At 71.7% G+C, this 45232-nt stretch carries 42 protein-coding genes (1 of these 42 cut by a window edge); 24 read left to right on the forward strand and 18 right to left on the reverse strand.

Going from position 1 to position 45232, the window contains the following annotated elements; translation table 11 throughout:
• The 3 genes from C2L59_RS02095 to C2L59_RS02105 form a co-directional block, all read right to left on the reverse strand.
• Positions 1–199, reverse strand: the 5' portion of a protein-coding gene (locus tag C2L59_RS02095) for a hypothetical protein (RefSeq protein ID WP_233223226.1). Its footprint begins 572 nt before the window's first position; the window shows 199 of its 771 coding nt (coding positions 1–199); the start codon lies at positions 197–199; the stop codon falls past the left edge of the window.
• Positions 200–275: 76 nt separating this feature from the next.
• On the reverse strand, positions 276–530 hold the full coding sequence (locus tag C2L59_RS02100; RefSeq protein WP_020643997.1) for a hypothetical protein: 255 nt from the start codon (positions 528–530) through the stop codon (positions 276–278).
• Between the two features lie 548 nt (positions 531–1078).
• Positions 1079–2011: an ornithine cyclodeaminase family protein gene (locus C2L59_RS02105; RefSeq protein ID WP_103347801.1), complete on the reverse strand. Its 933-nt coding sequence runs from the start codon at positions 2009–2011 to the stop codon at positions 1079–1081.
• A 43-nt stretch (positions 2012–2054) separates the two neighbouring features.
• Between C2L59_RS02105 and C2L59_RS02110 the strand changes: the two genes are divergently transcribed.
• The 5 genes from C2L59_RS02110 (at position 2055) to C2L59_RS02130 (ending at position 9122) form a co-directional block, all read left to right on the forward strand.
• Positions 2055–2663 (forward strand): pentapeptide repeat-containing protein, encoded by a 609-nt coding sequence (locus C2L59_RS02110; protein WP_103347802.1) that lies wholly within the window; start codon positions 2055–2057, stop codon positions 2661–2663.
• A gap of 29 nt (positions 2664–2692) precedes the next feature.
• Positions 2693–3292 carry a sulfite oxidase-like oxidoreductase gene (locus tag C2L59_RS02115; protein ID WP_103347803.1) on the forward strand — a complete coding sequence of 200 codons (600 nt, stop codon included), beginning with the start codon at positions 2693–2695 and terminating at the stop codon, positions 3290–3292.
• Positions 3262–4005 carry a ferredoxin reductase gene (locus tag C2L59_RS02120; protein ID WP_103347804.1) on the forward strand — a complete coding sequence of 248 codons (744 nt, stop codon included), beginning with the start codon at positions 3262–3264 and terminating at the stop codon, positions 4003–4005. The genes C2L59_RS02115 and C2L59_RS02120 overlap by 31 nt, the downstream gene beginning before the upstream one ends.
• A 94-nt stretch (positions 4006–4099) precedes the next feature.
• Positions 4100–6730, forward strand: coding sequence for a fibronectin type III domain-containing protein (locus C2L59_RS02125; protein WP_103347805.1), 2631 nt, complete (start codon positions 4100–4102; stop codon positions 6728–6730).
• Positions 6731–6920: 190 nt separating this feature from the next.
• Positions 6921–9122, forward strand: a complete 2202-nt coding sequence (locus C2L59_RS02130) for a hypothetical protein (protein WP_103347806.1) — start codon at positions 6921–6923, stop codon at positions 9120–9122.
• Here the strand turns inward: C2L59_RS02130 and C2L59_RS02135 are convergent.
• Both C2L59_RS02135 and C2L59_RS02140 read right to left on the reverse strand, forming a co-directional pair.
• Positions 9119–11497: a helix-turn-helix transcriptional regulator gene (locus C2L59_RS02135; RefSeq protein WP_103347807.1), complete on the reverse strand. Its 2379-nt coding sequence runs from the start codon at positions 11495–11497 to the stop codon at positions 9119–9121. The genes C2L59_RS02130 and C2L59_RS02135 overlap by 4 nt on opposite strands.
• Positions 11494–12606, reverse strand: coding sequence for a molecular chaperone DnaK (locus C2L59_RS02140; protein WP_103347808.1), 1113 nt, complete (start codon positions 12604–12606; stop codon positions 11494–11496). The genes C2L59_RS02135 and C2L59_RS02140 overlap by 4 nt, the downstream gene beginning before the upstream one ends.
• Before the next feature lie 300 nt (positions 12607–12906).
• On the opposite strand from C2L59_RS02140, the gene C2L59_RS02145 reads away from it, so the two are divergent.
• From C2L59_RS02145 to C2L59_RS02155, 3 genes are all read left to right on the forward strand, one after another.
• Entirely contained in the window at positions 12907–13890 is a 984-nt protein-coding gene (locus tag C2L59_RS02145; protein WP_103347809.1) for an IniB N-terminal domain-containing protein, read from the forward strand.
• A gap of 101 nt (positions 13891–13991) precedes the next feature.
• The gene (locus C2L59_RS02150; RefSeq protein ID WP_199198867.1) at positions 13992–15773 is read left to right on the forward strand and encodes an isoniazid inducible protein IniA; all 1782 of its coding nucleotides are present in this window, start codon (positions 13992–13994) and stop codon (positions 15771–15773) included.
• Positions 15770–16972: a GTPase gene (locus C2L59_RS02155; protein ID WP_103347811.1), complete on the forward strand. Its 1203-nt coding sequence runs from the start codon at positions 15770–15772 to the stop codon at positions 16970–16972. Before C2L59_RS02150 ends, C2L59_RS02155 begins: the two co-directional genes overlap by 4 nt.
• Here the strand turns inward: C2L59_RS02155 and C2L59_RS02160 are convergent.
• Positions 16969–17355, reverse strand: a complete 387-nt coding sequence (locus C2L59_RS02160; protein ID WP_103347812.1) for a RidA family protein — start codon at positions 17353–17355, stop codon at positions 16969–16971. The genes C2L59_RS02155 and C2L59_RS02160 overlap by 4 nt on opposite strands.
• Before the next feature lie 92 nt (positions 17356–17447).
• Between C2L59_RS02160 and C2L59_RS02165 the strand changes: the two genes are divergently transcribed.
• The 3 genes from C2L59_RS02165 to C2L59_RS02175 all read left to right on the forward strand — a co-directional run bounded on the left by C2L59_RS02165 (position 17448) and on the right by C2L59_RS02175 (position 20020).
• Positions 17448–17810: a helix-turn-helix domain-containing protein gene (locus C2L59_RS02165; protein ID WP_103347813.1), complete on the forward strand. Its 363-nt coding sequence runs from the start codon at positions 17448–17450 to the stop codon at positions 17808–17810.
• 123 nt (positions 17811–17933) lie between these two features.
• The gene (locus tag C2L59_RS02170; protein WP_103347814.1) at positions 17934–19478 is read left to right on the forward strand and encodes a long-chain fatty acid--CoA ligase; all 1545 of its coding nucleotides are present in this window, start codon (positions 17934–17936) and stop codon (positions 19476–19478) included.
• Positions 19478–20020 carry a TetR/AcrR family transcriptional regulator gene (locus C2L59_RS02175; protein WP_103347815.1) on the forward strand — a complete coding sequence of 181 codons (543 nt, stop codon included), beginning with the start codon at positions 19478–19480 and terminating at the stop codon, positions 20018–20020. The genes C2L59_RS02170 and C2L59_RS02175 overlap by 1 nt, the downstream gene beginning before the upstream one ends.
• Here the strand turns inward: C2L59_RS02175 and C2L59_RS02180 are convergent.
• Complete coding sequence (locus C2L59_RS02180; RefSeq protein WP_103347816.1) at positions 20017–20418, reverse strand: PPOX class F420-dependent oxidoreductase; 402 nt, start codon at positions 20416–20418, stop codon at positions 20017–20019. The two genes, C2L59_RS02175 and C2L59_RS02180, sit on opposite strands and share 4 nt — an antisense overlap.
• A gap of 155 nt (positions 20419–20573) precedes the next feature.
• Here C2L59_RS02180 and C2L59_RS02185 point away from each other — a divergent pair, with 155 nt between their 5' ends.
• Both C2L59_RS02185 and C2L59_RS48555 read left to right on the forward strand, forming a co-directional pair.
• Positions 20574–21779, forward strand: coding sequence for a glycosyl hydrolase family 8 (locus C2L59_RS02185; protein ID WP_103347817.1), 1206 nt, complete (start codon positions 20574–20576; stop codon positions 21777–21779).
• Between the two features lie 137 nt (positions 21780–21916).
• Positions 21917–22135, forward strand: coding sequence for a hypothetical protein (locus tag C2L59_RS48555; protein WP_233223229.1), 219 nt, complete (start codon positions 21917–21919; stop codon positions 22133–22135).
• Here the strand turns inward: C2L59_RS48555 and C2L59_RS02190 are convergent.
• Positions 22038–22487, reverse strand: a complete 450-nt coding sequence (locus C2L59_RS02190) for a Gfo/Idh/MocA family protein (protein WP_370444709.1) — start codon at positions 22485–22487, stop codon at positions 22038–22040. The two genes, C2L59_RS48555 and C2L59_RS02190, sit on opposite strands and share 98 nt — an antisense overlap.
• Before the next feature lie 96 nt (positions 22488–22583).
• Between C2L59_RS02190 and C2L59_RS02195 the strand changes: the two genes are divergently transcribed.
• Genes C2L59_RS02195 through C2L59_RS02210 form a run of 4 tightly spaced genes read left to right on the forward strand, consistent with a single transcriptional unit; the run spans position 22584 to position 26871 of the window.
• The gene (locus C2L59_RS02195) at positions 22584–23531 is read left to right on the forward strand and encodes an ABC transporter substrate-binding protein (protein WP_103347818.1); all 948 of its coding nucleotides are present in this window, start codon (positions 22584–22586) and stop codon (positions 23529–23531) included.
• The gene (locus C2L59_RS02200) at positions 23518–24396 is read left to right on the forward strand and encodes an amino acid ABC transporter permease (protein WP_103347819.1); all 879 of its coding nucleotides are present in this window, start codon (positions 23518–23520) and stop codon (positions 24394–24396) included. The genes C2L59_RS02195 and C2L59_RS02200 overlap by 14 nt, the downstream gene beginning before the upstream one ends.
• Positions 24389–25156 carry an amino acid ABC transporter ATP-binding protein gene (locus C2L59_RS02205; RefSeq protein WP_103347820.1) on the forward strand — a complete coding sequence of 256 codons (768 nt, stop codon included), beginning with the start codon at positions 24389–24391 and terminating at the stop codon, positions 25154–25156. Before C2L59_RS02200 ends, C2L59_RS02205 begins: the two co-directional genes overlap by 8 nt.
• The gene (locus C2L59_RS02210) at positions 25153–26871 is read left to right on the forward strand and encodes an aminotransferase class V-fold PLP-dependent enzyme (protein WP_103347821.1); all 1719 of its coding nucleotides are present in this window, start codon (positions 25153–25155) and stop codon (positions 26869–26871) included. Before C2L59_RS02205 ends, C2L59_RS02210 begins: the two co-directional genes overlap by 4 nt.
• Before the next feature lie 68 nt (positions 26872–26939).
• Here the strand turns inward: C2L59_RS02210 and C2L59_RS02215 are convergent, their stop codons facing one another.
• A complete protein-coding gene (locus C2L59_RS02215; RefSeq protein WP_103347822.1) occupies positions 26940–28109 on the reverse strand; it encodes a macrolide family glycosyltransferase in 1170 nt (389 codons plus the stop codon).
• Between the two features lie 288 nt (positions 28110–28397).
• On the opposite strand from C2L59_RS02215, the gene C2L59_RS02220 reads away from it, so the two are divergent.
• From C2L59_RS02220 to C2L59_RS02245, 6 genes are all read left to right on the forward strand, one after another.
• Positions 28398–29963, forward strand: a complete 1566-nt coding sequence (locus C2L59_RS02220) for an alpha/beta hydrolase (RefSeq protein ID WP_233223235.1) — start codon at positions 28398–28400, stop codon at positions 29961–29963.
• 201 nt (positions 29964–30164) lie between these two features.
• Positions 30165–31064 carry an ABC transporter ATP-binding protein gene (locus C2L59_RS02225; RefSeq protein ID WP_103347823.1) on the forward strand — a complete coding sequence of 300 codons (900 nt, stop codon included), beginning with the start codon at positions 30165–30167 and terminating at the stop codon, positions 31062–31064.
• Positions 31061–31792: an ABC transporter permease gene (locus tag C2L59_RS02230; RefSeq protein ID WP_103347824.1), complete on the forward strand. Its 732-nt coding sequence runs from the start codon at positions 31061–31063 to the stop codon at positions 31790–31792. The genes C2L59_RS02225 and C2L59_RS02230 overlap by 4 nt, the downstream gene beginning before the upstream one ends.
• 55 nt (positions 31793–31847) lie before the next feature.
• Positions 31848–32471: a hypothetical protein gene (locus C2L59_RS02235; RefSeq protein ID WP_103347825.1), complete on the forward strand. Its 624-nt coding sequence runs from the start codon at positions 31848–31850 to the stop codon at positions 32469–32471.
• Positions 32468–32779: a transcriptional regulator gene (locus C2L59_RS02240; RefSeq protein WP_103347826.1), complete on the forward strand. Its 312-nt coding sequence runs from the start codon at positions 32468–32470 to the stop codon at positions 32777–32779. The genes C2L59_RS02235 and C2L59_RS02240 overlap by 4 nt, the downstream gene beginning before the upstream one ends.
• Before the next feature lies 1 nt (position 32780).
• Positions 32781–34085, forward strand: coding sequence for a DNA polymerase IV (locus C2L59_RS02245; protein ID WP_103347827.1), 1305 nt, complete (start codon positions 32781–32783; stop codon positions 34083–34085).
• 124 nt (positions 34086–34209) lie between these two features.
• Here C2L59_RS02245 and C2L59_RS02250 read toward each other — a convergent pair whose 3' ends face one another.
• The 5 genes from C2L59_RS02250 to C2L59_RS02270 all read right to left on the reverse strand — a co-directional run bounded on the left by C2L59_RS02250 (position 34210) and on the right by C2L59_RS02270 (position 39650).
• A complete protein-coding gene (locus C2L59_RS02250; protein ID WP_103347828.1) occupies positions 34210–35286 on the reverse strand; it encodes a glycoside hydrolase family 88 protein in 1077 nt (358 codons plus the stop codon).
• A gap of 81 nt (positions 35287–35367) precedes the next feature.
• Positions 35368–36012, reverse strand: coding sequence for a FadR/GntR family transcriptional regulator (locus C2L59_RS02255; RefSeq protein WP_103347829.1), 645 nt, complete (start codon positions 36010–36012; stop codon positions 35368–35370).
• A complete protein-coding gene (locus C2L59_RS02260) occupies positions 36009–37034 on the reverse strand; it encodes an ABC transporter permease (protein WP_103347830.1) in 1026 nt (341 codons plus the stop codon). Before C2L59_RS02260 ends, C2L59_RS02255 begins: the two co-directional genes overlap by 4 nt.
• Entirely contained in the window at positions 37031–38569 is a 1539-nt protein-coding gene (locus C2L59_RS02265; RefSeq protein WP_103347831.1) for a sugar ABC transporter ATP-binding protein, read from the reverse strand. Before C2L59_RS02265 ends, C2L59_RS02260 begins: the two co-directional genes overlap by 4 nt.
• Before the next feature lie 106 nt (positions 38570–38675).
• Positions 38676–39650, reverse strand: coding sequence for a substrate-binding domain-containing protein (locus tag C2L59_RS02270; RefSeq protein ID WP_103347832.1), 975 nt, complete (start codon positions 39648–39650; stop codon positions 38676–38678).
• Positions 39651–40008: 358 nt separating this feature from the next.
• On the opposite strand from C2L59_RS02270, the gene C2L59_RS02275 reads away from it, so the two are divergent.
• Positions 40009–41139, forward strand: coding sequence for a CapA family protein (locus C2L59_RS02275; protein ID WP_103347833.1), 1131 nt, complete (start codon positions 40009–40011; stop codon positions 41137–41139).
• A 108-nt stretch (positions 41140–41247) separates the two neighbouring features.
• Here the strand turns inward: C2L59_RS02275 and C2L59_RS02280 are convergent, their stop codons facing one another.
• The 4 genes from C2L59_RS02280 to C2L59_RS02290 are packed head-to-tail and all read right to left on the reverse strand — an operon-like array spanning position 41248 to position 45229.
• A complete protein-coding gene (locus C2L59_RS02280; protein WP_103347834.1) occupies positions 41248–42267 on the reverse strand; it encodes a family 2 encapsulin nanocompartment cargo protein polyprenyl transferase in 1020 nt (339 codons plus the stop codon).
• Complete coding sequence (locus tag C2L59_RS02285) at positions 42264–43655, reverse strand: family 2B encapsulin nanocompartment shell protein (protein WP_103347835.1); 1392 nt, start codon at positions 43653–43655, stop codon at positions 42264–42266. Before C2L59_RS02285 ends, C2L59_RS02280 begins: the two co-directional genes overlap by 4 nt.
• Entirely contained in the window at positions 43652–43828 is a 177-nt protein-coding gene (locus tag C2L59_RS47730) for a hypothetical protein (protein ID WP_199198868.1), read from the reverse strand. Before C2L59_RS47730 ends, C2L59_RS02285 begins: the two co-directional genes overlap by 4 nt.
• On the reverse strand, positions 43829–45229 hold the full coding sequence (locus C2L59_RS02290) for a family 2B encapsulin nanocompartment shell protein (protein ID WP_103347836.1): 1401 nt from the start codon (positions 45227–45229) through the stop codon (positions 43829–43831).
• Positions 45230–45232 lie beyond the last annotated feature (3 nt).

Consider the following 45232-nt stretch of genomic DNA (forward strand, 5'->3'; position numbering starts at 1 on the left):
CGAGTCCGGCCAGGGTGAGGCCGACCTCGCGGTCACCCACCTTCGCGGTCAGCCTGCGGCCGACGAGCTGCTCGGTGACCGTGCGCACCAGGGCGGCCGGCGTAACCGGGACGTTCGGGAGCAGGGAACGCCCGGCCGCGGCCAAGCCGGCCAGCTCGGGCCAGGGTGACCAGCCGTCGAACCACCTGCCGTCGCTCATCCGTCCAGTGTCGCCCAAGGACACCGACGGCGGCGACGGCGGGTGGTTCCCGGCGGGGTCAGCGGATCGCCTCCGCTCACCGTCCCGCGAAGCGGGCGATGATGCCGGTGACGACCAGCCAGAACACCGCGGCCAGGCCGAAGTCGAGGATGACAGCCAGGCTGGGGCTGTCCACCGGGAACAGGCCGGGCCAGAACAACGCGAGAGGAACCGCCAGTGACTTGATGAACTGGAAGAAGGCGTTGCCGGCGTTCGCACCGGCGAGCACCATGATCATGTAGAGAACTTCGATCCCCGCGAAGATCGCGCCGATCGCCGTGATGACCCGCACGGCCGTGTTCCGTCTGGTGGTGGTTCGCCAAGGAGACATGCCGCGAAAATTCCCTAATCGGGTGACAGATCAAACGCTCCAGACCAAAGATTGCGCCGTTCGGCCCCTCCCATTGCTCTCCGGAAGTCAACGGGCACTGTTGGTGAGCAAGCTCGACCCTGGCCGGGTACCCGAGCGCGAGTCGGCTGGCCCTCATCGGCCCGCGGCCAGGGATAGGCCCAGGGATAGGCCCAGACCTTGGGTTTTCTGGCCCCGAGCCGAGCCGAGCCGAGCCGAGCCGAGCCCCGTAGCCCAAGCCCCGAGCTGAGCCGAGCTGAGCCGAGTCGAGTCGAGCTGAGCTGAGCCCAAACCCCGAGTCCAAGCCCTGTAGCCCAAGCCCAAGCCCCGAGCCGACCCGAGGCCGGACCTCCTCCTCCGCCTCGATCCGGGCCCCGGCCGGGCGCTGGCCCCCGCGCGGATCCCCGCAACCTGGCCAGCGGCTCAGCGAGCCCAGCGGCCCAGCGAGCCCAGCGGCCCAGCGAGCCCAGCGGGCCAGCGAGCCCGCCAGGCTAGAAACCGGATCCGGCCGGCCGGCGGACTTCGCCCGCGCGTCCCTCACCCAACAGGCGGGCCACCGCCCAATCCTGCACGGCAAGCCCAACGGACTTGAACACCGTCCGCCCACCCACCGCCGGCGGTTTCCCCAAGGCATCGCCCAGCTCGAGCAAGTCGCCACGCCCCAGCAAACCCGTCTCCACCGCGTGGATCACCTCGCCCGCCTCCGCCATCGCCGCGCCGATCTGGTCCACCACCACGCATCCCGCGGTAGCCAGCAACTCGGCCGGCAGTTCCCGCATGGACGGCAGGTAGGACCCGATCGCGTTCACGTGCACCCGTTCGGGCAAGTCGCCGACCGCAAAGAGAGGAGTACTCGATGAAGTAGCGCAACACACGACGTCCACGTCGGAAACCGCGTCCGGTGCCCGGCGCGCCACCTGCACCGCCACCTCCGGGAACTCGGCGCTCAACCCGTCCGCCAACGCCTGCGCGCGCGAAAGATCACGGCCGAACACCGACACGCGGCTCAACCGGCGTACTGCGGCCACCGCGCGGACCTGGTCGGCCGCCTGGGCGCCCGTTCCCAGGAGGGCCAGCCGGCTCGCCGAGGGCGGGGCCAGCAGGTCCGTTGCGACGCCGGTGACCGCGCCCGTGCGCAACGCGGTCACCTCCACGGCGTCCGCGACCACCTGGCCCTCGGCCGTGTTCCACACCAGCGTGCCCAGGATCATCGGGGTGCGGCCCGGGACGAGGTTGAGCGTCTTCACCACCGTTGTCGACGAGGGGGTGTGGCAGGCGGTCATCACGAGCGTCGTCGCGCCCGCGAACGACAAGCGTTGCGGTACCTCGAAACGGCCGGCCGCCAGCTCCAGGAACGCTTCGCGGACCGCGGCCACTGCCGCCGGCATCGGGACGGCTCGGCGGACGTCGTCGGCGTCGAGCATGCGGTGGCCCCTCCGGTGTCGGGTCTGCCGTTAGCCTGGCGGGATGTCCGAGGCCACGCAACAGCCCGTCGAGGAGCAGCGGTTCGTCCGCGACGACTGGTACGGGGAGGAGATCACCGGGCGGCACTACGTGCGGTGCGAGTTCCGCGAGGTCGACTTCTCGGAGGCCGTCACGCGGAACTCCGTCTTCACCGACTGCGTGTTCGGGAACGTGCGCTTCAACGCGTCGCGGCACACGGACTCGGCGTTCACCGGCTGCGCCTTCACGCGGTGCAACTTCTTCGACGCCGAATTCAGCGGGTGCAAGCTCGTCGGCGCCACGTTCACCGAGTGCGAGCTGCGGCCGTTGCGGGTCAGTGGCGGGGACTGGTCCTTCGCCGGGCTGGCGGGCGCCGACCTGCGGACCGTCACCTTCCAGGGGGTGCGGATGCGCGAAGCCGACCTCACCGGGGCGGACTGCGGCGGCGCCGTGTTCGCCGACGTCGACCTGTCCGGGGCGATGCTGCACGCCGTCAAGCTGCCCAAGGCCGAGCTGCGGGGCAGTGACCTCTCGGCGCTCGACCCGCTGAGCGCCGAGCTGGCCGGCGCGATCGTGTCACCCGAACAGGCTGCGGTGCTCGTCACGTCGCTGGGATTGCACGTCCGGGCGTAGGCTCGGCGCGATCGGGAAGGGAGTGCCGCATGGGTGTCGTGACACCGGGTTTCCACGGCCGGGCTCGCAGCGGCAACCCGCGGCTGCCGCCCGGGCAGTACCTGGCCGAGGACTTCCCCGTGCTGTCCGCGGGCCCGACCCCGCGCGTTCGGACCGAGACGTGGGAATTCACCGTCACCACCGAGACGGGTGAGAAGCACGCCTGGAGCTGGGCCGAACTGATGGCCCTGCCCAGCGAGAAGCCCACCGTGGACATCCACTGCGTCACCCAGTGGTCCAAACTGGACACCCGGTGGCGCGGTGTCTCGATCGACACGCTGGTCGGCGGGCTCGACACCGAGGCCGACTACGTCATGGTGCACGCCTACGGCGGCTACACGACGAACCTGCCGCTGGCCGACCTGCTCGAGGGCCAGGCCTGGATCGCCTACGAGTACGGCGGCAAGCCGCTGACACCCGAGCACGGCGGCCCGGCGCGGCTGCTCGTGCCGCACCTGTACTTCTGGAAGTCCGCGAAGTGGGTTCGCGGGCTGGAACTGAAGACCCGGGACGAGCCGGGCTTCTGGGAGAACGCCGGCTACCACGACTACGGGGATCCATGGCGCGAACAGCGGTATCAGGGCGACTAGCCTGGCGGGTCGCCCGCCTGGCCGGCTTCCGCGACGAGACGCCGACGGCGCGCACGCTCGTCTTCGACCTCCCCGGCTGGCCGGGGCACCTCGCGGGGCAGCACGTCGACGTCCGGCTCACCGCCGCCGACGGCTACCGCGCGCAGCGCAGCTACTCACTCGCCGCGCCCGCCGACGGCGACCGGATCGAGCTGACCGTGCAGCGCGTGGCCGACGGCGAGGTGTCCGAACACCTCGCCGGGCCGTACGCGATCGGCGACCCCGTCGAGATCCGCGGTCCGATCGGCGGCTGGTTCGCCTGGCGGCCCGCCGATCCGGCGCCGGTGCTGCTCGTCGCGGGCGGCTCGGGGATCGTGCCGCTGATGGCGATGATCCGCGCCCGGCGCGCCGCGGGGGTGCGGACGCCGTTCAAGCTGGTCTACTCGCTGCGCACCCCGGCCGAGCTGTACTACGCCGACGAGCTGCGCACGCCGGTCGCCGGCGTGGACGTCACCTACGTCTACACGCGCGAACTGCCCGAAGGCCGTCTCGGCATCCCCAAGCGCATCGACGTCGCGACGCTCAACACGGCGGGCTGGCCCGCGGAGTTCGGCGCGTCCTGCTTCGTCTGCGGCCCGACCGGTTTCGTGGAGACGGTCGCCGACATCCTGGTCGCCCTCGGCCACGACCCGCACCGGATCCGGACCGAACGCTTCGGACCCAGCCGCGACTGAGGGGCCCGACCAGGCATCCGATGAATAGGTGACCTCGTGCCCCGGTGAGCGGGAAAATATCGACATTGCCGTCGAGAGATCCTATGTTTCCTCCATGCTGACCAAGTGGGGCTCGACGCGGCGACGCACCGTGGTGGCCGCTCTCCTGGGGGCGGGCGCGCTGCTCGCCACGACCGGACCGGCGGCCGTGGCCGATCCCGGCGCCGTGAGCCGGGACGTCTACGTCTCGCCCGCCGGATCCGATCACGCGCCCGGCACCGCGGCGCGTCCCGTCCGGACCCTCGACCGGGCCCGCGACCTCGTGCGGCAGCGGACGCCGCACCTGACGCGGGACCTCACCGTCCACCTCGCGCCCGGCGTCTTCCGGCTCGCCGCGCCGCTGCGGCTGGACGCGCGGGACTCGGGCGGCAACGGCCACCGCGTCATCTGGCAGGGCAGCGGCGACACCGAGCTGAACGGCGGCGTGCGGGTCACCGGCTGGCGGCCGGTCGCGGGCCGGCCGGGGCTGTTCGCCGCGCCCGCGCCCGCCGGCCTGGACAACACCCGGCAGCTCTACGTCGACGGCGTCCGCGAGCAACGCGCCCGCGGTCCGCTGCCGGTGACCGTCAAGGCCACCGCCACCGGCTACACCGCGAGCGCGGACACCCTTGCCCACTGGCGCAACCCGAAGGACGTCGAGTTCGTCTACACCGCCGGCGAAGCGCTGTGGAACATCCAGCGCGACGGCCTCGGCCAGTGGACCGAGCCGCGCTGCCCGCTCGCCGCGGCCGAGGGCACGACGATCACGATGGCCCAGCCGTGCTGGGACAACTCGACGAAACGCGTGCTGTTCCCGGAAATCCCCGGCCGCAGCGTGAACATGGTCGGCCCGGCCGACCTGACGAACGGGCGGCACCCGACCTACGCCGAGAACGCCTTCGAGCTGCTCGACACCCCCGGCGAGTGGTACCTCGACCGGTCCGCGCACGCCGTCTACTACCTGCCGAGGCCCGGCCAGGACCTGCGCCGCGCGGACGTCGAGGTGCCGGTGCTGGAGAAGCTGCTCGACGCGAAGGGCACGGCCGCCGCGCCGATCCACGACGTCGCCTTCCGCGGGCTGCGCTACTCGTACGCGACGTGGCTGACGCCGTCGTCGCCGGAAGGGTTCTCGGAAATCCAGGCCGGCTACACGATCACCGGCGCCGGCGGCTGGGCCGTCCAGGGCCTGTGCCAGTTCGTCCCCGGCGGCACCTGCCCCTACGCCTCGTGGACGCGCGAGCCCGCGAACGTCGCCGTTTCGCACGGACAGCGCATCGAATTCGCCGACAGCGTGTTCGCCCACCTCGGTGGCGCCGGGCTGGACCTGCTCGACGGCACCAAGGAATCCCAGGTGCGCGGCGGCGTCTTCACCGACATCTCGGGCAACGGCGTGCAGATCGGCGGGGTCGGCAAACCGCTCACGGACACCGATGCGGACGTCGTGCGGGACGTCCAGGTCACCGACAACCACCTTTACGGCCTGCCGCGCGAATTCCACGGCGGCGTGCCGGTCGTCAACGGCTACACCGTGCGGAACACCATCGCCCACAACCAGATCGACCACGTCGGCTACTCGGCGATCTCGGTGGGCTGGGGCGGCTGGCCGGACAAGATCAAGCGCCCGGCGACGCCGAACCTCTCGCACGACAACGTCGTTTCGGACAACCTGATCTTCGACTACATGCTGATGCTCGACGACGGGGGCGGCGTCTACACGCAGGGCATCACCGGCAGTTCCCTGGACGACGGCGAAAAGGTCACCGGCAACGTGATCCACGGCCAGTGGGGCCTCGGCAAGGGCGTCTACACCGACAACGGCAACACGTACGAGACGATCCGCGGCAACGTCCTCTACGACATGGCGTACGCCAACGTCGGCACGGTGCACGTCGACTACCGCGACGACCTCGGCAACAACGACCCGACGCTGATCGAGGGCAACTACTGGGAACAGGGTGACCGCGACAAGACCGACAAGGGCGCGATCACCCGCGGCAACCAGCTCCTGGCCCGCCCGGCCGACGCACCGCCCGCGATCGTCGCGAACGCGGGCCTCGAACCGGCGTACCGCAAGCTGCTCACCCGCCAGGTCGGCGGCCGCGCCCCGGCGGAGGCACCGTCGCGGGTCGGCACGTTCGCGGTCTCGGGCAGGCTGTACGCGACCTGGAACCCGACGTTCGCCTTCAACAACGCCCCGGTGAGGGAGTATGTGGTGACGGCGACGGGCGGCGGCCGCACCTACCAGGCAGCGATTTCGGCGGCCGACTTTGCGAAGCGCGCGTACGCGGAAGTGCCCGGTTTGACGGACGGGACGGCGTACACGGTGACGGTCGCGGCGCGCAACGCGTCCGGCACGAGCGAGCCCTCCCTGCCGGCCGCCCCGGTGACGCCCGGCCCGAAGCCGGGCGTGCTGCCGGGAGCCCCGACGAACGCCCGCGCCCTGCCGAGCTCGACGGCGGCCTCGATCCGCTGGAACCCCCCGGCCGCGGCGGGCGACACCCCGGTGCTCGGCTACGTGATCACGGTGTCCGACGGCCGCACGATCGCGGTGGAAGGCCGCGACACGCTGGTCACCCAGCCGACGGTCAAGGGCATGACCCGCGTGGTGGACGGCCTCGAACCGGCAACGGCATACACGTTCACGGTGGCGGCGATCACGGCAACGGGCACCGGCCCGGCGGCAACCTTCACGGCCACGACGCAGTAGGGAACCGCAACGGGTGAGGCGGCGGCCCGCGCGCGAGCACACGGCGAGGTGCCTCGGCTGGGGGAGCGCCCGGCGGCGAGCACGGCGATACCGTAACGGGCCGCGCCGGCTCGTCGACTCACATCCGGGTGGGTCCCGCGAACGCCACGGCGTCAGCGGGACCGGAATCGGCCGGCCGGAGGTGGGGGTTTTGGCGGACGGCAGGGGAATCGAGCAGCGGCTGACCGAGGCCGCCGTGATCGGCACCTTCGTCGATCTGCGGACCGGTGATCCCGCGGCCGATGATCCGGCGGGTGGCGCCCGGTGGCCGGCCGCCCGGACCGTGCGCGCCGACCTGATCGCCCGGCTGGTCACCGGCAGCCAACCCCCGCCGCGGGCCGTGCGGCTCGGTGGGGTGCGGGTTACCGGGCGGCTCGATCTCGAATCCGCCGTCCTCCGCTGCCCTCTCGTGCTGGACGGCTGCTACTTCGACGACCCCGTCACGCTGCAGCAGGCGCAGGCCGTCACCGTCCGGCTGCCGGGCTGCCACCTGCCCGGGATCGCCGCCGATGAGCTGCACGTGCGCGGGGCCCTCGTGCTGGAAGGGCTCGTCGCGTCGGAGAGCGGGGTCAGCCTGTCCGGTGCGCGCGTCGACGGGTACCTCGACTTCGACGGTGCCACCCTGACCAACCCGGACGGGCTCGCGCTCTACGCCGACAGTCTCCGAGTCGACCAGAGCGTCTACTGCCGCAACGGCTTCACCGCCGCGGGCGAGGTGCGCCTGTTCGGCGCCCGCGTCGGGGGCAACCTCGAACTCGACGGCGCCGCGCTCGCCAACCCCGACGGGCCCGCGCTCAACGCCGACAGCCTCACCGTCGACCAGAGCATGTACTGCCGCGACGGCTTCTCCGCCGACGGCGAGGTCAACCTGCTCGGCGCGCAGATCGGCGGCAGCCTCGAATTCGACGGCGCCACGCTCGCCAACCCGGATGGGCCCGCGCTGAACGCCGACAGCCTCTCCGTCGGCCGGGCCATGTTCTGCCGCAACGGCTTCACCGCGACGGGCGAGGTGCGGCTGCTCGGTGCGCACGTCGGCGGCAACCTCGAGCTCGACGGCGCCGTCCTCAACGCCGCCGGCCGGTACGCCCTCAACGCCGACAGCCTGACCGCCGAGCAGAGCGTCTACTGCCGCAACGGCTTCACGGCCGACGGCGAGGTGAACCTGCTCGGTGCGAACGTCGCCGGCAGCGTCGACTTCGAAGGAGCCACCCTGCGCAACCCGGGTGGGTACGCGCTCTACGCCGACAGCCTCACCGTCGGCCGGGCCATGTTCTGCCGCAACGGGTTCACCGCCGTCGGGGAGGTGAACCTGCTCGGCGCGCACGTCGGCGCCAGCCTCGACTTCGAGAACGCCCGGCTGAGCAACCCGCTCGGGTACGCGCTCAACGGCGACAGCCTCACGGTCGACCACGCCATGTTCTGCCGGCACGGCTTCTCCGCCGAAGGCGAAGTCAACCTGCTCAGCGCCCACGTCGGCGGCAACCTCGACTTCGACCGCGCCACCCTGGCCAACCAACACGGGTACGCGCTCTACGCCGACAGCCTCACCGTCGGCCGGGCCATGTTCTGCCGCAACGAGTTCACCGCCGTCGGCGAAGTGAACCTGTTCGGTGCGCAGATCGCCGGCAGCCTCGACTTCACCGGCGCCGCCCTGGAAAACCCGGGCGGCCTGGCCCTCGGCCTCGAGAGCGCCCGCGCGGGTGCGCTGTTCCTCACGCCGCGCGCGCGTCCGGACGGCGTCGTCGACCTCACCAACACCCGGGTGACGAGCTTCCACGACGCCCTCGACGGCTGGCCGGCGCATCTGCGGCTGCGCGGCTTCAGCTACGAGGTGCTGGAAAACGACTCGGTCAGCGTCCGCACGCGCCTGAAGTGGCTGGCGCGCCACCAGGGCGGTTACGCACCGGGGCTCTACGACCAGCTCGCCGCGGCCTACCGGCGGGACGGCCACAGCCAGGCCGCGCGCCGGGTGGGGATCGCCAAGCAGTGGCGGCGGCGCCGGGCGCTCAACCCGCTCGGCAAGGCGTGGAACTGGCTGCTCTACTTGACCGTCGGCTACGGCTACCGCACCTGGCTGGCCGGGTTGTGGCTGGCCGGGCTGGTCGCCGTCGGGACCGCCGTGTTCGCCGGCGCCTACCCGGCGCAGCTGAAGGCCGCGTCCGCCACCGTCCCGGCGTTCCAGCCGGCGGCCTACACCCTGGACGTCATGCTGCCGATCGTCGACCTGGGCCAGAAGAAGAACTGGTTCCCGCAGGAGACCGCGCAGGTCTGGTCCTGGGTGCTGACCGGGGCGGGCTGGGTGCTGACCACCGCGGTCGTCGCCGGGCTGACCAACGCCCTCAAACGCGACTAGGGCGCGTCCGGGCGCGAAAGGAGTTCCCGGAGGGTGGCCAGCAGCTCCCGCCGGTCCGCCGCGCCGAGCTTGCCGCGGATGCGGGCCATGTGGTGTTCGACCGTCTTGCCCGAGATGAACAGCTTGCTGCCCGCCTGCTTGTACGTCAGCCCGTCCACGACCAGCCGGGCCACCTCCAGCTCGCGCTCGCTCAATGCCGCCAGGCCGGCCCCCGCCGCCGGTTCCGCCGTGCCCGGCTCGCGGCGGGCCGCGGTGCCCTGGAACTGGCGCGCGGCCTCCAGGAGCTGGACCATCGCCTTGCGGTCGGACGTGCGGATCGCCGCCTGGCCGGCCAGCCGGGCCGCGTCCCAGCGCAGGCCCAGGTCGTGCAGCTCGGCCGCGGCCGCGGAGATCGCGTCCGGGGCGAACGTGCCGCCCAGCACCGCCAGCCAGCCCTGGGCCGCCGTGGCCAGTGCGCGGGGGTGACGGCCGCAGTGGGCGTGCGTGGTCAACGTGGCCAGGTGCGCTTCGGCCGCGTCCGCGTCCTCCAACGTGATCGCCGCGTGCAGCTCGTGCCAGACCAGCGAGACCGTCCACAGTGGAGGCTCGCCGAGCCGGGCCAGCAGGCCGTGGGCGCGTTCGAACTGGCCGGAAAGCTTGGCGAACGCGCCCGTGCGGGCCGCGGCGATGGCCAGCTCGCCCAGTGGCAGCAGCGAAAACAGGTCCGTCTGCTGCCGCATCGACGCCTGGTACGCGCGGTTCCACGACCGCTGCAGGCCGACGAGGTCGCTGGCCCGGCGGGCCAGGCCGAGCTCCAGCGTCGCGAAGAACAGCTCGTCGCGGGCTTCCAGCGTCCGGCCCGCGACGGCGTCCCGGTGTTCCGCGGCCGTCGCCAGGTCGCCGGCCGTCATCGCGACCCAGCCCAGCAGCAGCCGGTGCCGCACGGCCAGCAGGTCGCCGCCGATCCGGCCGGCGAGGGCCCGGCTGAGCACGGACTCCGCCAGCGCCAGCTCGCCGGTGTGCAACGCGGTGAGGGCGGCCAGCGCGGCCGGGCTGTCCGGCAGCAACGTGCCGCCCAGCGCGGGCTCCAGCATCGCGGCCGCGCCGAGCAGGGTGGACAACGTCTCCGTCGCGCAGCCGGACACCGAATCCACGATGCCGCGGGCCATCCGGGTCGCCGCGCCGGCGAACAGCGTCGGCGCGACGCCGGGCGTCGGGGAGTCGAGCAGGCGCCGGGCGCCGTCGAGGTCACCGGTACCGACCAAAGCCGTCGCCGCGAACGCGTCGGCGCCGCCGCGGCCCGCCCAGTGGTAGAGCTCGGCGCTGCGGGCCAGTTCGCCGCGGTGCGCCAGCACGGTCGCGGCGATTTCCGCGCCGGCCGCGCGGGTTTCCGCATCGGCCGCGCCGAGCATCCCGTCGCCGAGCCGGAGCGCGGTGTCGAGGTCGCCGGACAACGCGGCGGCCCGCGCCCAGCCCGCGGTGACGGCGGGGGAGCGGTCGCCCGCTTCGGCGGCGGCTTCGAAGAGCCGGGTCGCCAGCCGCGCGTCGGAAGGCAGCGCTTCCCCGGCCGCCGCGGCGAACGCGGCCGCCGCGGACGCGCCGGAGCTGCCCGTGCCGAGCAGGGACCGGGCCAGGTCGAGCACCGGGAGGTCGTTGGCCAGCTGCAGTTCGACCAGCCGCTGCACGGTGGTCAGCCGGCGGGCGGGCGGCCCGAAGTCGCGGACGGCGGCCGCGGCCAGCGGCAGCAGCGTGTCGTCCGGGGCGAGCAGGCCGGTCGCGCGGGCACCCTCGACGATGGCGGGCAGCTGGTCGGGATCGCGGTCGAGCAGCGCGCACAGCAGGTCGAGGTTGCGCCCGGCGCCGGCCTCGGCCGCGATCAGGTAGCGGAGCACGTCGTCGTCGAGCTCGTCGAGCTCGGGCCGGAACTCCTCCAGCCGCCCGAGCAACGCGCGCTCGGCCAGGCGGGGCACGCCGCCGCTGCGCGCGTGCAGCTCGGCCGCGGCGGCCGGGTCGGCAGGCGAACCGGTGACCGCGGACATCAGCAGGGCGACGTCTTCGACGCCGAGCGGGCCGAGCTGCAGCAGCGTCCAGCCGGGCGACACCGCGGCCGGCCGGTGCGCGACGACGATCGGCCCGTCCGCGCCGGCGAGCAGCTCCTCGAGCTGGTCGGCGCCGAGCCGGTCGGCGTCGTCGACCAGCACGGCGTCGACGCCGGCCTCGCGGTAGCGGCGGTCGAGCGCGGCGAGCAGCACGCTCTTGCCGTAGCCGCCGGGGGCGACGACGGCCAGCCGCAGCGGGTCGGCCGGCGCGGCGGCGACGCGGTCGAGCAGCTGCCGCGCCGCCGGGTGCACGGGAACGGTGTGCGGCGGGGGAACCTGCGTGAGCAGTGTGTTCAACAGTGACCTTCACCGGAGGGGGCGCAGTGGGCGGGGGAAGGAGCGGGACCGGCGGTGGCTTCGCGGGCGGTGACGGTGATCACCACCGCTGAGACGGCCGCGGTGAGCAGGAGGACCGCGGCGGCGAGGGGGCGCCGCCGCCGGAACAGGTTCAGCGGGCCGGTGCGCTCGGGCAGTTCGAACGGCGTGATGTCGACCGGCGGCCGGGGCGGCCGCTCGCCGAGCTCACCGAGCGTGTCCACCTGGGGGAGCAGGGTGGTCTCGACCGCCGGGGGTTCCTGGGGGGTCACCCGGCCCTCGGCGCGCCGGGCCGCGAGGGCGGCCGCGCCGAGGGCGGCGGTCGCCGGCGGAACCGGTCCCGCGAACATCGGGCACGGCGGCCGAGCCGGGAGCGCGTGCGGCGGGACGTCACCGCAGAACACCACCCCGGCGAGGCTCTTGGGGACCGCGGACGCCGAGCCGGCGAGCGCGAACAGCGTGCTGAGCGCGGCCGCGGGGGCGACCCCCTCGGCGCTCGCGCCGGCCTGCCAGCCGCTCGCGCCGGTCGCCGTCGCCAGGGTGACGTCGACGCCGTCGGCGCCGAACTCGCACACCCCGGCGACCTGCGCGCCGGGGCCGGGGACCGGCAGGTGCGCGCCGAGCGCGGCGATCGAGCCGGGAACCAGCGTGACGGCAGTGAACCCGGCGTCGGCCAGGGCCCGGCGCAGCACGTCACGGCGGTAGCCGCCCCAGTCGCCGGGGTGGGTCAGCACCACGTGGTGCGGGGGCCCGCCGAACAGGTTCGCGGCGTGCTCGGCGATCCCTTCGACGAGCACGGTGGTCAGCGTTTCGGGCGGGAACGGCTCGCCTTCGACGAGCATCGGCACGTCGTCGCCGATCCGCCGGTGGAAGCCGGTGAGCAGCCGGGACGGCACCCGGGCGCCGGCCTGCGCGGCCGCGTCCCCGGTGAGCAGGTAGCCCTCGTCGTCGACGAACAGCGCGGACGCCGCGGCCGGGGAGCGGTCGCCCAGCCAGAGGGGTTCGGGGTCGCCCCAGCCGGGGCCTTGGCGGCGGCAGGTGGCGGCGTGGGTCCGGCCCTGTGCCACATCGATCCCGAGGACGTAGGGCACCGGCGCTTCCTCCTCACGTCGTGGGCCGATCGGGGGCGGGGAATCCCCCTAGGGTTCGGGGCATCCTCACCCAAACGGGTTAGTCAGGCAAGGGTCTGGAGGGATTTAACCCAACTGAGCGCGTCTCGGATGAGCCCCTAACTCCCTAACGATGACATATCGATCCCCTATCGGCTGACCGGACTGCAACTCGGAGTGATCCCCGATGTGCGTTGGGGGACGGTCTCCCTACCTTGATGACGGAGCACCGGTCCTTGCGGCCGACGCCGTCCCCCGAACCACCGGATCTGGAGAAACCCCATGGACTCCGTGCAGACGTTGCACGACTTCGCCCTCAACCTGCTCAACGACCCGACCGCGCTGGCGGCCTTCGGGACGGACCCGCAGGGTGTGCTCGCTGCCGCCGGTCTCGGCGACGTCAGCGCCGCCGACGTGCACGAGGTCATCCCGCTGGTGCTCGACTACGTGCCGGTCGACAGCCTCCCGGCCGTCGGCGGCCTGCCCGTCGTCGGCGACCTGTCCGCGGTCGGCACCGACGCGACCGGCATCCAGGGCGCGATCGACCAGCTCACCGCCCTCACCGCGGGCCTCGGCCTGCCGGCCACCTCGGACCTGCCGGTCGTGGGCGACCTCGGCGGCGAGCTGCCGGGCGTCGGCGGCCTCGGCCTCCCGGCCGTCGGCGACCTCGGGCACACCGTCACCACCGTGACCGACGTCACCAACACCGCCGCCGGCGTGACCGCGCTGGCCGGCGACGTCACCGGGTCCCTCGGCCTGGGCAACGACCTGGCGCAGAGCATCGACGCGGGTGCCCTCGGCAACCTGGGCAGCGCCGTCACCGGCGCGGTCGAGAGCGGCAACGTGGTCGGCCAGGCCGACCAGGTCGTCACGGGTGTCACGGGCCACGTCGCGGCCCCGGTGCACGCCGGCGACCTGACCGGTGCCGTCACCGGCGCCGTGACCGGCGCGACTGACGTCACCAACCACGTCGGCGACTTCACCGGCACGCTGAAGAACGTCGGCGACCTGGACCTCAAGCACGTCGGTGGCGAGCTGACGAACACCGTCCAGCACAGCATCGGCGACATCACCCACAACACCGTCACCACGGTGACCGGCGCGGCCGGTGTCGACCACAACTCGGTCGGCGACATCGCCAGCAACAACGGTGTCGACGCGGTGCACGACGTGGTGTCGGGCGTCACCGACAACCTCAGCCACAACGCGCTGGGCAACATCCACGTCGGCGACCTCGGCCACAACGACATCCACCTCGGGCACTGATCCCCGAACCGGTCACCGGTGCCCGTCCCGCGGTCTGGGTGCAGCCGCGGGACGGGCACCCGGTGTGCGTACGGGGAGTGAACCGGGGACACTCGACCATCGTGACCGCACCGGCTTGGCTCGAAGTGCTCAACGAGACGCTGGACGCGTGCCGTGCGCACGGCCGCGCCGATCTCGCCGAGCGCCTGCGCAGACGCCGGGACGCCCCGGCCGGGCAGTCCCGGCTCGGCGTGCTCGGCTTCCCCAAACAGGGCAAGGGTTATCTGCTCAACGCCGTGCTGAACGCGCCGGTGTGCGCGGTCGGCGACGCCGCGACCCCGGCCGTACCCACGGAAATCGCCTACGCCGCCGAACCCGCCGCGACGCTGGTCGGCCGGTCCCGCGAACGGATCCCGGTCGCGGTCGAACGGCTCACCGGCGAGCTCGGTGCCCGGCCCGCCGGCACCCTCAGCCGCGTCGAGGTCGGCGTGCCGCGCGAACTGCTGTCGGCCGGCCTGGTGCTGGTCGACACCCCGCCGGTCGGTGACCCGCGGTCACCGCGCACCGCCGCGGCGCTGGATGTGCTCGCCGAAGCGGACGCGGTGATCCTCGTCTCCGACGCGACCGCGCCGCTGAGCGCCGCCGAACTCGCGCTCGCGCGCCACGTGCGCACCTGGTGCCCGCACGTCGTGCTCGCGCTCACCAAGATCGACGCCTGCCCGGGGTGGCGCGCGGTCGCCGAACGCGACCGCGCCATGCTCGGCGAGGCCGGGATCGACGCGCCCGTCCTGCCGGTTTCGGCCGTCGTACGCCAAGCCGCCGCGAAGGCGGGTGACGCGGATCTCAACGCCCGCTCGGGTTTCCCGGAGCTGCTGGGCTGGATCGCCGAGCAGGCCGCGCGCCCGACCGAGCAGTCCCGCGCGCTGCTCGCCGCGGTCGGCGTGCGCGCCGCCGCCGCCGAACTCGTGGAATCCCTGCGCGACCGGGCCGACACCGCCGGCCAGGACGCCGGGCTCGGCCAGGCCGCGCTGCTGCAGCGGGCCCAGCGCCGCGCCGACGACCTGCGGCGGCAGAACACCCGGTGGCAGAACCTGCTCTCGGACGAGATCACCGACCTGCTCTCCGACGCCGAGTACGACCTGCGCGAGCGGACCCGCAAGATCGTCAACACCATCGACCGGACCTTCGACGAGGGCGACCCGGCGAAGGTGTGGGACGAATTCGCGCCGTGGCTGGACAACGCGCTGGCCGAGGCCGTCGACACGAACTACACGTGGCTGGCCGACCGGGCGGAGTGGATCGCCCAGGCGGTCGCGGCCTGCTTCGGCGCCCAGTACGACCTCGCGCTGCCCGATCTGCGGCTCGACGGGTCCGGGGTGGACAGCCTCGACGACGTCCGGCGGCCGAAGATCGAGAAGTTCAAGGTGGGGCAGCAGGCGTTCACCGGCCTGCGCGGGTCCTACGGCGGCGTGCTGATGTTCGGCCTGGTCACCAGCCTCGCCGGGCTGCCGCTGATCAACCCGGTTTCGCTCGGCGCCGGTGCCGCGTTCGCCGCGAAGACGATCAAGGACGAGGGCGGGATGCGCCTGCAGCGGCGCCAGGCCGTCGCCAAGCAGGCGGCGCAACGGCACGTCGACGACGTGTTCCTGCGGTTCAGCAAGGAATGCCGCGACTCGATCCGCGTCGTCCAGCGGCGGCTGCGCGACCACTTCACCGGGCTGGCCGAGGAACTCGCCGACGAGCTGACGCGCGAGCGCGAGACGATCCTGGCCGGCACCGCCGAGCGGGAGCGGCGGACCGTCCACATCCGCCGCGAGATCGACCGGCTCGCCGCGCTGCACCAGCGCGCGGGCGAGCTCGGCACGCTCGCCGGACGGCAGCAGCGACGGGAACTTTCGGCGTGACCCAGGACGTCCGCGACCTGCTGCACGCCGCGGCCGGGCTCTACCGGGACGACCCGCGGGCTTCGGCGCTGCTGAACGACTGCCTGAACCGGCTGGAGCAGCCGCTGCGTGTCGCCTTCACGGGGGCGCCGTCGTCGGGGAAGACGACGCTCGCCGCCGCACTCGGTGAATGGCCGACGCGGGCGCTGCGCGACCTCGTGCTGCTGGACGATCCCGGCCCGGCCGACGACGTCCCGGACGCGACGGTCCGGCTGGTCCGCCACCTCGAACCGGACGAGCTCGCGGCGGCGCACACGCCGGGCGGCTCGGCGTTCGCGCGGCAGAGCGCGGTCAACTCGGTGCTGGTGCTGTCGCGGGCCGACGAGGTCGGCGCGGGCCGGATCGACGCGTTGCTCACGGCGAAGCAGCTGGCGCGGCGCGCGTGGCGGGAAGACCCGCTGTGCACGGGGTTCCTGGGCGTGATCGCCGTCGCCGGGCAGCTCGCCTACGGCGGCCGGTCGTTGCGCGACGACGAGTTCGACCTGCTGGCGGCGTTCGCCGCGGTGCCGCGCGAGGAACTGGAACGGCACGTGCTGTCGGTGGATTCGTTCACCGACCCGGCGTTCCCCGGGCCGATCCCGGTCGAGACGCGGCGGTCGCTGGTGGTGCGGTTCGGCATGTTCGGCGTCCGGCTGGCCCTCACGCTGATCCGCACCGGCTGCGACGACCGTGTGAAGCTGTCCGCGGAACTGGTGCGCCGCAGCGGTTTGGGCGAGCTGCGGGACACCCTCGCCGGCTGTTTCGTGGCCCGGGCCGAGGCCCTGCGCGCGCGGACGGCGGTCATCCGCCTGGAGGCGCTGCTGGCGGCGCACCCGCGCCCGGGCGGCGACCGCCTGGTGTCCCGGGTGGAGCGGTTCGCGGCGGCGGCGCACGACTTCCGCGAGCTGCGCCTGATCGCCGACATCCGCGGCGGCCGCACGGCACTGTCGGGCGAGCCGGCGGAGGAGGCGGTCCGGTTGCTGGGCGCCCAGGGCACGGCCCCGGCCGACCGCCTGGACCTGGAGCCGGACGCGGACCCGAACGAGATCTACGAGGCGGGCTTGGACGCGCTGCGGCGCTGGCGCCACGAGGCGGAGCGCCCGGACCGCCCCCACGCGGAACGCGCGGCGGCGCACGTGGTGGTGCGCTCGGCCGAGGGCCTGCTGGCGCTGTTCGCCTAGAGGACGGCGGTGACCTCGACCTCGACGAGGTGCTCCGGGACGTCCAGCGCCGCGACGCCGATGAGCGTGGCGGGCGGCTTCGCCGTGGTGCCGACCTCGGCGCTGCCGCGGGCGATGCCGTCGAGCAGCGCCGGCATCTTGTCCGGGGTCCAGTCGACGACGTAGCAGGTCAGTTTCGCGACGTCGTCGAACGAGCCGCCGGCCGCGGCCAGTGCGGCGGCGACGTTGACGTAGCACTGCTCGACCTGCGCGGCGAGGTCCCCTCCGGTTTCCCAGGCCACCTGCCCGGCGACGAAGACGAGCTTCGTCCCTTCGGCGACGGCGACCTGGTGGTAGACGCCGACCTCGGGCAGCTCGGGAGCGTTCAGCAGGGTGACAGCCATCTTTCCTCCGTGCTCTCTTGTGGTTACCCAGAAACCGTAGGAGAGTGTTGGGCAATGCGGAAGAAGGCACTTTTCGGTGACGGGGGAACCAGATGGTGACCAAGCAGGACGCGGACCTCTCCCGCGCGGATTCCCTGGCGCGCGAGATCTTCTCGGACGTCGCCAACAAGTGGGCGTTCCTGATCATCGAGACCCTCGGCGAGCGCACGCTGCGGTTCAGCGAGCTGCGCAACGAAGTCGCGGGCATCAGCCACAAGATGCTGACGCAGAACCTGCGCATGCTGGAGCGCAACGGGCTGGTCGAACGCGAGGTGTACCCGACCGTGCCGCCGCGCGTCGAGTACACCCTCACCGAGCCCGGGCAGGGCCTGCGCGCGACGGTCGACAGCATGTGCGGCTGGACCCAGCGGTTCATCGAGGACATCGAAGCCGCCCGGCACCGCTTCGACGGCTGACCGCGTCACCAAAGCACCGACCGGCGGCCCGGTTTGCCACCGGTTGTCCGGTGTTGACGCCCGCAGGGCCGCGGCGCACCATAGACCGGTCTATGGTCCAGTGCCGGCCCGAAGGGGGCTCCCATGCCCGAAGACGTCCGCCCGCGGGTCCGGTTGTTCGGCGAGCTCCTGGCGCACTGGGCGCGGGAACGCCCCGCCGGCACCGCCCTCGTCTTCGGCGAGCGGACCTGGACCTGGACGGAGTTCGACGAGCGGGTCCGGCGGCTGTCCGGCGCACTGGCCGCCGCCGGGATCGCCCGCGGTGACCGGGTCGCGTTCGTCGACAAGAACCACCCCGCCTGCCTGGAGACGACCTTCGCCGCGGCCGGGCTCGGGGCCGCCAACGCCGTCGTCAACTGGCGGCTCTCCGGCGACGAACTCGCCTACGTGCTCGAGGACGCGGGCGCGAAGGTGATCTTCGTCGGCGACGAACTCCGCCCCGCGCTCGACGCGATCCGCGACCGGCTGCCCGCGCTGGAGCGCGTGGTGGTCGTCGGCGGGGACGCCGACGAGTACGAGTCCTTCCTGACCTCCGCCGCGCCGCACGACGGCACCGCCGTCGACACCGACGACGGCGTGCTGGTCATGTACACCAGCGGTACCACCGGGTTCCCGAAGGGTGCGGTGCTCACCCATCGCAGCATCCTCGCGCACGGCCTCGCGGCGGGCACGGCGTTCCCGATCGGCCCGGGCGACGTCAACCTGGTCGCGATGCCGCTGTTCCACGTCGGCGGCAGCTGTTACGCGGTTTCCGGGTTCCTCTACGGCGAACCGTCCTACCTGACCCGCGAGCCCGACGCCGGGTCGCTGTTCGCGGCGCTGCGGGCCGGAATCACGCACGCCTTCCTGGTGCCCGCCGTCGTGGCCGGGATCGCGCAGGCCGGCGAGGCCGCACTCCAGGCGTTCTCCCGGCTGAAGTACCTCTGCTACGGCGCTTCGCCGATGCCGCTCCCGTTGCTGCGCACCGTGCTCGCCGCCTGGCCGGACGTCATGTTCGCGCAGGTCTACGGCATGACCGAGCTGTCCGGTGCGGTCACCGCGCTCGACCCCGAGGCGCACCGGGACACCACCCGCCCCGAGCGGCTGGCCTCGGCGGGCACCGCACTGTCCGGAGTGGACATCCGGATCGTCGACCCGGTCACCGCGCAGGACGCCGGCACCGGCGAGGTGTGGGTGCGCACCGAACAACGGATGGCGGGCTACCTCGGCAAGCCCGAGGCGACCGCGGAGACCATTGTGGACGGCTGGGTCCGCACCGGCGACGTCGGGCGCCTCGACGACGGCGGGTTCCTGTTCCTCGAGGACCGCGTCAAGGACATGATCATCACCGGTGGCGAGAACGTCTACTCGCCCGAAGTGGAGCGGGTCGTGGCGGAATTCCCCGGCGTCGCCGAGGTGGCCGTGATCGGCGTGCCCGACGACCGGTGGGGCGAGCAGGTCAAGGCAGTCGTCGCCGGCGAGGGGCTCGACGCCGGCAAGATCGTCGAGTTCTGCCGCGAACGGCTGGCCCGCTACAAGTGCCCGCGCAGCGTCGACGTCGTGGACGCGTTGCCGCGCAACGCGACGGGCAAGATCCTCAAGCGCTCGTTGCGCGAACCCTACTGGCGGGACCGGGACCGGAACGTCTGATGGCGCCGGTCACCCGGCAGGCGTACTTCGGCGCCGCGCTGGACCTGCTGGCCGAGCACGGGTTCAGCGAGCTGACCGTCGGTGCGCTGTGCCGCGCCCTCGGCGTCACGAGCGGTTCGTTCTACCACCACTTCGGTGGCTGGCCGGGGTTCGTGGCGCAGCTGCTGGACCACTGGGAGAACCGCCAGGTACTGATCCTGAAGGAGCGGAACTTCGGCACCGGCGGCCCGTCGGCGGACTTCGCCGCGCTGATGGACCTCACCCTCGGCCTGCCCCACGAGGCCGAAGCGGCCATCCGGGCGTGGGCGCGCAACGACGAAACCGTACGGGCGGCCCAAAACCGCGTCGACGACGCCCGGGTGCGAACGGTCGGCAAGGCGGTCGAAGGCATCGTCGGCGACCGCGCGCTGGCCCGGACGTTGACGTCGCTCGGGATGGCGTTGCTGGTGGGGCACCAGCAGTTGGCGTCGGCGGGCCAGCACGGCGAGCTGACGGAACTGCTGCGGGAGTACACGCGGCTGGTGCACTCCCGCGCGGGCTAGGCGTTGCCGAGCACCCGGGTCACGGTGATCTCGATGACCACCCGCTGCGGGTTCGGCTTCGGCTGCCGGTAGCGGGCGGCGTACCGGTTTTCGGCGTCCCGCACCGATTCCGGGTCGTCGCGCAGCACCGCGCGTCCCTCCAAAGTAGACCAGCGCGGGCCGTCCAGCTGGCAGACCGCGACCGGGATCCCGGCCGCTCCCGCGGCGCGCACGAGCCGGGCCTTGACCGACGGCGCGAAGGTGATCACCCGGGCGAGGCCGGCCTCGAAGTCGACGGTGACGCCGACCGCGACGACGTGCGGGGTGCCGTCCGGCCGGACCGTGGTCAGCGTGGCCAGGTGGCGCTCGGTCCAGAACGCGCGGAAGTCCGGCCCGCGGCCGTCGAGGTCGATCGTCATGGGTCCACGCTAGCCCGTCCGGGTGCGCGGGGCGGTGTGGACCCACTCACGGTAATAGTAAGGAAAGTTTCTTAACAGTCTTGACCCGGTCTTGAACCTTCTGTCAGGCTTCGACCACCTTCGCCGCAGCCAACGATGTCTTTTACGGAGGAGTCATGAAGAGAGTCGTCCGGGCGGTGGTGGTTTCGGCCGCGCTCGCCGCGGGGCTGGTGAGCGTGCCGGGGACCGCGTCCGCGGCCGGCACGCCCTACGTGCCGGGAACGCTGCGGCCGTCGGTCTCGCAGGCCACGCAGGATGCCGCGCTGCAGAAGTACTACGACTTCTGGAAGAAGAACTTCCTGACGACCAAGTGCGGCAGCGGTACCTACGCCGTGCTGTCCAAGGACGCCGACCACTCCTTCGTCGCCGAGGGCGAGGGGTACGGCATGACGATTTCGGCGATGATGGCGGAGAAGGACCCGCAGGCGCGCTCGATCGTCGACGGGATCCTGAAGTTCGTCAAGGCGCACCCGTCGGTCAACAACAAGGACCTGCACGCGGCCGAGCAGGACGGGAACTGCAAGAGCGTCAACGGCAGCGACTCGGCCACCGACGGCGACCTCGAAATCGCCTACGGCCTGCTGATCGCGGACAAGAAGTGGGGCAGCGGCGGTTCGGTCGACTACAAGGCCGAAGCCGTCCGGATCATCAACGCGATCAAGAAGAGCGAGGTGAACGGCACCACGAAGTTCACCCTGCTCGGCGACTGGGGCAACGACGCGGAGTACAAGAACAGCTCGCGCTCCTCGGACTGGATGCCGGGCCACCTGCGCGCGTTCGCGACGGCGACCGGCGACAGCTTCTGGACGTCGGTCCGCACCCGCTCGGAGACGGCGGTGAGCCAGCTGCAGTCGTCGTACGCGCCGAACACGGGCCTGTTGCCGGACTTCGTGGTGAACTCGAACACGACACCCAAGCCGGCGCCGGCGGACTTCCTCGAGGGCCAGTACGACGGCAAGTACAGCTGGAACGCCTGCCGCGACCCGTGGCGCCTGGGCGCGGACGCGATCTCGTACTCCGGAAGTGCGGCGGTCGCCCAGGTCCGCAAGATGAACACGTGGATCAAGTCCGCCACGGGCAGCGACCCGTCGAAGATCCAGAGCGGCTACTCGCTGTCGGGCTCGAAGACGGAGAGCGGCCGGCACCCGTGCTTCACGGCCCCGTTCGCGGTGGCGGCGATGACGGACCCGGCCAGCCAGGCCTGGCTGGACAAACTGTGGACGGCGGTGTCGTCGTGGTCCCCGGACGCAACGGACTACTACGGGACGGGAATCACGATCCAGGTGTTGCTGATCCTGAGCGGCAACTACGTGGCGGCTTGAGGGTTCGTCCCGCACCCGGTTGTTCCGGGTGCGGGACAGCCGGCGAGTGGGTTCGCGCGCTGGCAGCCCGGTGGTGCCCTAGGTCCGGTCGCCCTCGCGGACGTCCCGGCTCAGCTGGGTTCGCGGACATCAGCGGGTTGAACGCCGGCAGTGATCCCTGCGAGCCCAACACCTTCGCGCTGATCTTCAACACCGACGAAGACCACATCGAGCACTCCACCCGCCCCGTGTGCCCCGAGGGGTACGCGAGCTCCGCCGTCATCGCCCGGTCCACCGAAGGCGACCGCAGTTTCGCCGACGCAGACACCACCGCAGGCGTCTCTCCGCCGAACACCCGCGCCATGTGGACCGCGTAGCAACCCGCGTCCATCGTGGCCCCGCCCGCATCTCCCGCGCCTCCGCCGCGTTCGCCGTGAACGGCTTCTTGCACAGGACGTGCTTCCCAGCGGAAAGCGCCGCCTTCGTCCACCGTCCGTGCAAGCCGTTCGGCAGCGGGTTGTAGACGGCGTCGATCTCGGGATCCGCCGGCAACTCCTCGTAACCGGCGTACGCGCGAGCGATGCCGTACCTGGTCGCAAACGCTTGCGCGCGGTCGAGGGACCGGGCCGCGACGGCGGTGACCGTAACCGACGAAACCGAAGAGGCAGGCTTGATCAGGGCCGCCGGGGCGATGCGAGCCGCCCCCAGGATGCCGATCCGCAGGCCGATGCCCGCGAAGTTCGCACCGCCAAGATTTCAACATGCAGTTGACCTCTTCAACAACGAGTTGTAGCGTTCCGGCCAGCCGAACAGTGGAGGTCCGTTATGTCCCGTTTCCGTGCCGTGCAGGTGGTGCTGCTCGCGAGCCTGGCCGTGCTGGTGACGGCGTGCGGTGGTGGTCCGGACGGCGCGGGCGGGACGTCGCAGGCCGCCGGTGCGCCCGCCTCCGGCATCCCCGACACCGCCGCCATCGTCCAAGGCGTGCAGAAGGACGCCCAGCTCAACGCCGCTTTGCCGGACGCCGTCAAGCAGGCCGGGCTGCACCTGGCGTCGAACCTGCAGTCCGCGCCCAACAACTTCTACGCCGCCGACGGCAAGACCCCGATCGGCTACGAGGTCGACCTCGCCAAGGCCATCGCCGCGAAGCTCGGCGTCCCGGTCACCCACCAGGACATGGCGTTCGGCTCGCTCATCACCAGCCTCCAGTCCGGCCGCATCGACCTGACCATGGCCGGGATGAACGACACGAAGGCCCGCCAGGCGCAGATCGACTTCGTCGACTACTTCACCTCGGGCATCACGATCATGATCCGCAAGGGCAACCCGGACGGTATCACCGGCCCGGACACCCTCTGCGGCAAGAACGTCGCCGTCGTGCAGGGCACCAGCCACCAGAAGTTCGCCGAAGCGCAGAGCACCAAGTGCACGCAGGCCGGCAAGCCCGCGCTCACCGTCACCGCGACCGACAGCGACAACCAGAACCAGAACCAGCTCCGCACCGGCCGCGTCCAGGCGATCCTCAACGACCTGCCCAGCGCCGTCTACATTTCGCGCACGGCCGGCGAGGGCAAGTTCTTCGAGGTCGTCCCGGGCGAACCGATCGACGGCGGCCCGTACGGCATCGGCGTCAGCAAGACCAACACGGCCCTGCGCGACTCCGTGCAGAAGGCGCTGCAGGCCCTGATCGCCGACGGCACCTACGGCAAGATCCTGCAGGCGTGGGGCGTCGAGCAGGGCGCCATCGAGAAGGCGGCCATCAATGGCGGCTCCTGAACCGCTCCCGATCGTCCGGCTGCGGCACTGGGGCCGCTGGGTCGCCGCCGCGATCATCCTGGCCCTGCTCGTCCTGCTGGGCATCGCCCTCGGCAACGCGCAGATCGCGTGGAGCCAGGTCCCGGACTTCGTCTTCTTCAAGGTGATGGCGACCGGCCTGCTCAACACCGTCGTGCTCGCCGTGCTGTCCCAAGCGGTCGCGATCGTGCTGGGCATCGTCATCGCCCTGCTGCGCCGCAGTGCCAACCCGGTCGCGCGGTGGTTCGCCGCCGGCTACATCTGGATCTTCCGCGGCCTGCCCGTGCTGCTCCAGATCCTGCTCTGGTACAACCTGGCGCTCGTCTTCCCGGTGATCGACATCCCGTTCCTGGTCCACGCGCAGACGAACGTGCTGATCAGCGCGTTCACCGCCGCGTTCCTCGGCCTGGCGCTCAACGAAAGCGCGTACATGGCCGAAATCGTCCGAGCGGGCCTGAACAGCGTCGACAGCGGGCAGACCGAGGCGGCCAAGTCGATCGGCATGACGCCGGCCGCGACGCTGCGCCGGGTCGTGCTGCCGCAGGCCATGCGCGTGATCATCCCGCCGACCGGCAACGACTTCATCAACATGCTCAAGGGCACGTCGATGGCGTCGGTGATCGGCGTGACCGAGCTGATCCACGCGGCCAACAACATCTCGTCCAACAACCTCCTGGTGATGGAGACGCTGCTGGCCGCGGCCGTCTGGTACATGGTCGTGGTGACCGTCGCCGGTGTCGGCCAGCACTACCTGGAACGCGCGTTCGGGCAGGCCGACCGCGGGCCGCTGTCCCGCGCCGGCAAGGCCCTGCGCGGCGTGCCGCTGGTGAGGAGTGCCCGTGTCTGAACCCCTGCTGCGTGCCGTCGGCGTCCGGAAGTCCTACGGCCACACCGAAGTCCTCGGCGGCATCGACCTCGAAGTCCACAAGGGACAGGTCGTCTGCCTGCTGGGCCCGTCCGGGGCCGGGAAGAGCACGTTCCTGCGCTGCATCAACCACCTCGAAACCATCGACGCCGGCCAGATCTGGGTCGACGGCGAGCCCATCGGCTTCCGGCAGCGCGGCGGCAAGCTGTACGAGCTGCGCGAACGCGAGGTGGCGCGCCAGCGGCGTGACATCGGCATGGTGTTCCAGCGGTTCAACCTGTTCGCGCACCGGACGGCTCTCGAGAACGTCGTCGAGGGCCCGATCCGGGTGCTCGGAATCAAACCGGACGACGCCCGCAAGCAGGGCCTCGACCTGCTCGATCGCGTCGGGCTCGTGCACCGCGCCGACGCCTACCCGGCGCAGCTGTCCGGCGGGCAGCAGCAACGCGTCGCGATCGCGCGGTCACTGGCGATGAAACCGAAGCTGATGCTGTTCGACGAGCCGACGTCCGCGCTCGACCCGGAGCTGGTCGGCGAGGTCCTGGAAGTGATGAGTACCTTGGCGGGGGAGGGGATGACGATGGTCGTCGTGACGCACGAGATGAGCTTCGCCGCGGAGGCCGCCGACGAGGTGGTCTTCCTGGCCGACGGCGGCGTCGTCGAGACCGGGCCGCCGTCGGAGGTGCTGAGCGCGCCGAAGCACGAACGCACCCGGCAGTTCCTGGCGAGGATCCTCGCGTGACGCGGATTTCGCCGCGGTACCTGCTCCAGTTCGACGAGCCCGCCGGTTACCTCGACTTCGCGCGCTTCGGGCCGCCCTCGCACGCGGTGCTCGACACGACGGCCGCCCTGCTCGACCAGGCCACCACGGCCGGGCCGTCCACAGTGGACGAACTGATGCGGCAGGAGGTCCGGGCCAAGGCCGCCGCGGCGCGGCTGTCCGGTTCGGACACCGACCACACCGTGCTGCTGCCGCACACCAGCCTCGGGCTGTTCCAGGCCGCGTTCCACAGCAGCGGCGAGGTGCTCGTCTCGGCGGCGGAATTCCCGGCCAACACCTACCCGTGGGCCCGTGCCGAGCAGGCCGGTCGCCTCCGCGTCCGCCGGCTGGCCAGCGGTTACGTCACGCCGGAGCGGGTGGCGGAGTGCTTGACGCCGGAGATCACGACGGTCAGCGTCAGCGCGGTCGACTTCCGCACCGGTCACCGCGCCGACCTCGCCGCGTTGCGTGACGCCGTCGGTGACCGGCTGCTGGTCGTCGACGGCATCCAGGGCTTCGGCGTCGTCGACGAGCCGTGGGAGGTTGCCGACGTTCTGGTCGTCGGCGGCCAGAAGTGGCTGCGCGCGGGCTGGGGCACCGGTTTCGCGGTGCTGTCCGACCGCGCCCTGGAGCGGATGGACCCGGTGCTGTCCGGCTGGACCGGCGCCCGCGACCCCGGCCTGTTCGACGACGAGATCCACCCGCCGGACGGCACCGCCCAGGCGTGGTCGATCTCCAACCTCAGCCCGATCACCTCCGGCGCCTTCGCCGAGGCCCTCGAGCTGGTCGAGGACGCCGGGGTCGGCGCCATCGCGGCGCGGATCGCCGAGCGGCTGGGCTCCTTCGAGGAGGTCCTGGCGTCCTGCGGCGCCGAAGTCGTCTCGGCGACCGGGCGGCGGGCCGGGATCCTCGCGTTCACCCTGCCCGGCCACCCCGCCGAGCAGGTCGGCGCGGCACTGGCCAACGCCGGGATCGCGGCGACCGTCCGGCCCGAGCACGTCCGGTTGTCGCCGCACGCGTCGACGCCGGCGGCGGCCGCGGACCTGCTCCGGGAGGCGCTGGAGACCCTGACGCGGCCTCGCGAACCGCTGGTCGTCCCGGCCGCGGGCGCGACGACGCACGAGGTGCTCACCGCGCTGGTCCCGGCGATCCCGGGGCTCGCGGCGATGCTCGGCCCGGGCAACGAGGTCCTGCTGCACGACCTGAGCCGGCTGCCGGACTCGATCGTCGCCATCGCCGGCGACCTCACCGGCCGCAGCGTCGGCGGCCCGATGACCGACCTGCTGCTCGGCCTGGTCCGCCGCGGCACCACCCAGGACCTGACGAACTACCGCACGCACGGCCCGGACGGCCGGGCGATCCGCTCGTCGACGTTGTTCCTGCGGGACGCCGACGGCGTGGCGGTCGGCTGCCTGTGCGTCAACAGCGTCGACACGGCCGCGTCCCCTGGCGGCAACGGCGAGCCGGAGACGTTCCCGCCGGACGTCGACAGCCTGCAGCGGTTCCTGGTGGACCGGGCGGTGACGAAGGCGGGCATCCCGGTGGACCTGATGAAGAAGCGCCACAAGGCGGCCGTCGTGCGCGAACTCGACGAAGCCGGCTATTTCCTCATCAAGGACGCGGTCGACCACCTGGCCGGGCGTCTCGACGTCACCCGGTACACGATCTACAACTACCTCAACGAAATCCGCGCCTGACGCTGTCGCGTTCGCGGCGTGTGCCGGAGCCGGTCGAACGGCTCCGGCACACGCCGCAATCCCGGCGGCTACAGATAGGACTCCACGGCGTCCGCGGCGAAGGAAACTCCGCCGTGGCCGCGGATCTCCGCCTTCAACTCGGCCAGCCGCGAAGCCACCGAAGCCGACGAAGACACCTCCTCGACCGCCTCGCGCAGCGACGTGGCCGTCACCGACTTCGCGGGCAGGTGCTTGCCGACGCCGAGCGCCACGAGCTGGGCCGCGTTCCCGAACTGGTCCGCGGCCTGGGGGATCGCCACCGTCGGCACCCCGAACCACAGCGCTTCCGTGGCCCCGCCCATTCCCGCGTGGGTGATGAACGCCGACGCCGCCTCCAGCACGGCCAGCTGCGGCACGCTCTCGTGCACCTCCACCGAGTCCGGCAGCGGACCCAGATCCGACGGCGAAACGTGCTTCCCGATCGACATCACGACATGCCAGTCCGGCGCGAACGCCGATACACACGCCCGATACACCGGAAGCTGGTCGGTGAACGCCGTCCCGAACGACACGAGCAGCACCGGGCGCCCCGAAGCCGGCGGCGTCCACGAGCGGTCGGCCAGCCGCGCCGGATCGAGGCACGGCCCGACGAACCGCACGTGCGGGCCCACCCGCTCGGCCTGCGGCTGCATCGCCCGCGGGATCAGCGAAAGCACCCGCGCCGGATGCCCGAGCCACTCCCACGGGTCGGCCGTGACGCCGTGCGCCGCCAGCCAGCGCGACAACGTGGCCGCGTAGTCCACACCGGACGGTGACGCCTTGATCGGCGCCATCACCTCGGCCATGTCCTCGTCGTAGCCCTCCCAGGCCACCAGCGTCGGCGACAGCTGCACCGCGGGCACGCCGTACCGCGCGGCCAGCAGGGGCGCGCCCAGGCCGCCGATGTCGTACAGCACCAGGTCCGGCCGGTCGTCGTCGAACCGCGAGGTCAGCAGCGGGTGGATCGCGATCGCCTCGTCGAGGAAGACGCGCATCGCGGCCGCCGGCTCCTCGGGCCACACCGCCGCCTCGCCGAGCGGGAACGTCGTCGGGTGCTCGAGGACCTCCGCGCCGGTCGGCGCGACCAGCGAGGCCAGTGGCGCGCCGACGACGTAGGACACCCGGTGCCCGCGACGGACCAGCTCGCCGACCACGCCCAGCGACGGGTAGATGTGGCTCGGCGCGGTGCAGCCGACCATGACTATGTGTTTGCGCAGCATGGTGCTCCTTCAAGGAACGAAAGAACAGACGGCGCGCAGGTGAAGGGACCCTCCCGATCGGCGGGGAGCCCGGCGGTCACGCCGTCTCAGACGAGGCGGGGCCGGATGTAGAAGATCATGGAACCGACCGTACGGGATCCCGGATCGCCCCCGCCACCCGATTTCCACCTTTCGTAGGGCATTCGCGGGCCCGCACCCGTTTGACCGTCCCGCCGGGCCCCCGCCGGGTCTAAGGTTTCCCCGCCCGAAGTCGCAGGGGAAAGGGAGAAAACAGTGAGACGTGCCGTTATGGCCACGGTGGTGGCCGCCGCGACGGCGTCCGCGCTCGTGGCCGCGCCCGCCGCGAACGCCGCGCCGGCCGCACCCGGGGGACAGGCGTCGATCGCCTGGGGTGCGTGCACCGACCCGACGCTGGTCGCCGCCGGCGCCGAATGCGGATACCTCAGCGTGCCGCTCGACTACCGCCGGCCCGGAGGGGAGCAGATCCAGCTCGCCGTCAGCCGCGTCAAGCACAAGGTGCCCGACGCGCAGTACCAGGGCGTCATGCTGACCAACCCCGGTGGCCCCGGCGGGTCCGGCCTGCTGCTGGCCACCCGCGGCCCGCGCGTGCCCAACCACGCCGGCGACGCCTACGACTGGATCGGCTTCGACCCGCGCGGCGTCGGCTCCAGCAAGCCCGCGCTGTCGTGCGACCCGAACTACATGGACTACAACCGGCCGCAGTACGTGCCGTTCACCCCGCAGCTGGAGAAGACCTGGCTGAGCCGCTCCAAGGGGTACGCCGAAGCGTGCGCGAAGAACAACTCGCGCGCGCTGCTGGAGAACATGAAGACGACCGACACGGTCCAGGACATGGACTCCATCCGCAAGGCGCTCGGCCAGAAGCAGCTCAACTTCTACGGCTACTCCTACGGCACCTACCTCGGCCAGGTGTACGGCTCGCTGTTCCCGCAGAACGTCCGACGGATGGTGCTCGACTCCACGGTCGACCCGCGCGGCGTCTGGTACGGCGACAACCTCAACCAGGACATCGCGTTCGACAAGAACATCCTGATCTGGTTCGGCTGGGTCGCCCAGCACGACGACGTCTACCACCTCGGCAAGACCCAGGCCGCGGTGCAGCGGGTGGTCAACGAGCAGTTGCTCAAGACGCAGTTCAACCCGGCCGGCGGGGTGATCGGGCCGGACGAGATCCTCGACGTCATCCAGCAGGCCGGTTACTACCAGTTGCGGTGGACGCTGCTCGGCGACGCGCTGTCCCGGTTCGTCAACCAGGGTGACTGGCAGAACTGGAAGACCCTGTTCGAGGCGTTCGGCGGCCGCGGCGACGACAACGGCTACGCGGTGTACCTCGCCGTGCAGTGTTCCGACGTCCAGTGGCCGGCCAGTTGGAACCAGTGGAAGCGCGACAACTGGCGGACCTTCGCCCAGGCGCCGTACTTCACCTGGCAGAACGCCTGGTTCAACGCGCCCTGCCTGTACTGGCCCGCGAAAGCCGGGAAGCCGGCCAAGATCGACGGGCGGGGCGTGCAGAGCGTCCTGATGATCGACGAGACGCTCGACGCGGCGACGCCGTTCGAAGGCAGCCTCGAGGTCCGCAGCCGGTTCCCGGGCGCTTCGCTGATCGCGGAGCCGGGCGGCACGAGCCACGCGATCACCCCGCGGGGCAACGCGTGCGTCGACACCAAGATCGCCGACTACCTGGCGACGGGCGCGCTCCCGGCCCGCAAGCCGGGCCGCACGGCCGACGTCGAGTGCGCCCCGCTGCCGCAGCCGACGCCGCCGGCGCCGACGGCCGCCAAGGCCGGCGTCGCGGCGACGCAGGGCATGGTCGCCGGGCGCTTCGCCGGCTGACCTGCGCAACCGCCCCAAGCGCCCCAATGTGGCGTTCGGTGCGTCAGATGCACCCAATGTGGCGTTCGGTGCGTTGGACGCAACCAACGCCACATTGGGGCGCTCGTGCTTTCCGGCACCGGGGACTTTGATTGCGCGTGGACTTTGTGTTACAAAGTGCGTAGCAACTTTGCGATACAAAGTCTACGAAAGGAGGACGCCATGACTGGGGGACCGGCGTTCGCACTCCACGGCCTCACCAAACGGTTCGGGCCGGTCACGGCGGTCGGCGGGGTGACCGTCGAGGTCGCGCGCGGCGAGGTCGTCGCGCTGCTCGGGCCGAACGGCGCGGGCAAGTCGACCACCGTCGACATGCTGCTCGGCCTGACCAAACCGGACGCGGGGGAGGTCACCGTCGCGGGCGGGCGCCCGCAGGACGCCGTCGACCGCGGGCTCGTCGGCGCGATGATGCAGAACGGCGCGCTGCTGCCGGACGTCACCGTCGGCGAGATCGTCGGCCTGGTCGTCTCGACGCACCGGAATCCGCTGCCCGCGGAGGAGGTGATCGCCCGCGCCGGCCTGGAAAAGCTCGTCAAACGCCGCTGCGGCAAGCTGTCCGGCGGGGAACGGCAGCGCGTCCGGTTCGCGCTCGCGCTGGCCGGCGACCCGCAGCTGCTCGTGCTCGACGAGCCCACCGCGGCAATGGACGTCGACGGCAGGCGGGCGTTCTGGGCGGCCATCCGCGGGTACGCCGCCGGCGGCCGGACCGTCCTGTTCGCGACGCACTACCTCGCCGAAGCCGAGGACTACGCCGACCGCGTGGTGCTGATGCGCCACGGCGCCGTCGTCGCCGACGGCCCGGTCGCCGAGGTCCGGGCCGCGGTGTCCGGCCGGGTGCTCAAGGCCGTCGTCCCGGACGCCACCGAGGCGGATCTGGCACGCCTGCCGGGCGTGACGAGCGTGCAGCTGCGCGCCGGCCGCGCCGAGCTGGCCTGCGACGACTCCGACGCCGCCATCCGCGCCCTGCTCGTGGCGCACCCGGCCGCGGCCGACATCGAAATCACCGCGCTGGGCCTGGAAGAAGCCTTCCTGGCGCTGACCGCCGAGGAGGCCGCCGCGTGAACACCACGTACCTGACCCTGGAGATCAAGCGGATCGTCCGCAGTCCCCAGTTCACCCTCTTCACCATCGGCATGCCGGTCGCGATGTACCTGCTCTTCGGCGCCATCTTCGGCGACTACGTCCTGGACACCGGCATGCACTCGAGCACCCAGACGATGATCGGCATGGCCGCCTACGGCGCCAGCAGCGGCGCGTTGTTCACCGGCACGCGAGTGGCGCAGGAACGCACCGACGGCTGGCAGCGGCAGCTGCGGCTCACCCCGATGCGCGGTCCCGGCTACCTGGCCGTCAAGGTCGCGTCGGCGATGGCCGTCGCCCTGCCGGTGCTGGTGGCGATCTTCTTCGTCGGCTTCCTGCGCGGCGAACCGCTCACCGCGGCCCAGTGGGGCACGCAGCTGGTCTTCCTGTGGGCGGCCACCCTGCCGTTCGCCGTGCTCGGGCTGGCCATCGGCCTGTTCGGGAAGGGCGACACGGTCGGCGCGGTCACCGGCGCCCTGATGATGCCGCTCGGCATGCTCGGCGGCCTGTGGATCCCGCTGGAGATCCTGCCCGGCTGGATGTCGACGCTGGCGCACTTCCTGCCGACCTACTGGCTTCGCCGGGTCGGCCTCGACCCGCTGACGCACGCCTCCGGCACGTGGGTGGCGGCGCTGGTGCTGGCCGGCTGGCTGCTCGTCCCGGCGCTCGTCGTGATGCGCCGGTTCCGGCTGGACACGGCCCGGTTGTGAATGCGTGTTAGCTTCCGTGCAGATGAGGGAGCTGCACGGGAGAGGGGCGAACCAGGTGGATGACGAGCCGATGTCGGCGGAGGAGTCGTTGAACCTGATCGCCCAGCAGCACCGGCGGACGCGCCGGGAACTGGGCGGGGGCCCGGCGCGGATCCTCGCAGCCTGGGCCTTCGCCTGGATCGTCGGCTGGGGGTTCACCTACGTCACGACGTTGCCCGGGGTCGCGGTGCCCGGCTGGGTCGCCGGCGGCATCGTCGTCCCGCTGCTGTTCCTCGGCGCTGTCGGCTACACGACCTACACCAGCATCCGCAGCGGCCGCGGGATCCGCGGGCCCTCCCGCACGATCGGCGCGATGTACGGCTACGCCTGGGCGCTCTCCTCGATCGGGCTGATGGTCGTCGACATCCGGATCACGCAGTTCCAGGTGCTGTCCCCGGACCAGGTGTCCCTGCTGTGGACCGGGACGTGGCTGCTGCTCACCGGCGTGATGTACCTGGCGGGTGCCATGGTGTGGCAGGACAAGCTGATGTACGGCCTCGGCGCGTGGATGATCGTGTCGGCCGCGCTGAGCGTGCTGGTCGGCTACCCCGGCAACTTCCTCGTGCTCACCGTCTGCGGCGGCGGCGGGTTCCTGCTCGGCGCGACCGTCTACTTCGTCCGCGAGAAGTCCGCCCGATGAGCGAACTGCCGCAGCTCGACCCGGTCATCCACGCCCAGGCGCGGCTGCGGGTCACGGTCGCGCTCGCCGGGCTGCGTCCGGCCGACCAGATCACCTTCCCGCGGCTGCAGCAGCTCCTGGACATGACGGCCGGCAACCTCTCGACGCACCTGCGCAAGCTCGAGGACGCCGAGTACGTCGAGATCACCAAGGCCTACGAGCACCGCACGCCGGTGACCCTGGTCCGGCTGACCGCGGCCGGCCGGGCCGCGTTCGAGAGCTACACCAAGGCGCTGCACCAGCTGCTGGACGCCACCGGCGGGGACTGACGTGGGCCGCTGGGTGATCCACCTCGACCTGGACGCCTTCTACGCGTCGGCCGAGCAGCTCACCCGCCCGACGCTGGCCGGGCGCCCGGTGCTGGTCGGCGGGACCGGGCCGCGCGGGGTCGTCGCCGGCGCCAGCTACGAGTCGCGGGCCTTCGGGATCAAGTCGGCCATGCCGATGGCCCAGGCCCGGCGGCTGCTGCCGGCGAACGGCGTCATCGTGCCGCCGCGGTTCCGCGTCTACGAGCGGCTCAGCCAGGAGGTCTTCGCGGTCGTCACGTCGGTGGCCCCGGTCCTGGAGAAGATCTCCCTCGACGAGGCGTTCGCCGAACCGGCGGCGCTGGCCGGCGCGTCGTTCGACGAGGTCACGGCGTTCTGCGCCGAGTTGCGCGCGCGGATCCACGCGGAAACCGGCCTGGTGGCGTCGATCGGGGCGGGCAACGGCAAGCAGATCGCCAAGATCGCCTCCGACGAGGCCAAGCCGGACGGGCTGCTGGTGGTGCCACAGGGCACCGAACGGGAGTTCCTCGCGCCGCTGCCGGTGCGCGCGCTGTGGGGCATCGGCCCGGTGGCCGAGGGGAAGCTGCGGTTCATCGGCGTCCAGACGCTCGGGCAGCTGGCGGCGCTGTCCGAACCGGATGCGGTGGCCACGCTCGGCGGCGTCGTCGGCCGCGACCTGCGGCGGCTCGCCACCGGCGCCGACGACCGCCCGGTGGCCGGCCGCGCCGAGACCAAGCAGGTCAGCGCCGAGACGACGTTCGACACCGACATCAAGGACCTGGCCTCACTGAAGGCCGAGGTCCGCCGGATCGCGGTGGGCGCGCACCAGCGGCTGCTCAAGGCCGGCCGGGTGGCCCGGACGGTGGTGATCAAGCTGCGGCACACGGACATGCACACGGTGACCCGGTCGGAGACGATCTCCGCGCCCACGGACGACCTGGCCGAGCTGTCGGCGACGGCGGAGCGGCTGCTGATCGACCCGGCGGAGTTCGGCGGCATCCGGCTGGCGGGGGTGGCCTACAGCGGGCTTTCGGTGCCGCACCAGGACGCGCTGTTCTCCTTGGCCGCCCCTTCGGTGCCTTCGACGCCGACCGTGGTCTCGGCGCCCGCCCCCGCGGCTCCTTCGGAGTGGCGCCAAGGCGACGACGTGGTCCACGAGGAGTTCGGCACGGGCTGGGTCCAGGGCGCGGGCCACGGCCGGGTGACCGTCCGCTTCGAGCACCGGTCCTCCGGACCCGGTGTCGCGCGGACGTTCCCCCAGTCGGACCCGGCCCTGACCCGCGGCGACCCCGCCGATTGCCTGCGCTGAAGCGCCCCAATGTGGCGTTCGGTGCGTTGAGCGCACCCAATGTGGCGTTGGGTGCGTTGGATGCACCCAATGTGGCGTTCGGTGCGTTGGATGCACCCAACGCCACATTGGGGCGCTGGGGAAGCTACTCGGCCGAGCAGCCCTGCAGCTTCGCGACTTCCTGCCCCGCCAGCAGGAACGCACCCACGCCGTACGCCGCGGTGTCCGTCGCCTTCGCCGTCGCCGGGCGGTCGCCGACCGGCTGGACGTACCCGATTAAGCCGTTGGGCTGCAACGACTTCGTCGACAACGCCGTCCACGCCTTGTCGACCACCGGGCGGAACCGGGCCGCGTCGAGGATCCCGGCGGTGACGCCCCAGCCGATGCCGAACGCGAAGAACGCCGTGCCGCTGGATTCCGGGCCGCCGTGGTCCCACGGGTTCAGCAGGTCGGAGTTCCAGAAGCCGTCACGGCGCTGGACCAGAGCCAGCGTCGAAGCCATCTTCTGGTACACCCGCAGGTACTCCGGCCGGTGCGGGTCGTCGGCGGGGAGCACCTGGAGCACCTTGGTCAACGCCGCCAGGGCCCAGCCGTTGCCGCGGGACCAGAACACGCCCGAGCCCGTGAAGCGCGCATCGCGGTACCACAGGCCGGTGAACTCGTTGAACAGCTTGTGTTCCGACGAACGGAACAGCTGGTCCATGGCGTCCAGATAGGACGGATCGTGGTCGATCAGGCTCATCCGGGCGAACGACGGCATCGCCATGTTCAGCGCGTCGGCGTAGTTCCAGTAGTCCCGGTGTCCCGCCTGGACGGACGCCACCTCGTCGCGGATCCGCGTGCGGATCGAATCCAGCGGGATTTCCGGGTGGAAGTAGGTGTACAGGTCCAGGTAGGCCTCGCCGGCGGCCTGGTTGTCCGGGAAGAACGGCCGCTGCGGGTCCGCCGGCAGCAGGTAGGAGTTGGCCTGGGCCCACGGGTACGTCTTGTGGTTGGACTGGCCGGTGGTCCGGACCAGGGCCAGGTTGCCGACGTGGAACGTCGCGTTCTGCCAGTCCGGCGCGTCGAGGTTCGTCCCGTTGGCGACCCAGTAGTTGCCCGCGGACACCATTTCGTCGGAGATCGTGCACGTCGCGGCGGCGGCCACCGGGGCGGTCAGAAGACTCCCCGCCACCGCCGTGGCCGCGAGCACGCCGAAACCACGAATTCCCGGGAAACGCATGGAAGCGTCCTCCTCAGCACTCATGGCGGCGGTCATCCGCAGCGAGTCAAGCGCGTCCCGGTAACCGTGTCAAGGTACCGATCACCGGTACGCCGCAACGGTTTCCAGCAACCGGCGGGCCGCGGACTCGGCGCCGTCGGCGTTCTTCGCGAGCACCAGCGTCAGCACCCGGGAATGCGCCACCAGCTCCATCGGCTCGCTGTGCGCCTTGAGCGCGGCGACCACGGGCACCTGCAGCTGCGCGATGAGCGTGTTCCCCGACGCCCGCACCAGCGCCGCGTGGAACCGCGAATCGGCGTCGCGGAACGCCTCGGCGTCGGCGTGTTCGACCGCGTCGGCCATCTGCGCGTAGGCCGCCGCCATCGCCGACAGCTCGTCCGGCCGCCGGTGCCGCGCCGCCAGCCGCGCCGCCTGCGGCTCGATGGCCAGCCGCAGTTCCCGCAGCTCGCCCAGGTGCGCGCGCCCGTCGGGGCCGCCGACGCGCCAGGCGATGACGTCCGGATCGATCGCGTCCCACGCCTCGGGCGGCAGCGTCCACGTCCCGACCCGGGGCCGCGCGGTGACCATGCCCTTGGACTCCAGCACGCGCAACGCCTCGCGGACCACCGTGCGGGACGCGGAGAACCGGCGGCCGAGTTCCTCGGGGACGAGCGGCTGCCCGTCCCCGAGGACGCCTTCGACGATGAGCCGGCCCAGCTCGTCGACGATGCGCGCGTGGAGGTTCACTCCGGCAGGCCGACGCGGCGCTCCCCGCTGCGCAGTTGCTGCAGCACGACCGCGATCACCAGCAGGGCGCCGTGGGCGACGTTCTGCCAGAACGGGTTGATGCCGAGGCCGGACATGCCGTTGTCGAGCACGCCCAGGATGATCACCGCGAGCACCGTCGAAATGATCGACCCGCGGCCGCCCTTGAGCATCGTCCCGCCGAGCGCGGCGCCGGTGACGGCCTGCAGCTCCAGGCCCTCGGACCCGGACGTCGGCTGGCCGGAGCCGGTGCGGGCGGTGATCAGCACGCCGGCGATCGCCGCGACCACGCCGACGAGGGCGTACACGCCGATGATGTACCGGTTGATGTTGATGCCGGCCAGCCGGGCGGCGGTGTCGTTGCCGCCGATGGCGTAGACGTTGCGGCCGATGTCGGTGTACTTGAGCAGGAAGTGCAGCAGGGCCGCGACGATCAGGAACACCCACACCAGCGACGGCAGCCCGAGCACGGACCCCTTGGCCAGGAAGATGAACAGGTCGTCGCCGCCGGTGTAGCCCTGGGCCTTGCCGTCGGAGATGACCTGCGCGATGCCCTTGTAGGTCGCGAGCATGGCCAGCGTCGCGACCACCGGGTTGACCCGGCCGAAGATGATGATCATGCCGTTGACCAGGCCGCAGAGGATGCCGACGCCGACCGCGGCGAGGATGCCCACCTCGGAGTTGCCGGTCGAGGTGAACACCATCGCCGAGACGACCGAGGCGAGCCCGGCCATCGAACCGACCGAGATGTCCAGCGCGCCCAGGATGATCACCAGGGTCTGGACCAGCGCCAGCAGCCCCATGATGGTGATCGCGCTGCCGATCAGCAGCAGGTTGTTGGTGCGGAAGAAGTTCTCGTTCAGCACGCTCAGCAGGATGACCAGCGCGATCAGCGTGATGATCAGGCTGGAGTTCTGCACGCCGATGCCGGTCAGCACCCGGCGCGCGGCGTTCGGCTGTGCCGGGGCGGCCGGAGCCGACGTTTCCTTCGTTGGGGTACTCATGCGCCGATCTCCTGGGCGTCGTCCACGGCTGGTTCGGTTTCGGGGATGGCGAGGGTCAGCACGGCTTCCTCGGTCGCCTCTTCGCGGCCGAGTTCGCCCGCGAGCCGCCCGGCGCGCATCACGAGGATGCGGTCGGCCAGCGTCAGCACCTCGGGCAGGTCGGAGGAGATGACCAGCAGCGCGATGCCCTCGGCGGCGAGGCCGTCGATGATCCGGTAGATCTCGGCCTTCGCGCCGACGTCGACCCCGCGCGTCGGCTCGTCGAGGATCAGCAGCTTGGGCCGCCGCGCGAGCCAGCGCGCGAGGACCGCCTTCTGCTGGTTGCCGCCGGAAAGCTTGCGGACTTCCTGCTCCATCGATGGGGTCCGCACGCGAAGCTCGCGTACGTACTCCTCGACGAGCGCGCGTTCCTTCGCCCGCTTCACGACGCGGAAGCGGCGAAGGCGGTCCAGGACGGCGATGGAGACGTTGTCGCGTACGGACCGCTGCATGAGCAACGCGTCCGTCTTGCGCTCTTCGGGCGCGAAGCCGATGCCGGCCTTCACGGCGTCACCCGGGTTGTGCGCGCGCAGCCGCTTGTCGTCGAGCTCGACGGTCCCGGACCGGATCGGCAGGTCGCCGACGATCGCCCGGGCCAGCTCGGAGCGCCCGGCGCCGACCAGCCCGGCCAGGCAGACGACCTCGCCCGCGCGGACCTGCAGCGAGATCCCGGTGACGTCGTCGGTCGTGACGTCGTCGAGCTTCAGCACGACCTCGCCGGTGTCCTGCGTGGTCCGGCGCTCGAGCGCGGAGAGGTCGCGGCCGATCATCATCCGGACCAGGCTCGGCTCGTCGGTCTCCGCGGCCTGCTGGACGCCGACGAGCTTGCCGTCCCGCAGCACCGCGACGCGGTCGGCGAGCTGGAAGATCTCCTTCATCCGGTGCGAGACGTAGACGACCGCGACGCCGCTGTCGCGCAGCCGCCCGATCAGCCGGAACAGCGCCTCCACCTCGTGTTCCGACAGTGACGACGTCGGCTCGTCGAAGGCGATCACGCGCGGCGGCGTGGCCGCGGTGAGCACGCGCAGGATCTCGACGAGCTGCCGCTGCGCGGGCGACAGCGCCACGCCGAGCGTCGCCGGGTTGAGGACGCCCTCGAAGCCGTACTCGGCCAGCGCGTCGTGCGTGGCCTTGGTGAGCGTGCGGCGGCTGAACACGCGGGCCTTCGCCGGCAGTTCGCCGACGAAGACGTTCTCCGCCACCGAAACGTGCGGGATGATCTCGGGCTCCTGGTAGATCACGCGCACCCCGGCGGCCATCGCCGCGCGCGGGGTGTCGAACGCGACCTCGGTGCCGTCCAGCAGCAGCCGGCCGTCGTCCGGGCCCTGGTCGCCGGACAGCACGCGCAGCAGCGTCGACTTGCCGGCGCCGTTCTCGCCCATCAGGGCCAGGACCTCGCCGGAGCGGATCTCCAGCGAGACGTCGTCGAGGGCGGTGACCCCGGAGAAGCGCTTGCCGATGCCCTCGACGGCGAGCGCGGGAGGAGAACTGGACATGTGCGGCCTCTCGGCGGACGGGGAACCCGTCACTTTCACGTGAAAGTGCCGCTTTGCGCGGCAAAGCGTGGCTTTCACGTGAAAGCGACGGGCCCGGGAGTGCGGGTCAGGTGCAGTTGACGCCGGCCTGCTTGTAGTTGTCCTTGGACACGATCGTGGTCTTGGCGATCGTCTCCGCGGGCAGTTCCTTGCCGTTCTTCACCTTGTCGACCAGCACCTGGATCGCCGAGCGGCCGACCTCGGCGCCGGAGATGTAGAGCGCGGCCTTGTTGCCGGTGTCCTTGCCCGCGGCCCAGTCCTTGCAGGTGAGGTACGCGCCGAGCCCGACGCCGATGATGTTGTTCGCCGCCACGCCGGAGTTGGCCAGCGCGGTGACGACCCCGGTCTCGTTCTCGTCGTTGCAGCCCCAGACCACCCAGTGCTTGACGCCCGGGTTGGAGCCGATCACCGCGCCGGAGCGGTTCTGCGCGTCGACGGGGGAGTTGTCGGTGCCGACGTTGATCACCGGGACGTCCGCGCCCGCGGACTTGGCGAACGCGGCCTTCGCGGCGTTGACGCGGTCGGTGCAGACGGTCAGGTCCTGCTTGAACGCGCTGATGATCTTCGTGTCGGCGGCGGTCCAGCCGGCGGCCTTGAACAGCTTGCCGGCCTCGGTGCCGACCGAGTCGCCCATCTGGCTGCCGTTGAAGCCGACGAACGGGGCCTTCGCGCCGGTGCCGTCCTTGATGACGTCGTCGGAGGCGATCAGCGGGATGCCCGCGCTCTTGGCCTTGTCGATCACCTGCGGGCCGATGGCCTGGTCCGGGACGACGATGGCGACGCCGTTGGCGCCCTGGGCGACCGCGGCGTCGAGTTCGGTGATCGCCTTGTTGGCGTCCTGGCCGAGGTTGACCACCTTGAGCTCGACGCCGAGCTCCTTCGCCTTCTCCTGCGCGCCCTGCGCCTGCTCGACGAAGTACTGCTGGTCACCCTGTTTCTGCAGGTAGTACAGGGTGATCTTGCCGTTCGCGGGCGCCTGCTGCTGCGGTGCCGCGGTGTCTTTTCCGGAGGAGCAGGACGCCAGCAGGGCGCCGGAAATCAAACAACAACCAACAACGCTCCAGGTGCGGAACCTGTGCGGGTATGTGGACATCGAGTGCTCCCATGAGGACGGGGACGAGTGGGCGGGTCGGAGTGACTCGTATTACAAAACACCCGTTCGAGGAGCGTCAAGGCGCAGTTAGCGGAGCGAGACCTACTCTCCGTAGTTGCATCGTGGCAAGCAGGGTCGCCAATTATCGTATTTTTTCGGGTCTGTCCTGCGCGTTGTCCGGTTTTGTCCTGTGCGAATGTTCTGATCGGTGTTGTCGACTGTGGTGGAAGTTTCATGGGGAACCGGACGGGTGTCTCTGCCGGATTCGTCCGGCTGGCAGGATGACCGGACAGCCAGAGGGGGACCGATGACGAAGTACCGCGTCGCCGCGCTCGCCGGGGTCGCCGTGCTGGCGGCGGCCTGCAGCAGCCCGCCGCAGCAGCAGGGACCGGCACCGACGCCCTTTCCCGAGACGGCCTCGTCGCCGGCGGCCGCCGCGCCCGAGGGGTCCTTCAGCGTCGTCGCCACGGGCGACGTCCTGATCCACCCGGCGCTCACCGGGCAGGCCGAGGCCGACGGCGGCGGGAAGATCGACTACCGGCCACTGCTGGCCGGCATCAAGCCGCTGATCTCCGGCGCCGACCTCGGCATCTGCCACCTCGAGACGCCGCTGGCGCCGGAAGGCGGGCCGTACAGCGGGTACCCGTCGTTCAGCGCGCCGCCGGAGATCGCCAACGCCATCAAGGACACCGGCTACGACACCTGCTCGACGTCGTCCAACCACACGATCGACCAGGGCGCCGAGGGCGTCACCCGCACCCTGGACAAGCTCGACGACGTGGGCGTCAAGCACACCGGCTCGGCGCGGTCGGCGGCCGAGGCCGCGAAACCGCTGATCTTCGACGTCCGCGGCGTCAAGGTCGCGCAGGTGTCGTACGCGTTCGGCTTCAACGGCATCAAGGTGCCGGCCGGGAAACCGTGGCTGGCCAACCAGATCGACGTCGACGAAGTGCTGGCGGCGGCCCGCAAGGCCCGGCAGGCCGGCGCGCAGGTCGTGATCGCGAGCCTGCACTGGGGCGTGGAGTACCAGCACGCCCCGACGGCCGAGCAGCGGTCGCAAGCCAAGAAGATCCTCGGGTCGCCCGACGTCGACCTGATCGTCGGCCACCACGCCCACGTGGTCCAGCCGTTCGAGAAGATCGGCGGCAAGTGGGTGGCCTACGGGCTCGGCAACAGCGTCGCCCGCCACTCCGAACCCAAGGGCGACACCGAGGAAGGCGCGGCCGCCCGCTTCCGCTTCGTCCGCGACGGCGACCGCTGGAAGGTCGGCAAGGCCGAGTACATCCCGACCCTGATCAAGCTGGACGCCCCGATCCGCCTGCTCGACTTGTCGACATCCCCGCCGTCCACCCAGGTCACCAAGGCCCTCCAGGACACGGACAAGAACATCCTGAGCCTGAACGCGGACAAGGCCGGCCTCACCCGCCCCGGCAAGTAACCCGTAACTCGCGTGACTACAGCCGTAACTCGCGTGATTGAGGCCGGAACTCGCGAGTTCCGGCTTCAATCACGCGAGTTCCGTTCCTGATCACGCGAGTCACGGGTTTCAGTGGGTGCGGGTGGTGATCAGGCGGGCCAGGGCGGTCAGTTCCGCGCCCGCGCGGGGGACCGGGCCGGCCGTGGTGAGGTCGCGCAACGCCTTGGCCAGCAGGGCGTCGGCCTGGGCCTGGCTCCACTGGCGGCCGCCCGCAGCCTCCACGAGGGAAGCCGCGCGGGCCAGGTCCGCCGGGCCGAGCGGGTCGCTGCGGGCGTAGAGGGCCGCGAGTTCCGCGCCCGCGGCCGTGCCCGAACACAGGGCCGTCACCACCGGCAGGGACTTCTTGCGGTTCTGCAGGTCCGAGTACACCGGCTTGCCGGTGACGGCCGGGTCGCCCCAGATGCCGAGCAGGTCGTCGACGTGCTGGAACGCCAGCCCGACGGCCCGGCCGAACGCGCCGAAGCAGGCCGCGTCACGCTGCCCGGAGGCCGCCCCCAGCGCGCAGGCCGCCCCCAGCAGGGCCGCCGTCTTGCCCTCCGCCATCCGCACGCACTCGCCGGGGGTGACGTCGTCGCGCTGCTCGAAATCCAGGTCCGCGGCCTGGCCCTCGTTCAGGGCCAGCACCGCGGCCGACAGCAGCCGCGCGTCCGGCGCGCCGCTCGGCGCCAGCACCTCGAACGCCAGGCTCAGCAGCGCGTCCCCGGCCAGCACCGCCGGCCCGATGCCGAACACCGTCCACGCCGTCGGGCGGTGCCGCCGGGTCGTGTCGCCGTCCATGACGTCGTCGTGCAGCAGCGAAAAGTTGTGCACCAGTTCCACCGCGACGGCGGCGGGGACGGCGTCGGCCGGGTCGCCGCCCGCCGCTTCCGCGCACAGCAGCACCAACGCCGGCCGCAGCGCCTTGCCGCCGTCCGCCGAAGCCGCCTGCCCGTCGGCGTCCCACCAGCCGAGGTGGTAGCCGGCGATCCGCCGCATCGCGTCCGGCAGCCGCTCGGCGGCGGTCCGCAGCGCCGGGTCGACCAGGCCCTTGCTCCACGCGAGGACGTCGGCGAGCGGCCGGGCCGCGGTGCGCGTGTTCATCGCCGTCATGAGCGGCCGATCTGGACGTCGTCCAGGACGCCGAGGGCGTCGGGCACCAGGACCGCGGCGGAGTGGTACGCGCTCACCAGGTAGGTGGTGACGGCCCGCTCGTTCGTCCCGACGAACCGCACGTTCAGCCCCGGCTGGTATTCGTCCGGCAGGGACTCCGGGCGCAGGCCGATGACGCCGGCGTCGTCTTCGCCGGTGCGCATCGCGATGATGGACGTGGTCCCGGTGGGACTGATCGGGATCTTGTCGCACGGCAGGATCGGGACGCCGCGCCAGGCGTTGACGCGCCGGCCGTCGAGGGTCGTCGTGTCCGGGTAGACGCGGCGGGCGGTGCATTCGCGGCCGAACGCGGCGATGGCCTGCGGGTGCGCCAGGAAGAACCGGGTCTTGCGCCGGCGGGTGAGCAGGTCGTCCATGTCGTGCGGGGTGGGCGGCCCGCTGCGGGTGGTGATGCGCTGCTTGAGGCCCGCGTTGTGCAGCAGCCCGAAGTCCGTGTTGTTGACCAGATCGTGTTCCTGCCGCTCCCGCAGGGCTTCCACGGTCAGCCGCAGCTGCTGTTCCAGCTGGTTCATCGGCTGGTTGTAGAGGTCGGCGACGCGCGTGTGGACGTGCAGCAGCGTCTGGGCGACGGCCAGGTCGTACTCGCGCGGCGAAGGGTCGTAGTCGACGTAGGTGCCCGGCAGGATCGGCTCCCCGTCGTGGCCGGCGGTCAGGTCGATCGACGCTTCGCCCTTGGCGTTCTGGGGTTTCCGCGGCCGGGACAGGACCTCGGCGACGTGCGTCCGGAGCGTTTCGGAGCGGCCGTTGAGCCGCGCGTAGATCGCGGCGGGCAGCACCAGCGCGACGACGCGGGTCACCGCCCGGACGGTGAACGGCCACGTGCCGGCGTCGCTCCCGAGCAGTTCCTCGCCGAAGTGGTCGCCGTCGGCGGCCGTGCCGAGGTGGACCTCGTCGCCGTACTCGCCGGTCGCGTGCCGGCTGACCTTGCCGTGCGCGATGAGCACGACCATGTCCTGCGGCGTGCCGGCGCTGAACAGCGTCGCCCCGGCTTCGTACTCGCGCTGCTCGAACGCGTCCGCCAGCGCGGCCAGGGCCTGCTCGTCGCCGAAGTCCCGCAGCAGCGACAGTTCGGTGAGCTCGGCGGGCACGACCTGCACGCGGGCGCCGGTGTTGAAGAAGCTGACCTTGCCGTCGCCGATCGTGTAGGTCAGCCGCCGGTTGACCCGGTAGCTGCCGGCGGGCACGTCCACCCAGGGCAGCTGCGACAGCAGCCAGCGGCTGGTGATGCCGCGCATCTGCGGCAGCGACTTGGTCGTCGTGGTCAGCGTCCGCGCCGCTGTGACGCTCAGCGAAAGCTGCAGCGAGGCCGTTTCTTCGGTGACAGTCACGGTTTCACGCGCCGATCGGGTTCGGGTGCTTCGGGAGGACGGACGCCGCCGGACTTCGGCACGACCCGGGCGGCGGCGGTGCCGAGCCCGGTCGGCCCGAACGCCGACGCGGGCAGCACGGGCGGCCGCACTCCCGTTTCGGGCACCCGGGGTGGCGTGGTGGGCTCGGGCATCTACTCCTCCCGGCCGATTTCGGCGGCTTCGAGGACGGCGAGGGCGTCGGGGACGAGGACGGCGGCGGAGTAGTAGGCGGAGACGAGGTAGGAGATGATGGCTTGTTCGTTGATGCCCATGAAGCGGACGTTGAGGCCGGGTTGGTATTCGTCGGGCAGGCCGGTTTGGTGGAGGCCGACGACGCCTTGGGCTTGTTCGCCGGTGCGCATGAGCAGGATGGAGCTGGTGCGGGTTTCGGTGACGGGGATTTTGTTGCAGGGCAGGATGGGGATGCCGCGCCAGGCGGGGACGTGGTGGCCGCCGTAGTCGACGCTTGCGGGGTAGAGGCCGGCTTTGGTGCATTCGCGGCCGAAGGCGGCGATGGTTTTGGGGTGGGCGAGGAAGAAGCCGGGGTCTTTCCAGACGAGGGTGAGCAGGTGGTCGAGGTCGTCGGGGGTGGGTGGGCCGGTGCGGGTGGGGACGCGTTGGGCGAAGTCGGCGTTGTGGAGGAGCCCGAAGTCGGTGTTGTTGATCAGTTCGTGTTCCTGGCGTTCCCGCAGTGCCTCGACGGTGAGGCGGAGTTGTTGTTCGATCTGGTTCATGGGCTGGTTGTAGAGGTCGGCGACGCGGGAGTGGACGCGCAGGACCGTCTGGGCCACCGATAGTTCGTATTCGCGGGGGCGGGCTTCGTAGTCGACGAAGGTGGAGGGGAGGACGGGTTCGCCGTCGTGGCCGGAGGCGAGGGAGATTTCGGCTTCGCCGTGGTCGTTGCGGGCGGTGTCGCTGTTGCGGGCGAGGTAGCTCGCCAGGTGGGTTTGGAGGGTTTGGGAGCGGGCGAGGACGTCGTCGAAGTCGTGGCGGGGGAGGGTGAGGACGGTGGTGGTGGTGACGGCTTTGGCGGTGAATTCCCAGATGCCGTCGTGTTGGGTGAGGGTGGTGTCGCCGAAGTAGTCGCCGTCGGCGAGGGTGCCGAGGACGACTTGGTCGCCGTAGGCGCCGGTGCCGGTTTTGGTGATTTTGCCGTGGGCGATGAGGTGGACGTGGTCGGCGGGGGAGCCGAATTCGACGAGGGTGTCGCCGGGTTGGTAGTCGTGTTGGGTGAAGCGGGCGGCGAGTTCGGTGAGGACGTCTTCGTCGTCGTAGCCGCGTAGGGGGGCGAGTTCGCCGAGTTCGGGGGGGATGACGCGGACCTGGGCGCCGGTGGTGGTGAAGGTGACGCGGCCGTCGCCGACGGCGTAGGAGAGGCGGCGGTTGACGCGGTAGGCCCCGCCGGAGACTTCGACCCAGGGGAGGAGTTTGAGGAGCCAGCGGGTGGAGATGCCTTGCATTTGGGGGACGGATTTGGTGGTGGTGGCGAGGGTGCGGGCGGCGGCCCGGCTCAGGCTCGACGGCGCCTGTTCGTCGGTGTTCAGGGCATCCACCGG

The organism is Amycolatopsis sp. CA-128772 (assembly GCF_002904295.1).
Taxonomy (GTDB): Bacteria; Actinomycetota; Actinomycetes; order Mycobacteriales; family Pseudonocardiaceae; genus Amycolatopsis.

What these genes read in the sequence shown, in the direction of transcription:
- C2L59_RS02105 (WP_103347801.1), bottom strand. Translation starts at nt 2,011, where the DNA reads ATGCTCGACGCCGACGACGTCCGCCGAGCCGTCCCGATGCCGGCGGCA.
- C2L59_RS02110 (WP_103347802.1), top strand. Translation starts at nt 2,055, where the DNA reads ATGTCCGAGGCCACGCAACAGCCCGTCGAGGAGCAGCGGTTCGTCCGC.
- C2L59_RS02115 (WP_103347803.1), top strand. Translation starts at nt 2,693, where the DNA reads ATGGGTGTCGTGACACCGGGTTTCCACGGCCGGGCTCGCAGCGGCAAC.
- C2L59_RS02120 (WP_103347804.1), top strand. Translation starts at nt 3,262, where the DNA reads ATGGCGCGAACAGCGGTATCAGGGCGACTAGCCTGGCGGGTCGCCCGC.
- C2L59_RS02125 (WP_103347805.1), top strand. Translation starts at nt 4,100, where the DNA reads ATGCTGACCAAGTGGGGCTCGACGCGGCGACGCACCGTGGTGGCCGCT.
- C2L59_RS02145 (WP_103347809.1), top strand. Translation starts at nt 12,907, where the DNA reads ATGGACTCCGTGCAGACGTTGCACGACTTCGCCCTCAACCTGCTCAAC.
- C2L59_RS02160 (WP_103347812.1), bottom strand. Translation starts at nt 17,355, where the DNA reads ATGGCTGTCACCCTGCTGAACGCTCCCGAGCTGCCCGAGGTCGGCGTC.
- C2L59_RS02165 (WP_103347813.1), top strand. Translation starts at nt 17,448, where the DNA reads ATGGTGACCAAGCAGGACGCGGACCTCTCCCGCGCGGATTCCCTGGCG.
- C2L59_RS02170 (WP_103347814.1), top strand. Translation starts at nt 17,934, where the DNA reads ATGCCCGAAGACGTCCGCCCGCGGGTCCGGTTGTTCGGCGAGCTCCTG.
- C2L59_RS02175 (WP_103347815.1), top strand. Translation starts at nt 19,478, where the DNA reads ATGGCGCCGGTCACCCGGCAGGCGTACTTCGGCGCCGCGCTGGACCTG.
- C2L59_RS02180 (WP_103347816.1), bottom strand. Translation starts at nt 20,418, where the DNA reads ATGACGATCGACCTCGACGGCCGCGGGCCGGACTTCCGCGCGTTCTGG.
- C2L59_RS02185 (WP_103347817.1), top strand. Translation starts at nt 20,574, where the DNA reads ATGAAGAGAGTCGTCCGGGCGGTGGTGGTTTCGGCCGCGCTCGCCGCG.
- C2L59_RS02195 (WP_103347818.1), top strand. Translation starts at nt 22,584, where the DNA reads ATGTCCCGTTTCCGTGCCGTGCAGGTGGTGCTGCTCGCGAGCCTGGCC.
- C2L59_RS02200 (WP_103347819.1), top strand. Translation starts at nt 23,518, where the DNA reads ATGGCGGCTCCTGAACCGCTCCCGATCGTCCGGCTGCGGCACTGGGGC.
- C2L59_RS02215 (WP_103347822.1), bottom strand. Translation starts at nt 28,109, where the DNA reads ATGCTGCGCAAACACATAGTCATGGTCGGCTGCACCGCGCCGAGCCAC.
- C2L59_RS02220 (WP_233223235.1), top strand. Translation starts at nt 28,398, where the DNA reads ATGGCCACGGTGGTGGCCGCCGCGACGGCGTCCGCGCTCGTGGCCGCG.
- C2L59_RS02225 (WP_103347823.1), top strand. Translation starts at nt 30,165, where the DNA reads ATGACTGGGGGACCGGCGTTCGCACTCCACGGCCTCACCAAACGGTTC.
- C2L59_RS02240 (WP_103347826.1), top strand. Translation starts at nt 32,468, where the DNA reads ATGAGCGAACTGCCGCAGCTCGACCCGGTCATCCACGCCCAGGCGCGG.
- C2L59_RS02250 (WP_103347828.1), bottom strand. Translation starts at nt 35,286, where the DNA reads ATGCGTTTCCCGGGAATTCGTGGTTTCGGCGTGCTCGCGGCCACGGCG.
- C2L59_RS02260 (WP_103347830.1), bottom strand. Translation starts at nt 37,034, where the DNA reads ATGAGTACCCCAACGAAGGAAACGTCGGCTCCGGCCGCCCCGGCACAG.
- C2L59_RS02265 (WP_103347831.1), bottom strand. Translation starts at nt 38,569, where the DNA reads ATGTCCAGTTCTCCTCCCGCGCTCGCCGTCGAGGGCATCGGCAAGCGC.
- C2L59_RS02275 (WP_103347833.1), top strand. Translation starts at nt 40,009, where the DNA reads ATGACGAAGTACCGCGTCGCCGCGCTCGCCGGGGTCGCCGTGCTGGCG.
- C2L59_RS02280 (WP_103347834.1), bottom strand. Translation starts at nt 42,267, where the DNA reads ATGACGGCGATGAACACGCGCACCGCGGCCCGGCCGCTCGCCGACGTC.
- C2L59_RS47730 (WP_199198868.1), bottom strand. Translation starts at nt 43,828, where the DNA reads ATGCCCGAGCCCACCACGCCACCCCGGGTGCCCGAAACGGGAGTGCGG.